This is a genomic window from Pseudomonas grimontii (assembly GCF_007858185.1).
Classification (GTDB): domain Bacteria; phylum Pseudomonadota; class Gammaproteobacteria; order Pseudomonadales; family Pseudomonadaceae; genus Aquipseudomonas; species Aquipseudomonas grimontii.
In genome coordinates this window covers 1-56942 of record NZ_VFES01000026.1, presented here as the reverse complement: position 1 = coordinate 56942, position 56942 = coordinate 1, and the positions used below count along the sequence as shown (strand labels likewise).

The window sequence follows — 56942 nt, the reverse complement described above, 5'->3', positions numbered from 1 at the left end:
TACATTCCTCGATTGGGGCCGCGACCTCACCGCCATGAACGCCGGCATCTTCATCCAGCCCCAGGCTCGGCGCACTCAGTTAGTGGGCAACCGCCTGCAAGGGCCGGGCTTCGGTATCTGGGTCGATGGCACGGCGGACGTCAGCCTGATCGACAACCGTATCCAGGGCGATCCGTCCATCCGCTCCCAGGACCGTGGCAACGGCATCCATCTGTATGCAGTACACGGTGCCCGCGTCATCGACAACCAAGTGCGCGACACCCGCGACGGCATCTACATCGACACCTCCAACGGCAACCTGCTGCAAGGCAACACCCTGGAAGACCTGCGCTACGGCATCCACTACATGTTTTCCAACGACAACCAGGTGCTGGGCAATACCACTCGCCGTACGCGCACCGGCTACGCCCTGATGCAGAGCCGCCAGTTGACGGTGATCGGCAACCGCTCCGAGCAGGACCAGAACTACGGCATCCTGATGAACTACATCACCTATTCCACCTTGCAGGACAACCTCGTCACCGATGTGCGCGACGGTGCCACCGGCGACACCATGATTGCTGGCGGCGAAGGTAAGGCGCTGTTCATCTACAACTCGCTGTTCAACCGCATCGAAGGCAACCGTTTTGCGCGCAGTGCGGTGGGCATTCACCTCACCGCCGGCTCCGAAGACAATCGCATCGCCGGCAACGCCTTTGTCGACAACCAACGCCAGGTCAAGTACGTCGCCAGCCGCTTGCAGGAGTGGTCGGCCGACGGCCGGGGCAACTACTGGAGCGATTACCTTGGCTGGGACCGCAATGGCGATGGCCTCGGCGATGTGGCCTACGAGCCCAACGACAACGTCGACCGCCTGCTGTGGCTCTACCCCCAGGTGCGCCTGCTGATGAACAGCCCCGGCATCGAGTTGCTGCGCTGGGTGCAGCGCGCATTCCCGGTGATGAAGTCGCCGGGTGTGATGGACAGTCACCCGCTGATGCAAACCCCCATTCCCAAGGAACCTGCATGATGAACGTGGTCGAGATCGAAGGGGTCAGCCAGCGTTATGGGCAGGCCACAGTGTTGCATGACTTGAACCTGAGCCTGGCGCCCGGCGAAGTGCTGGGGCTGTTCGGGCACAACGGCGCGGGCAAGACCACCAGCATGAAACTGGTGTTGGGCTTGCTGGAGGCCAGCGCCGGGCAGGTGCGGGTGTTTGGCCGTTCACCGAGGGACAGCCACGTGCGGCAACGCCTGGGGTATTTGCCGGAAAACGTCACGTTCTACCCGCAACTGAGCGGTGTCGAAACCCTGCGCCACTTTGCCCGGCTCAAAGGTGCGCCGCTGCACCAGGTGGCGCGCCTGCTCGAAGACGTCGGCCTGAGCGTGGCGGCGGGTCGCCGGGTCAAGACCTACTCCAAAGGCATGCGCCAGCGCCTCGGCCTGGCCCAGGCGTTGCTCGGTGAGCCGCAACTGTTGCTGCTGGATGAACCCACGGTGGGCCTCGACCCGATTGCCACCCAGGACTTGTATAGCCTGCTCGACCGCCTGCGTGCGGGAGGCACCAGCATCATTCTGTGTTCCCACGTGTTGCCCGGCGTCGAAGCGCATATCCACCGCGCGGCGATCCTCACCCAGGGGCGCTTGCTCGCCCTCGGCAGCCTGGCGCAACTGCGCGCCGAGACCGGGCTGCCGACGCTGATCCGCAGTCGCGGCTTGCAGCATGTCGAGCGCCTGCAACAACGCTGGAGCGCCGCCGGCCACGTCACCCGTCGTTGGGGCGACGACGGGCTGCAAGTGGCCGCCTGCAGCGCCAACAAGGTCGAGCTGTTGCGTCAGCTGCTCGCCGAGGACAACCCCAGCGAAGTGGAGATGCTGGCGCCGTCCCTGGAGGACATCTACCGCCATTACGTGAACACGGGCGTGGTCACGGCCAAGGAGGCGCTGTTATGACACCGATCTGGAACATGGCCCGCAAGGAATTCTGCGACGGCCTGCGCAACCGTTGGCTGTTGGCGATCAGCCTGTTGTTCGCGGTGTTGGCCATCGGCATTGCCTGGCTGGGCGCCGCCGCTGCGGGGCAACTGGGCTTTACCTCGATACCGGCGACCATCGCCAGCCTGGCGAGCCTGGCGACTTTCCTGATGCCGTTGATTGCGTTGCTGCTGGCCTATGACGCGATTGTCGGCGAAGACGAAAGCGGCACCTTGCTGCTGTTGCTTACCTACCCCCTGGGGCGCGGGCAGATCCTGTTGGGCAAGTTTGTCGGCCATGGGCTGATCCTGGCGCTGGCCACGGTGCTCGGCTTTGGCTGCGCGATGCTCGCCATTGCGCTGCTGGTGGATGACGTCGAGCTCGGCGTACTGCTCTGGGCCTTTGGGCGTTTCATGCTGACCTCGACGTTATTGGGCTGGGTGTTTCTCGGCTTGGCCTATGCCCTGAGCAGCCGCTGCGCGGAAAAGTCTACCGCTGCCGGCCTGGCCCTGGGCGTGTGGTTTTTCTTTGTGCTGGTGTTCGACCTGGCGTTGCTGGCGCTGCTGGTGGTCGGCAAGGGTCAGTTCAGCCCGCAGGGGTTGCCCTGGCTGTTGCTGCTCAACCCCACCGACGTGTATCGGCTGATCAACCTGTCCGGCTTCGGCACGGGCACGCAGTCCATCGGGGTCATGGCCCTGGGCACGGACCTCGACGTACCGCCGCAGGCCCTGTGGGCGTGCCTGTTGGCCTGGGTGGCCGGGCCGTTGGCGCTGGCCTATGGGATGTTTCGGCGTCGCGCCGCTTGACGATTTTTTTGACTGCTGGAGTAAGCGATATGGGTTTTAAGACACGGGTACTGGCGGCGTTGCTGGTCGGTTTGCTGCTGACAGCCTGCGACAAGGAGCAGGCGTCGAGTTTCAGTGACGCGCCGGTGGCATTTCATCCCAACGATGAGTGCCACGTGTGCGGCATGGTCATCAATGAGTTCCCCGGACCCAAGGGCCAAGTGGTGGAGCAGGGCGGGGTGAAGAAGTTCTGCTCCACCGCCGAGATGCTCGGCTGGTGGCTGCAACCGGAAAACCACCATGACACCGCCAAGCTGTATGTGCATGACATGGGTCGCAGCCAGTGGGACACGCCGGACGACAGGCACCTGATCGATGCCCGCACCGCGTTCTATGTGCTCGGCACCGGGCTCAAGGGCGCGATGGGCGTGGTACTGGCCTCGTTTGCCGATGAGGCCAAGGCGCAGAAAGTCGCGACGGACACCGGGGGCAGTGTGTTGCGCTTTACCGAGATAGACCTGGCGCTGTTGCAACAGCCAGCGGGGCATAGCGGGCACTGAATCAGCCGGCCTGGTAGCCCATCAACTGTTCTTCACACAAGATCCGGATGGTGCGCCGCTGCACCTCGATCAACCCGCCTTCCACCAGCCGGTGCAGGATCCTTGAAAAGGTCTCCGGCTGGATCCCCAGCTTCGACGCCACCAGGCGCTTGGGCACTTGCAGCACCACCTCGCCACTCAGCGCATCGCGTTCCTGGAACAGGAAGTTGATCACCCGGCGGCTGGCGTTGGCCAGGGTCAGGGTGTCGATGTCCTTGAGGCGTTGGTGCAGGTGGATGCTCATGCTGGCGAGGATTGCCAGGCAAATTTTCGGCTGGTCCTCCAGGGCCCGGCGGTAGTGCTGGCCTTCGATGCTGACCAGCACACTGTCCTTGAGCGCAGTGGCGCTCACTGGGTAGGCCTTGGCCTGGGTGAACAGCAGGGCTTCGGCAAAGGTCTGGCCGGGCTGGATGACTTCCACCAGGTGTTCCTGGCCTTCGCCCGTGACCCGATGCAACTTGATCTGGCCGCTGACCAGCAGGAAGAAACGGTCAGCCGCGTCGCCCTGATGCATCAAAGGCGCATGGCCGGGCAAGCGCTTGAGGTTGGCCAGGGTGCAGACATCCTGGAAGGTTTTTTCCGGGAGCTGGCTGAACAGGTGATGGCGACGCAGGGTGAGGACGATGTGGGGATGGGTGAGCATGTTTGGGCCTCCGCAATGGGGTAGCGTAGGGGGCTTGGCGCGGGGTTGATATGCCTCTGTGGGGGTACCTCTTGCAGGGCTTGTGTAAAAAATGTGGGAGGCGGCTTGCCCCCGATGTCCATAAGTATCTACACAACGTCAGTGGGATAACGCGTAGCAGCTGTCGAGCCTTGGCGAGGCTGCGTTTGCGGCGCGTCTGACACACCGCCGACGCAGCCTCGCCAAGGCTCGACAGCTGCTACGCAGGGGGGGCGGCTCAAGATGTGTAGATACTTATGCCCCGATGAGGGAGTGTCAGTCACTTATTTGTTAACTGACCCGCCCCCAAAAAAACTCACCCCGCCTGCCGCAAATGCTCCATCGCCCAAACCGCCGCCTCCACCCGCGACCGCAACCCCAGCTTATGCAGCAAATTCTTCACATGCACCTTCACCGTCCCCTCGGTAATCCCCAATTTATGCCCGATCACCTTGTTGCTGTGCCCACTGGCAATCGTGCGCAGCACCTGGCGCTCGCGTTCAGTCAACTCCACCGCCGCATGCGGTTGCGGCGAGCGCAGGGCCTGGGCCAGTACGCGGGTCAGGCCAGGGCTGATCACCAAGGCGCCATGCAACGCATCGCGGATGTACTGGATCAACAATTCCGGCTCCATATCCTTGAGCAGATAGCCATTGGCATCCAGCCGTAACGCATCACGAATATCGTCTTCAGCGTCGGACACGGTAAACAGCAACACCTTGCCGCCATAGTTCATGGCGCGCAGGCGGCGCAGGGTTTCGAGGCCGTTCATGTGTGGCATGTTGTTGTCCAGCAGCACCAGGTCCGGTTGCAGCGCGTCGATCTGGTCCAGGGCTTCCTGGCCGTTGCCGGCTTCGCCGACCACTTGCAGGTCGTCTTCCAGTTCAAGCATCTGGCGCATGCCGTGGCGCATCATCGGGTGGTCGTCGACCAGCAGGATACGGTGGCGAGTGGCTGTGTTCATGCGTGGGTGCCTTGTAGGGGTTGCCCGAGAAATTCCGGGTGAAAGCGCAGTTGCACCCGCGTGCCCTGGGGCTCGCGGGGGCTGATGTCGAGGTGGCCGTGCAGGCTGCGGGCGCGTTCGTCCATGATGGTCAGGCCGTGGTGTTCACGCCTGTCGACCGCTTCGCAAAAACCACGGCCGTCATCTTCGATGCTCAGGCTCACGGTCTCGCCCTCCTGGCGCAGTTGCAGCCAGGCATTTTGCGCATGGGCATGGCGCAGGCAGTTGGAGAGGGCTTCGCGGGTGATCTGCAGCAAGTGGATCTGTTCGCTGGCCGACAGTTGAAAGGCCAGGGCGTCCATATGCAGGTGCACCTGGAATTCGCCACGCCGCGAGAACTCTTCGGCGGTGTCCTGTAGCTCCTGAACCAGCCCGGCATCGTGGATTTGCAGGCGGAAGGTCGTGAGCAATTCGCGCAGTTGGCGGTAGGCGTTGTTCAGGCCGTCGCGCAGTTCGGCGGTGACGGTGGCCAGGGTTTCCACCGGTTCGCCACGGCGGATCAGGGTTTGCATGCGGCTGACTTGCAGCTTCATGTAGGACAGCGCCTGGGCCAGGGAATCGTGCAGTTCGCGGGCGATGATGGTGCGTTCGTCGAGCAGCAGCAGGCGGTGGTCCTGTTCACGCTGGCGCTTGAGCGACAGCGAGGTGCCGATCAGGTTGGCCAGGGCCTGGATCAACTGTTTCTCCCAGTCCTGGGGCGCATGGCCGTCGAGGAAGTGTGCCTTGAGTTCACCCAGTTCCGCGCCCTGGTTGCTGATGCTGAACACCTGGGGCAGTGCGACGTGGATCTTCTGGCAGGAGGCGCAGTCGCCGATGGCGCAGACGTTACGGCCGTTCTCACCATGCAGCGAGAGCATCTGCTGGGCCGGTGCGAGGAAGTGCCCCTGCAGGCACAGCGACAGGCGCAGCCCCGGCAGGCGTTTCTGGAAGCGCCGGATCAATTCATCCAGGCCCTCGGCATTCGCCAGGCGCGTGGCCAGGCTGCGGCTGCTCTGGTAGAGCAGTTCGAGGGCGGCGTTGGCTTGTTGCAGGTTGAGGGTTTTCTGCCGCACCTGGCTCTCCAGGGTGCGGTGGGATTGTTCAATGGTTTCGGCCATGGCGTTGAAGCTCAGGGCCAGTTGCCCCAGCTCGTCTTCGGAGCGGTGGTTGACCCGGGTCTTGAAGTCGCCGTCACGAAAGCGCCGGGTCGCGTGCACCAGTTCTTCCAGGGGGTTGACCACGCCGTACTGCAGTTCATACAGGCCGATCAGCAGGATGATCAGCGTGCTGAACAGCGCCAGCCCCTGGATACCCTGCTGCCAGCCTTGTTTCTGTTCGCTCTGTTGCTGCAACAGGCTGACGAACTGGTTGAGTTGATCGACAAAACCCGGCGCGCTGGCCTGGAACAGCAGCGCGTCGCCGCGTGCCACGGCCGGGCGCAAGTCATCGTTCCAGCGCTGCTGGATTTGTTGGTAGCTCTGTAGCAGGGCGCTGCGCGGGCCGTCTTCGAGCACCGCCTTGAGCGATTGGCTGTCGAGGCGCCCTTGCAGGCTGTGGATGATGGTGTCGATCTCGTCGGTGGGCGCGCCGGCGGCGAGTTTCCAGCTGAGGTGGTAGGTCTCCATGCGCACCGAGCCGGCGGTGTTGATGGCGGCCGCGTCGCCCTGGCTGAACCAGGCGATCAAGCCGGCGCTCAAGGAACTGGCGAGGGCGAGGATGGCGATCAGGATCACCGCCAACCCGGCGCGAGCGGGCAGGGAGCTGCGCAGCCAGTTAAACATGGCGGCGTAAGTGAAGGGGGGTGGAAGCCTGCATGGCGGCACCTGCAAAGGGAAAAGGGCTGAAAAACCGCAATCCCTGGCGCACTACCTCTAAAGAATTGCCGGCCAACCCTCCCACGGGAAAATACCGGCACAAGAGACCAATCCATTGATAAATAAAGACTTTCTCTTGTTATTGGAACTACCTCCTTAGAGGTATGTGGGGCCAGCATAGCCCCATACCCCCCAGGCGGACGTTGACCTGGGTCAAGTTCCGCAGGGGTGCCGCCCCTAACCTGCGCTCATGGAATCACTTTCTGGAGCGCATACCGTGACTCAACCCCGTATGAGACAGGGCCTGGTGCTGGGCATGAGCACCCTGGCTTTCACCGTCTGCTTTATGGTGTGGATGATGTTCGCCGTGTTGGGCGTACCCATCAAAGAGCTGTTGCAACTCAACGAAACCCAGTTCGGCCTGTTGGCCGCCACGCCGGTATTGACCGGCTCGCTGGTGCGCCTTCCGCTCGGCCTGCTGACCGACCGCTTCGGCGGGCGCATCGTGTTCTTCCTGTTGATGCTCGCCTGTGTGCTGCCGCTGTACCTGATCACCTACGCCACCGCCTATTGGCAGTTCCTGGTACTGGGCCTGTTCGTCGGCCTGGCCGGCGGTTCGTTTTCGGTGGGCATCGCCTACGTCGCCAAGTGGTTCGACAAAGAGAACCAGGGCTTTGCCATGGGCGTGTTCGGCGCCGGCAACGCGGGCGCCGCCGTCACCAAGTTTCTGGCCCCGGCGCTGATCGCCCTCGGCACCTGGCACCTGGTGCCCAAGGTGTTCGGCGCGATCCTGTTTATCACCGCGCTGCTGTTCTGGTTCCTCACCAGCGAAAACAAGGCCCACCGCAGTGCTGGCGGCGCCACCCTGCGCGAGCAACTGCTGTGCCTGAAAGACCCGGCCGTGTGGCGCTACTGCCAGTACTACTCGATTGTGTTCGGCGGCTACGTGGCCCTGGCGCTGTGGATGACCAAATACTACGTGCAGGAATACGGCTTCAGCCTGCAAAGCGCCGCGTTGCTGGCCGCCTGCTTCTCCCTGCCGGGCGGCGTGCTGCGTGCGGTGGGCGGCTGGATGTCCGACCGCTGGGGCGCCCAAAGCGTGACCTGGTGGGTGCTGTGGGTGAGCTGGATCTGCTTGTTCCTGCTCAGCTACCCGCAGACCCAATTGCAGGTGCAGACCGTCAGTGGTCCCCTGGATTTCCATATCGGCCTCAACGCCACCCTGTTCACCGTGCTGCTGTTTGTGATGGGCATCGCCTTCGCGTTCGGCAAGGCCTCGGTGTTCAAGTACATCGCCAATGACTACCCACAGAACATGGGTGCGGTGTCCGGCATCGTCGGCCTGGCCGGTGGCCTGGGCGGCTTTGTGCTGCCGATCCTGTTTGGCGCCCTGGTGGACCTCACCGGCGTGCGCTCGTCCTGCTTCATGTTGATGTACGGCGTGGTCTGGGTGTCCCTGACCTGGATGTACTTCAGCGAAATGCGCAAGCAACCGCTGTTGGGCAAAACCGCCCAACCTCTCCAAGGAGAATGAACATGTCCATCGCGCAAAAGCCCGGCTCGGGGCCGGTGATTCACGACTGGCGCCCTGAAGACCCGGCGTTCTGGGGCGCCAGCGGCAAGAAGACCGCGACCCGCAACCTGTGGATCTCGATTCCCGCGCTGTTGCTGGCCTTCGCCGTGTGGATGGTGTGGAGCACGGTGATCGTGCGCCTGAACGCCATCGGCTTTACGTTCACCACCGATCAGCTGTTCTGGCTGGCGGCGTTGCCGGGCTTGTCCGGTGCGACCTTGCGGGTGTTCTACTCGTTCATGGTGCCGATCTTCGGCGGCCGCCGCTGGACCGCCCTGAGCACCGCGTCGTTGCTGCTGCCGTCGCTGTGGATGGGCTACGCGGTGCAAGACCCCAGTACCCCCTACAGCGTGTTTGTACTGATCGCGCTGCTGTGCGGTTTCGGCGGCGGCAACTTCGCCTCGAGCATGTCCAACATCAGCTTCTTCTACCCCAAGTCGCAGCAAGGCACGGCCCTGGGCCTGAACGCTGGCCTCGGCAACCTGGGGGTGTCGGTGATGCAGTTCTGCGTCCCGCTGGTGATCACGTTCGGCGTGTTCGGCCTGGTGGGCGGTCAACCGCAAACCTTGCCGGATGGCAGTCAACTTTGGCTGCAGAACGCCGGTTTTATCTGGGTGCCGTTTATCCTTACCGTCACCGTGGCGGCCTGGTTCGGCATGAATGACCTGTCCAGCGCCCGCGCTTCATTCAGCGAGCAGGCGGTGATCTTCAAGCGCAAGCACAACTGGCTGATGTGCTGGCTGTACCTGGCGACCTTCGGCTCATTCATCGGCTTTTCGGCGGCGTTTCCGCTGCTGATCAAGACCTCGTTCCCGGATGTGGTGGCGCTGAAATTCGCCTTCCTCGGCCCGCTGGTCGGCGCCCTGGTACGCCCACTCGGCGGCTGGCTGGCGGACAAGCTGGGCGGCGCACGGGTGACCTTGTGGAACTTCGTGCTGATGATCGTGATGGTGTTCGGCGTGCTGCACTTTTTGCCGGTGAACGGGCAGGGCGGCAGCTTCTACGGCTTCCTCGGCATGTTCATGCTGCTGTTCATCACCACCGGTGTCGGCAACGGCTCCACCTTTCGCATGATCCCGGTGATCTTCCGCACCCAGCACGAGAAGGCCAGTGCCGGTAAATCCGCCGCCGATCGCGAGCAGGCGATCAAGGATGCCGGCAAGGAGTCCGCCGCCGTGCTGGGCTTCAGTTCGGCCATGGGCGCCTTTGGTGCGTTCTTCATTCCCAAGTCTTTCGGCACGTCCATGGCCGCCACCGGCAGCCCGGCGATGGCCTTCTACATGTTTGTCGGTTTCTACCTGAGCTGCATCGTCGTGACCTGGTGGTGGTACGCCCGCAAAGGCTGCGCCACACCCTGCTGATCGACCACGAATTCGCGGGGCAACGCACCCCACGGCACGCCTGATGAGGAAAGCATCATGAGTCACTTATTGGATCAACTGCGGTTCTTCAACCGCAAGCAAAACGAATTCTCCGACGGTCACGGTGAGACCCGCAAAGAGTCCCGCGACTGGGAAAACGTCTACCGTTCGCGCTGGCAGTACGACAAGATCGTGCGCTCCACCCATGGCGTGAACTGCACCGGCTCGTGCTCGTGGAAGATCTACGTGAAGAACGGCCTGATCACCTGGGAAACCCAGCAGACCGACTACCCGCGCACCCGCAACGACCTGCCTAACCATGAGCCGCGCGGCTGCCCACGGGGTGCCAGCTACAGCTGGTACATCTACAGCGCCAACCGCCTCAAGTACCCGAAGATCCGCAAACCGCTGCTCAAGCTGTGGCGTGACGCGCGCCAGACCCTGTCGCCGGTCGAGGCGTGGGCGAGCATTGTCGAGGACAAGGTCAAGGCCGACTCGTACAAGAGCAAGCGCGGTATGGGCGGTTTCATTCGCTCGAACTGGGAGGAGGTCAACGAGATCATCGCTGCCTCCAACGTCTACACCATCAAGCAATACGGCCCGGACCGCATCGTCGGCTTCTCGCCGATCCCGGCCATGTCGATGGTCAGCTACGCGGCGGGCTCGCGTTACCTGTCGCTGATCGGCGGCGTGTGCCTGAGCTTCTACGACTGGTACTGCGACCTGCCACCGGCCTCGCCGATGGTGTGGGGCGAGCAGACCGACGTGCCGGAATCGGCCGACTGGTACAACTCCAACTACATCATCGCCTGGGGTTCCAACGTCCCGCAGACCCGCACCCCGGACGCGCACTTCTTCACCGAGGTGCGCTACAAGGGCACCAAGACCGTGGCCATCACCCCCGACTACTCGGAAGTAGCCAAGCTCACCGACCTCTGGCTCAACCCCAAGCAGGGCACCGACGCCGCGTTGGCCCAGGCCTTCAACCACGTGATCTTCAAGGAATTTCACCTGGATAAACCGAGCGCCTACTTCACCGACTACGCCAAGCGCTTTACCGACTTGCCGGTGCTGGTGATGCTCAAGCCGATGACCGGGTTCGCGCCCGGCGCCGGCTTCCAGCCCGACCGCTTCCTGCGCGCCTCGGACCTCACCGGCAACCTCGGTCAGGACAACAACCCGGAATGGAAAACCATCGCCCTCGACGAGAGCGGTGAACTGGTGTCGCCACAAGGCTCCATCGGCTACCGCTGGGGCGAGAAAGGCAAGTGGAACATCCTCGCGAAGGAGGGCGGTGAAGGCCGCGCCATCGACCTGAAACTCAGCCTGATCGGTGACGACGTCGCCGAAGTGGCCTTCCCGTATTTTGCCGGCGAAGCCCACGAACACTTCCAGCACGTGGCCGGCGATGCCGTGCAGTTCCGCCGCGTGCCGGTGCACAGCGTGACCCTGGCCGACGGCAGCGTGGCCAAAGTGGCGACGGTGTTCGACTTGTCCGCCGCCAACTTGGCCATCGACCGTGGCCTGGGCGGCCAGAACGTGGCCAAAGACTACGACGACGCCAGCGTGCCGGGCACCCCGGCGTGGCAGGAAGCGATCACCGGCGTCAGCCGCGAGAAAGCCATCCAGATCGCCCGTGAGTTCGCCGACAACGCCGACAAGACCAAGGGCCGTTCGATGATCATCGTCGGCGCGGCGATGAACCACTGGTACCACATGGACATGAACTACCGCGGGCTGATCAATATGCTCATGCTCTGCGGTTGCGTCGGCCAGACCGGCGGCGGCTGGGCCCACTACGTCGGCCAGGAAAAACTGCGCCCGCAATGCGGCTGGCTGCCCCTGGCCTTCGGCCTCGACTGGAACCGCCCGCCACGCCAGATGAACGGCACCAGCTTCTTCTACGGCCACAGCTCGCAATGGCGCCACGAGAAGATGAGCATGCACGACGTGCTCTCGCCGCTGGCCGACAAATCGCAGTTCCCGGAACACGCCCTGGACTACAACATCCGCGCCGAACGCGCCGGCTGGTTGCCCAGTGCTCCGCAGCTCAACACCAACCCGCTGCACATCTGCCGTGATGCCGCCGCCGCCGGCATGACGCCGAAGGACTACGTGGTCAAATCCTGGCAGGACGGCAGCCTGCGCTTTGCCTGCGAACAGCCGGACAGCCCGGTGAACTTCCCGCGCAACATGTTTATCTGGCGCTCCAACCTGCTCGGTTCCTCGGGCAAGGGCCATGAGTACATGCTCAAGTACCTGTTGGGCACCAAGAACGGCGTGATGAACGAAGACATCGGCCACAGCACCGAATGCAAGCCCACCGAGGCCGAATGGGTCGAGGACGGCGCCATCGGCAAGCTTGACCTGGTGACCACCCTGGACTTCCGCATGTCCTCCACCTGCGTGTATTCCGACATCGTCTTGCCGACCGCCACCTGGTACGAAAAAGACGACATGAACACCTCGGACATGCACCCGTTCATTCACCCGTTGTCGGCGGCCATCGACCCGGCGTGGGAGTCGCGCTCCGACTGGGAAATCTACAAGGGCATCGCCAAGGCGTTCTCGGCCATGTCGGTCGGCCACCTGGGCGTGGAGCAAGACCTGGTCACCGTACCGTTGATGCACGACAGCGTCGGCGAACTGGCCCAGCCGTTTGGCGGCACCGACTGGAAAAGCGCCGGTGTGGCGCCGGTTCCGGGCAAGAACGCGCCGAACATGGCAGTGGTGGAGCGTGACTACCCGAACATCTACAAGCAGTTCTCGTCGCTGGGCCCGATGCTGGAAAAACTCGGCAACGGCGGCAAGGGCATCAACTGGAACACCGATGAAGAAGTCGAATTCCTCGGCGAACTGAACCATCACGAAAGCGATGCGGGCATCAGCCACGGCCGGCCGAAAATCGACACGGCCATCGACGCCGCCGAAGTGATCCTGTCCCTGGCCCCGGAAACCAACGGCAAGGTCGCCTTGAAAGCCTGGGCCGCGCTGTCGGAATTCACCGGCATCGACCACAGCCACTTGGCGATCTCCAAGGCCCACGAAGCGATTCGCTTCCGCGACATCCAGGCGCAGCCGCGCAAGATCATCTCCAGCCCGACCTGGTCAGGCCTCGAAGACGAGCACGTGAGCTACAACGCCGGCTACACCAACGTGCATGAAAACATCCCATGGCGCACCATCACCGGCCGCCAGCAGTTCTACCAGGATCACCCGTGGATGCAGGCGTTCGGCGAGCAGTTGATGAGCTACCGGCCACCGGTCAACACCCGCACCATCGAAGGCGTGAAGGGCAAGCGCAGCAATGGCGAGACCGAGATTGTGCTGAACTGGATCACCCCGCACCAGAAGTGGGGCATCCACAGCACCTACAGCGACAACCTGCTGATGCTCACCCTGAGCCGTGGCGGACCGATCGTGTGGCTCTCGGAAATCGACGCCAAGCGCGCCGGCATCGAAGACAACGACTGGATCGAATGCTTCAACGTCAACGGTGCATTGACCGCCCGTGCGGTGGTCAGCCAGCGCGTCAAGGAAGGCATGGTGATGATGTACCACGCCCAGGAACGCATCGTGAACGTGCCGGGTTCGGAAACCACCAAGACCCGTGGCGGCCACCACAACTCGGTAACCCGCGTGGTGCTCAAGCCGACTCACATGATCGGCGGCTATGCCCAGCAGGCCTACGGTTTCAACTACTACGGCACGGTCGGTTGCAACCGCGATGAGTTTGTCGTGGTGCGCAAGATGGCCAAGGTCGACTGGCTCGATGGCTCCAGCGGCGATGACTTGCCGCGCCCATTGCCGACTGACATCGAGGAGAACTGAGATGAAAATTCGCTCACAGATCGGCATGGTCCTCAACCTGGACAAATGCATCGGCTGCCACACCTGTTCGATCACCTGCAAGAACGTGTGGACCAGCCGTGAAGGCATGGAATACGCCTGGTTCAACAACGTCGAGTCCAAGCCCGGCATCGGCTACCCCAAAGAGTGGGAAAACCAGGACAAGTGGAAGGGCGGCTGGGTGCGCAACGCCAACGGCTCGATCAACCCACGCATCGGCGGCAAGTTCCGCGTGTTGGCGAACATCTTCGCTAACCCCGACCTGCCGAGCCTGGACGACTACTACGAGCCGTTCGACTTCGACTATCAGCACCTGCACACCGCGCCATTGGGCGAGCACCAGCCGACCGCACGCCCGCGTTCGCTGGTGTCCGGCAAGCGCATGGAAAAGATCGAGTGGGGCCCGAACTGGGAGGAAATCCTCGGTACCGAATTCGCCAAGCGCCGCAAGGACAAAAACTTCGACCAGATCCAGGCCGACATTTATGGCGAGTACGAAAACACCTTCATGATGTACCTGCCGCGCCTGTGCGAGCACTGCCTCAACCCGGCGTGCGCGGCATCCTGCCCGAGCGGTGCGATCTACAAGCGTGAAGAAGACGGCATCGTGCTGATCGACCAGGAGAAGTGCCGGGGCTGGCGCATGTGCATCAGCGGCTGCCCGTACAAGAAAATCTACTTCAACTGGAAGAGCGGCAAGTCCGAGAAGTGCATCTTCTGCTACCCGCGTATCGAAGCCGGTATGCCGACCGTGTGCGCCGAAACCTGCGTGGGTCGGATTCGCTACCTCGGTGTGCTGCTGTACGACGCCGACCGCATCAGCGAAGTGGCGAGCACCGCCAACGAGCAGGACCTGTACGAGAAGCAACTGGAAATCTTCCTCGACCCGAATGACCCAGCGGTGATTCGCCAGGCCCTGGCCGATGGCGTGCCGCAGTCGGTGATCGACTCGGCCCAGCGTTCGCCGGTGTACAAAATGGCCGTCGACTGGAAGCTGGCGCTGCCGCTGCACCCGGAATACCGCACCTTGCCGATGGTCTGGTACGTACCGCCGCTGTCACCGATCCAGAACGCCGCCGCTGCCGGCACCGTGGGCATGAACGGGGTGATCCCGGATGTGGACAGCCTGCGTATTCCGCTGCGGTACCTGGCGAACATGCTCACCGCCGGCGATGAAAAACCGGTCAAGCGTGCACTCAAGCGCCTGTTGGCGATGCGCGCCTACAAGCGCTCCCAGCAAGTCGATGGCGTGCAGGACCTGCAAGTGCTCGAAGACGTCGGCCTGAGCGTTGAACAGGTGGAAGAGATGTACCGCTACCTGGCGATCGCCAACTACGAAGACCGCTTCGTGGTACCGAGCGCCCACCGTGAAGACGCCATGAGCGACGCGTTCGCTGAACGCTCCGGCTGTGGTTTCAGCTTCGGCAGCGGTTGCAGCGGCAGTTCCGACACCAACATGTTCGGCGCCAAGAAGGCCAACCGCCGTGACGTGCTGAAAACCGTCCAGATCTGGGAGGACTGAGCCATGCGCATTCTTAAAGTGATTTCGTTGCTGCTCGACTACCCCACCGAGACCCTGGTGAACGGTCGCGATGAACTGGAGCAGGCGATTCTCGAATCGCGGGAAATCAGCCCCAAGCAGCGCGGTGCGTTGTTCGAGCTGCTGGAACTGATCTGTGCCAATGACCTGATGGACGGCCAGGAACACTACGGCGCGCTGTTTGGCCGGGGGCGTTCGCTGTCGCTGTTGTTGTTCGAACACGTGCACGGCGAGTCCCGCGACCGCGGCCAGGCCATGGTCGACATGATGGCCCAGTACGAAGAAGCCGGGTTTGCTATCGGCGTCAAGGAGCTGCCGGACTACATCCCGTTGTACCTGGAGTTCCTGTCCACCCGCGAAGACATCGAGGCCCGTGAGGGCCTGGCGGATGTGGCGCACCTGTTGGCCTTGCTCGCCGCGCGTCTGGACGAGCGTGAGAGCGGCTATGCCAGTTGCTTCCGTGCGTTGTTGCAGATTGCCGGCGCCGAGCCGCACCAGGCCGTGGCCGAACTGCGTGCCCAGGTCGCCGCCGAACCGCGCGACGACTCCCTCGAAGCCCTGGACAAAATCTGGGAAGAGGAAGCGGTGGACTTTATGCAGGCCGAACAGCAGGACCGTTGCAGTTCAATGCCGAGCAGTCCGGGCAAGGCCCGCGAAGAAAGCGCGGTGCCGTTGCACTGGGTGGATTTTCAGCAAGAAGGCCGGGCCGCAGCGCCCGCCGGGGAGGTGGGTAATGTCTAAGTGGAATTTGCTGGTATTCGGGGTGTACCCCTATGTGGCCCTGGCGATCTGCCTGTTGGGCAGTTGGGCGCGGTTCGACTTGTCGCAGTACACCTGGAAGGCCGGCTCCAGCCAGATGCTCAACAACCGTGGCATGCGTGTGGCGAGCAACTTCTTCCATATCGGCGTGCTGTTCGTGCTGGCCGGGCATTTTGTCGGCCTGCTGACCCCGGCGTCGATCTACCACCATGTGATCAGCACTGAGAACAAGCAGTTGCTGGCGATGGTCTCGGGTGGCTTCTTCGGCCTGCTGTGTCTGGTGGGCCTGCTGATGCTGGTCAAGCGCCGCCTGGGTGACCCGCGCGTGCGGGCTACCTCGAGCCCGTCGGACATCCTGATCCTGCTGGTGCTGCTGGCGCAGTTGGTGCTGGGTTTGCTGACCATCGTTGCCTCTACCGGGCATATGGACGGTTCGGTGATGGTGATGCTCGCCGACTGGGCGCAGAACGTGGTGCTGTTGCGTCCGCTGGACGCGGCGGCTTCGATCGAGCCGGTCAGCCTGATCTACAAGGCCCACGTGGCGCTGGGCTTGACCCTGTTTGTGCTGTTCCCGTTTACCCGCTTGGTGCACATGGTCAGCGCGCCGATCTGGTACCTGGGGCGTCGTTATCAAATCGTGCGGCAGAAGTACTGAGGAGAACGTCATGACTACAGGATGCGGATGTGGTGGCGGTAACGGCGGCAGCGGTGGTTGCGGCTCGTCGGCCAAAGAACCGGTGATGATGGCCGAGGTTGTAGCCCAGGCGCCTTTCGAGGAACTCAAGGCGCCGGAGTTGATCGCCAGCAGTGAACAGGAATGGCCGATCATCAGCGTCAATGGCGTGGCGGTCACGCCCGAGGCCATGGCCCTGGAGTTGCAATACCACCCGGCCGACAGCCGCGAGGAGGCGGTGTACCTGGCCGCCCGTGCGCTGGTGATCCGCGAGCTGTTGCAGCAGCGGATCGCCGAGCTGGGCCTGGCGGTGGAGATCGCCGCCGGTGAGAACGAAGAAGAGGCGGCCACGCGCCTGCTGCTGGAGCGTGAGGTCACGGTGCCGGACTGCGACGAGGCGACCTGTGTGCGCTACTTCGAGAACAACCGTGGACGCTTTCACAGCGCGCCTTTGTTGGCGGCGCGGCACATCCTGCTCGAATGCGCGCCGGACGATGCCGAGGCGCGCCACCTGGCGCGCACCCAGGCCGAAGTCCTGCTGCTGAGCCTGGAAGAACAGCCCGGCCAATTTGCCGAACTGGCGCTCAAATACTCGGCCTGCCCGTCCAAGGCCCAGGGTGGTTCGTTGGGCCAGGTGAGCAAAGGCCAGACCGTGCCCGAGCTGGAGCGCCAGCTGTTCACCCTGGCCCCAGGCCTGGCCGCCAAGCCGCTGGAGAGCCGTTACGGCTGGCATGTGATCAGTGTCGACCAGCGTATCGAAGGCCAGCCGTTGCCGTACGAAGCCGTGGCTGTAGCGATTCGCACCCAGTTGCAGCAAGGGGTGTGGCAGAAGGCATTGGTGCAGTACCTGCAAACCCTGATCGGCGCGGCGGACATCCGCGGCATCGCGCTGCAGGGTGCCGACTCACCGTTGGTGCAGTGACATGAGCCTGGTGGATGGGGTGGGCCGTTCGATCGATTACCTGCGCTTGTCGGTGACCGACCGTTGTGATTTTCGCTGTGTGTATTGCATGGCGAAAAACATGACATTCCTGCCGCGCCAGCAGGTGCTGACCCTGGAAGAACTGGAACGCCTGGCCGCGCTGTTTGTGGGGCAGGGCGTGCGCAAGATCCGCCTGACCGGGGGCGAGCCATTGATTCGCCCGGGCATTCTCGGTCTGTGCCGCAACATCGCGGCGCTGCCGGGGCTGCGTGAACTGGTGATGACCAGCAATGGCTCGCAGTTGGCGCGACTGGCGCGGCCGTTGGTGGAGGCGGGGGTCAAGCGCATGAACATCAGCCTCGATAGCTTGGACCCTGAGCGCTTTCGCGCGATTACCCGCAACGGTGATCTGCGCCAAGTGCTGGACGGTATCGAGGCCGCGCGGGATGCGGGGTTCGAGCGGGTCAAGCTCAACTGCGTGGTGATGAAGGGGCGCAATTTTGACGAAGTGCCGGCATTGGTGCGGTATGCCATTGAGCAGGGTGTCGACATCAGTTTTATCGAGGAAATGCCCCTGGGGGACGTGGGGCGGTCGCGAGGGGAGACGTTCTGCTCCAGCGATGAAGTGCGGGCGCTGATTGCCCGTGAGCATGGGCTGATCGACAGCACCGAGAACAGCGGAGGGCCAGCGCGGTATGTGCGGTTGGCACGGCATCCGGGGACGCGGGTGGGGTTTATTTCGCCGAATTCGCATAATTTTTGTGGCAGTTGTAATCGGGTACGGATGACGGTGGAGGGGCAGTTGTTGTTGTGCCTGGGGCAGGAGGATGCGGTGGATTTTCGCGCTTTGTTACGGCGCTATCCGGGGGAGGATGGGCCTTTGGTTGAGGCGTTGCACAGGGGGTTGGAGGGCAAGCCGTTGCGGCATGATTTCAGTGGGGCGGGGGAGGTGCAGGTGGTGCGGTTTATGAATATGAGTGGGGGGTGAGTACATATCCATTACTTCGGCCTGCCGGTTTTGTGTCTGATGTACTCGGTAAAAATGTGGGAGGGGGCTTGCCCCCGATTGCAGTGGGTCAGTACCAAATCCATCAACTGACACTCCCTCATCGGGGGCAAGCCCCCTCCCACATTTGGATCTCCACATATCCCTAAATAACGGATATGTACCCAATCAAAAAACCTTGACCCCGATCAAGGGATCCCCACCCCATTCTCCGTAACCTCACTGCATATTGTGTCTGTAAGCCTAAAAACATCTACATGTAGTGCCTGGAGCCCGGAAAATGCAAAACACGCTCACCCCGCTGGTCAGCACCCGCCTACACAAACGCGACGGCAGCCTGGTCCCCTTCAACGCCGAAAAAATCCACCACGCCCTGACCGCTGCCGGCACCGCAACCGGCGAGTACCAAGAGGCCGACGTCGACCTGTTACTGGGCGCCGTCCTGGCCCGCCTGAGGGGCATCGAGCAGCTGGACGTCGAACAAGTCCAGGACAGCGTCGAACGCGTGCTGATGGACGCCGGCTACTTCCTCTCAATGCGCGCCTATATCGTCTACCGCGAACAACACGGCCGTCTGCGCCGCGACCGCAAGACCCTGGTGGAAGTCGCCACCTCGATGAACGAATACCTCGACCGCGAAGACTGGCGCGTGCAAGCCAACGCCAACCAGGGCTACTCCCTGGGAGGGCTGGTGTTGAACGTGTCGGGCAAGGTCACCGCCAACTATTGGCTCGACGAGGTCTACAGCCAGCAGATCGGCCGCGCGCACCGCGAGGCGGATTTGCATATCCATGACCTCGACATGCTCGCCGGTTATTGCGCCGGCTGGTCGCTGCGTTCACTGCTGCATGAAGGCCTCAATGGTGTGCCGGGACGTGTGGAAGCCGGGCCGCCCAAGCACTTGAGCAGCGCCCTGGGGCAGATGGTCAATTTCCTCGGCACCCTGCAAAACGAATGGGCCGGCGCCCAGGCGTTCAGTTCGTTCGATACCTACCTGGCGCCCTATGTGCGCAAGGACCAACTGAGTTACGCCGAGGTGCGCCAGGCGGTGCAGGAGTTCATCTACAACCTCAACGTACCGTCGCGCTGGGGCACCCAGACGCCGTTTACCAACCTGACCTTCGACTGGGTGTGCCCGGAAGACCTGCGCGAGCAGGTACCGGTGATCGGTGGTGAGGAGATGCCGTTTGCCTATGGCGACCTGCAAGCGGAAATGGAGCTGATCAACCGCGCCTATATCGAAGTGATGCAGGCCGGCGATGCCAAGGGCCGGGTGTTTACCTTCCCGATTCCCACCTACAACATCACCCACGATTTTCCTTGGGACAGCGAGAACGCCGACCGCCTGTTCGAGATGACCGCGCGCTACGGCCTGCCGTATTTCCAGAACTTCCTCAATTCCGATATGCAGCCCAACCAGGTGCGCTCGATGTGCTGCCGCCTGCAACTGGACGTGCGTGAGCTGCTCAAGCGCGGCGGTGGGTTGTTCGGTTCGGCGGAGCAGACCGGCAGCCTGGGCGTGGTGACGATCAACTGCGCGCGCCTCGGCTACCTGTTCAAGGGCGACACCTCGGGTTTGTTGCAGCGCCTGGACAGCCTGATGGACATGGCCATGGAAAGCCTGGAGGTCAAGCGCAAGGTGATCCAGCACCATATGGACGCTGGCTTGTACCCGTACACCAAGCGTTACCTCGGCACCTTGCGCAATCACTTCTCCACCATCGGCCTCAACGGCATGCACGAGATGCTGCGCAATTTCACCGGCGACGAGCAGGGCATGCATACCGAAGAGGGCCGCGCGTTTGCCCTCAAGCTGCTCGACCATGTTCGCGCCACCTTGCTGCGTTTCCAGGAAGACACCGGCCACCTCTACAACCTCGAAGCCACCCCGGCCGAAGGCACCACTTATCGCTTCGCCAAGGAAGACCGCAAGCGTTACCCGGACATCCTGCAGGCCGGCAGCGACGTCGCGCCGTACTACACCAACTCGTCGCAACTGCCGGTGGGCTTTACCCAAGACCCCTTCGAAGCCCTGGAGCTGCAAGACGAACTGCAATGCAAATACACCGGCGGCACCGTGTTGCATCTGTACATGGCCGAGCAGATTTCCTCGGCGCAGGCCTGCAAGCAACTGGTGCGCAAGGCGTTGGGGCGGTTCCGCCTGCCGTACCTGACGATCACCCCGACCTTCTCGATCTGCCCGGTGCACGGCTACCTGGCCGGTGAGCATGAGTTCTGCCCCAAGTGCGATGAAATCCTCGCACTTGCCGCTGCGCACTGAACCGATCTTCCAACCCGCAAGGAGATTCACCATGCAAACATCCCAGCCACAACGTCAGCGCTGCGAAGTCTGGACCCGGGTGATGGGTTATCACCGGCCGGTGTCGGCGTTCAATCCCGGTAAACAATCCGAGCACAAGGAACGTGTGCATTTCACTGAAACGGCCGCCGTGGCCGGGCGCCAATGAGTCGAGCGCTACGGGTCGGGGGCCTGGTGCCCCTGACCACCCTCGACTACCCCGGCATGCTCGCCTGTGTGCTGTTTTGCCAGGGCTGTGCCTGGCGCTGTCGTTACTGCCACAACCCGGACCTGATCCCACCGCGCGGTAGCGCGGAGGTGGATTGGCGCCGGGTGTTGCTGTTTTTGCAGCGGCGCAAGGACTTGCTCGACGCCGTGGTGTTCAGTGGTGGCGAGCCGACCTTGCAGGAAGGCTTACCGGCAGCCATGGATGAAGTGCGGGCGATGGGTTTTCGCGTTGGCCTGCACAGTGCCGGGATCAAACCGGCAGGGTTTGCCAATGCGTTGCGTCATGCCGATTGGGTCGGCTTTGACGTCAAGGCACTGGCCGAGGATTGCCGGTTGATTACCCAGGTCAAGAACAGCGGTGCCGCCAACTGGCGCAGCCTCGACACTCTGCTGGCCAGCGGCGTGGAATACGAATGCCGCACCACGGTGCATTGGCATTTGATCGACCCCCCTCGGTTGCTGTTGCTGGCCCAGCGTTTGCAAGCCAACGGCGTGCAACGCTTCGCGGTGCAAATGGTGCGCACGGCCAGCATGCTCGATGCGCAATTGTCGAGTTCACCGGCACAGGCCGCATTGCCGGAGTTATGGGGCCGCTTGCGCGAGTTGTTTCCTGCTTTTGTATTGCGAGGGTGATGCGTGCCCTCAGCGGATTTTTATAGATGCTGTCCATGACGGGCAGGTTTTCATCAGGGACTATCACAATGAAGCAATTAACCACGGCACAACGCATTGTCATCGGTTTCGCGATTGCGCCGTTGGCGCTGGTCGGCTTGGTGTTTTACGCCCTGCACGACCTGGCGACCCTCAAGCAGCAGTCTGAGCAGATCGTGCAGCAGGACTGGCCCCGGATCGCGCCGATCATGGTGATCGCCACCGGAGTGCGCGATAACGGGCGCAACACCCGCGACCTGCTGATCGACCAGGATAACCAGCAGGCCCAGGCCTCCATCGGCACCACGCGCGAGCGCATCACCCAGGCGTTCGCCACCCTTGAGCCGCTGCTCGACACCGCCGAGGGCAAGGCCGCCTATGCCACCTTGAAAACCCACCGTGAAGCCTACGTAGCGGCCTTCACCCAGGTGCAGGCGCTGATCAGACAGGGCGCGCGCGAGCAGGGCCTGGCCCAGCTCAAGCAACAGGTGATCCCCGCCGAGCTGGAAGTGTTCAAGAGCCTGGATGCGTTGATGGCCATGCAGGGACGGTTGTTCGCCGAGCGCCAGCAGGCGGCGCAAACCCTGTATGACGAGGCCCGACGCACCATGCTCGGGTTGTTCCTGCTGTGCCTGACCCTGGTGGTGGCGGCGGCGGTGATCGTCACGCGCAGCGTCACCCGACCGCTGGGCGGCGAGCCGGATGAAGTGGCGCGGGTGTTAAGTCATATCGCCCAGGGCGACCTGACCATCGAGGTGCCACTGGGCAACAGTATCGACGGCAGTGTGATGCGCAATCTGCACCAGATGCAGCAGAGCCTTAACCAGATGGTCCGGCATATCGCCGCGTCGGTGGACGGCGTGGCCAGTTCGTCGGAAGAGTTGAGCGCGGTCAGCGGCCAGACCAGCAGCAGCCTGCAGTTGCAGGGCCAGGAAATCGAACAGGCCGCCACCGCCGTGAATGAAATGACTGCCGCTGTAGACGAAGTGGCACGCAATGCCGTGAGCACCAGCGAAGCCTCGCGCCTGTCGGAGCAGACCGCCCAGCGTGGACAGGCGCAGGTGCAGGAAACCGTGGCGTCGATCAACACCTTGGCCACCGGTGTGGTGGAAACATCGGAGCGTATCCAGCAACTGGCCGGCCGCGTGCAAGACATCAGCAGCGTGCTCGAAGTGATCCGCAGCATTGCCGACCAGACCAACCTGCTGGCGTTGAACGCGGCCATCGAAGCGGCCCGCGCCGGGGATGCCGGACGCGGGTTTGCGGTGGTCGCCGATGAAGTGCGCGCACTGGCCCATCGCACCCAGACCTCGACCCAGGAGATCGAGCAGATGATCGGCAGTATCCGCCAGGACACCGAACACGCGGTGGCCGCCATGCACAGCAGCAGCGAGCGGGTACAGGCGACCTTGAGCGTGGCGCAACGTTCGGGAGAGGCGCTGGACGAAATCACTCGGTCGATCTCGCAGATCAACGAACGCAATATGATGATTGCCAGCGCTACCGAAGAACAGGCACTGGTGGCGCGGGAAGTGGATCGCAACCTGGTGGGCATTCGCAACCTGTCGCAGCAGGTGTTGCAGGGCGCGATACACACCGAGACGGCGGGGCATGACCTGGCCGGGATGGCGGGGACGCTGCATCAGACGGTGGCGCGGTTCAAGGTGTAACTTCGCCTGACTGTGGGAGGGGGCTGGCCCCCGATGGCGGTGGGGCAGTGGCAGGTGCATCAACAGACACGCCCTCATCGGGGGCAAGTCGAATCGTCGCACCGCCCCTCCCACATTTGGATCTGCATATATCAGGTAGACCTCGGTCTGCTTTTGCTCTGGCTTTTGCAGTCTTCGAGCCGACCGGAGTTGTGACTGGTGTACTCGGTTAAGGGTGGGAGGGGGCTTGCTCCCGATGGCGGTGGGTCAGTAACAACTGCATCAACTGACACTACCTCCCATGTGCATCGCTGCACATCAGCCAGCCCACCCCCAGAACTGCAACCACCAGCCACACCCCACCAGCCCATTACTCAGCAGTACGCACAACCACCCGAGGCAACGGCGCCGGGTTTCCAGCCCCTGGAGCTGTCGCCACCCCAACCACAAGCACCAGCCAATCGCGGCGCTCAGCATCAGTGCGCGCGCCGGTTGCACCCATGCCAATGCCAAGCCCTCATAACGCAACAACTTCACCGTCGTCGCCGACAGCCCCAGGAATAACCCTGCACCAGCCAGGGGCGTGAGCGTGAGCGCCAGGGGCCAAAACAGGGCACGATCTCCCGCCACAGACGCGGCCAGGCGCAGTAGCAGCCAGCAGCCACCGCCGATCAGCAGTGAGCTGCCACTCAGGTACAGCACGATGCACAGGCCATCGAGCCAGCTGAAACTGTCGTTGAGTTGCGGGTAATGCGTGAGCAGCCACCAGGGGGCGTTGTCTTGCAACAGCCACATCCAGTTGCGGCTTACCAGCCATTCGGCGAGTGTCTGTTTCAGCGCGATAAACCACGGGCTCAAGGTCCATTGGAACGCGCCCATGGCCAGGCCGATCACGCCAAACAGCAGCAGGCGCGCATCCCACGGCGAGCCGGGTTGATGGGGCGCCTGCAGAATCTCTTGATTGCACGAGCGGGCGATCAGTTGCACTGCGCCGCGTTGCCCGCTGCAACGACCACAGGCGTGGCAGTCGCTGGCGCCTTGCAGGCGGCGGATGTCCAGGAGTGGCGCGCAGTTGGGCAGCGGCAGGCGCGGGGCATTGTTGGCTTTCCAGCGTTGTTCATCCACGGCGAAATGCACTGGCGCCAGGCGGGCGAGCAGGGCGAACACGCCGCTCACCGGGCACAGGTAACGGCACCACACGCGCTTGCCGCGCACGAACAACAGGCCGACCACCACCGCCGCCAACGTCGAGCCGCCCAGGATCAGCAACGCCGCCTGGGCGTAGTCGTACACGCTGATCAACTGACCGTAGAGCGTGGTGAGGCAGAAGCCCAGGGTCGGCCAGCCGCCCCAACGCAGCCAGCGCGGTATGCCCAGGCCGCGCCCGTGCTGGCTGGCCCACTCGCTCAGCGAACCCTCCGGGCACAGCACGCCACACCACAGACGCCCGAACAGCACCATCGACAGCAACACGAACGGCCACCAGATCCCCCAGAAGATAAATTGCGCGAGCAGCGTCAGGTTGTTCACCACGCGCGCCTGGCTGTCCGGCAACGGCAGCACGGTGGGCAGCACCAGCAGCACGGCATACGCCAGCACCACCGCCCATTGCATGGCACGGATCAGCCGGGCATGGCGGCGCATGCCATCGCCCAGTTGCTGCAACCAGCTCATGCCGCGTGCCGGGAGCGACGCAGGCCGTTGCCCACCCACAGCCAGTTGCCGAGCAGGACCAGCAGGGTGACAAGGCTGGGGGCCGCACGGTAGCCGGCAAAGTCGGCCAGCAGCGCGCCCAGGCCATGGCTGTCACTGAGCAGTGTGCTGCTGTCCCAGCGGCTGTCACCAAAGGCGGTGTAAACCCACTCGGGCATGTCCATGCCCAGCAGTTGCCCGCTGATACGGTCCACGGCCGCGACCAGCAAGGCACCGCCCAGCAGCAACAGCAGCGCCTCGCTGAGGGCGAAGAACAGTGACCAGGAGATAAAGCGCCGACTGCCGCGCAACAACACGACGGTGAGCCCCGCCAATGCCAGGCCGAGCACACCGCCGACGGCGAAAAGGCCCAGCGCCTCATCGTGCAGGCGCGCCCCGGCGCCATACAAAAACACCACGGTTTCACTGCCTTCGCGGCTCACCGCCAGCAACGCCAGTAACAGCACGCCCCAGCCGCCCTGGCGCGCCAGGCGCTCGTCGGCCTCGCGTACCAGGGTGTGTTTGAGCGTGGCCGCGTTGCGGTGCATCCAGAACACCATCTGCACCATCAAGCCGCTGGCCAACAGGGTCAACGCCGCTTGCAGCCACTCGCCCTGGGGGCCGGTCATGGTGTCACCGGCCCAGAGCATCAAACCGGCCAGCCCGGCCGAACACAACAACCCCAGCAGCACCCCGGCCCAGAGGAAACGGGCCAGTTGCGCATGGCCGGCCTGGCGGCTGATCCAGACTTGCAGAATGCCGATCACCAGCAGGGCCTCGACGCTTTCACGCCAGACAATAAACATCGATTGATTCATCAACGGCTCCTATTCGGCGAGGATGCTGCCTTCGGGCAACTGTGGGTTGAACTCGTCGAAGAACGGGTACAACCCCGGCTTGAGCGGGTGGATCACCACAAAGGTGGTCACCCCCGCAGACAACACCTTCTCGACCCGCAGCGGTGTGCTTTCGAATTCGGCCGGGCCTTGGCCGATGTTCTTGAGCACGATCTTGAAACGCTCATCGGCCTTGACCACCAGTTGCGGCGGGTCGAAATGGCCGTCCCGCAGGCTCAGCTCATAGGTGGGCAACGGCGCCGCCATCGCCGCGCCGCTTAGCAGCAGGCCGCCCAGCAACAGGGCGCGGCGCATCAATAACCGCCTTTTTTGCCGATGCCGGCGTAGACGAATTCGTAGTGCACCTCGCAGCGTTCGAACCACGGGGCCACCCCAGTTTCCTTGTCGGTATGACGGCCCAGGGAGTGGTGGCCGGTGGGCGGCAATACGCTGAAGGTGAGGGTGTATTTGCCGGGGCCTTGCAGCTTGACGTTATCGCCGTAGTGCGGCCCGTCGTTGGCGACCATGGCGTGGAAGTCGCCACTGATGGGGGTGTCGTTGCCCTGTTTCTTCAGGGTGAACGACAGGTTGAGGTAGGGCACGAAACTGCCTTCCTGAAACCCTTGGGCGTTGTCCGCCGTGGCGCGTACATCGGCCTCCAGGTGCACATCCGAATCGGCCGTGGCGCGCATCATCCCGGCGGGGGCCATCTCGATCGGTTGCAGGTACACCGCGCCGATTTCCAGGCCGGGGCAGTGTTGCGGTTCGCCGATGGGGTACTCCTTGGCAAACGCCACGGAGGTGCTCAGCAGCAGGGCAAGGGACAACAAAGAAGGGCTACGCATGGAGGCTTCCTGACGGGTGAGGGGAGAGAACCCGAGTCTAGGAAGGTCAGCAGTAAATAATAATGATTCTTGTCAAGTTTCGAGGATATTTCATCTTGGCCAGGCTTGATGCCGGTCAAGGTCGCACAAGCTTTATGGGGGTAGGTTGCAGTAAGTGTTCGTCGCCAGGGAGTCCACGCATGGCCAAGCCTTTTCCGCTGCACCCCAAGCATCCCGAACGTATTTGTTGGGGCTGCGATCGCTACTGCGCCGCCACCGACCTGGCGTGCGGCAATGGCGCCGACCGCACCATGCACCCGGCCGAGATGATCGGGGATGACTGGTACGAGCATGGCGACTGGGGGTTTGCACCCGAGCCGCCGGTTGCGGATGAACCGTCAGCTGCCTGAGCGGGGTTTTTCCTTGCCGTCTTTAGGGGCGTCAGCCGGCTTGGCGGGTTTGCTCGGCGGTTTGGCGGTGTCCTTGGTTTTTTTGTCGCTGTCGGAAGGGCTGCTGGGGTAGGTCCCCGGTGGCAGGGCGGAACCGGCGGCGCTGTCGCCACTCAAGGCGTTGGCGGCAGGTTCCGGGTTATCGCCAAAGGCGGCGAGGGCGGGGCCGGAGAGCAGGGCTGACAGGCCGACGATAAGCACAATCCGTTGGGACAATCTGGTCTTCATGACGCAATCCCCTATCGTGTGGATGTATCAGGAGCCTGGATGAATTCCAGGCTCCGGTCCTGCCTCGATCAAGCCGCCATCGGCTTGCTCGACTGCAACTTTTTATGCGCGACTTTCATGGCTTCCATTTCAGCGCCCAACTCTTCAAGCAGCGCCTTGCCCAGCAGCTTTTTAGCCTGCGGGAACATCTCGGTTTCCTCTTCTTCGATGTGGTGCTCCAGCAATTCCTTGACCACTTTGACGCGGCCGGAAAACTCGGTGGTCGAAGGTTCGGTTTGCTTCAGGTCGGGCAGTACCAGGGAGTCGACGGTGCGATGCTCTTCCTTGGCCTCGTGGTACATGATGTCCTGTTCCTTGCCGCCGGCTTTTCTGAACGCCGGGTAGAGAATTTCTTCTTCCAGCTTGGTGTGCAGACTGATTTCCGCTTCCAGCTTGGCCAGCAACTCAGTGCGTTTTTTCACCCCACGTTCGGTGGACTCACTCAGTTGAGTCAACAGGGCCTTCACGCGTTCGTGGTCGGCTTTGAGCAGGTCAATGGCATTCATGGGTGACACCTCACGGGAATTTCAGGGCGCGTCGATATGCACGCCTCGTCCCGTGCAGGGGTGCATCAGGTGTACCAACTTGAGTGATTTTAAATTGGTCTTTCAATTCAACTGGTTGAAGAAGATTGGAGGAAGTAGCCGTCGTGCAGGTTGCATGGTTGGGCGCAGGGCACGTTGCATTCCACAACCCAGGAAAATTTAAATGAACCCTCGCGGCCGATGCTTGAACTAACGCATACGACCTAGGAGGTGATGCATGGAAATTCAATATATCTGGATCGGGTTGGCGGTGATTCTGCTGCTGTTGGAGTTGTGGGCGATCAATATCGTCCTGCGCAGCACCGGTGGTTGGGAAAGCAAGGGGTTGTGGCTGGTGATCCTGATCTTTGTGCCGTTGTTTGGCTTGATTGCCTGGGCGATGTTCGGGCCCAAGCGTGAGATGCCGGAGCAGCGTAAAAGCTGAAGGGCTTGGGGAAATAAAAACAGGCGCCGAGAGGCGCCTGTTTACGTTCAACAGGGACCGTTCAACCGGCTACAGCCTTGGCAATCGCCTCGTTGAACGCCGGCAAATCATCGGGTGTGCGCGACGTGATCAACGTCCAGCCATTGGCCTGGCACTGCTTGACTTCGGCATCGACCCATCCAGCCGCGCCAGCGTTTTCCAGGTCGATGCGCACGCTTTTGTAGGAGGTCAGGGTCTTGCCCTTGATCACGCCAGCGTCGATCAGCGTCCATGGGCCGTGACAGATCGCCGCGATGGTTTTACCGGCTTCGGTGAAGTCCTTGATCAGGCGCAGCGCCGCCGCATCCTGGCGCAGGGTGTCGGCATTGACGGTACCGCCAGGGATGACCAGGGCGTCAAAGTCGCTGCTCACGACGTCCGACAGCTGCACGTCGGACTCCACTGTTTTGTCTTTCTCGGTGTCGCCGACAAAGGTCTGGGTGGTACCGCCTTTGCTCGAAGCGTGGGTCACCGTGGCGCCGTAGCCGCGCAAGGCGTCCAGGGGCTTGAGCAGCTCGTCGCGCTCGATGCCGGTGTTGGAGGTGATGATCAGAATCTTCTTGCCGTTAAGGTGTGAACTCATGATCGAGTGTCTCCTGAGGGGTGGATTAAAGACGCGATATGGGAGAGTGGATCGAGTCCGGGCGGCAAAGGTTTAAATTAATTTGCGCTTATTTCGCCGGCGGTTGGCGCGGGCAATTTCCTTGAACTATCCAAATCCACCGGCCTCTGCTGCATAAGTGCCCGCGCTTTTTCGTGGGCCTTCGACCCCTTGGAGAGAGACCATGACTGCCGACAAAACCCCCGCGCCGATCAGTTCTGAAGACGCTCAGAAAGGCACTGAAAAAGCCTCCAAAGGCCAGACCCTGGAACGCCCGAATCCAAAGACCGAAACCGTCGATAAGGTGTTGACGCCCACCTCGATCAAAGACACCGAACGCCAGACCGATGCCATCAACGAGCAGGCTACCAAGGCCGAGCGCAAGCTGGGGCACTGATTGCCAAGCTGAACGCCGAGTACGCCGGCAAGAGCACCTACATCCTTTTTGTGGCAAGCGGCCCTGAAACCTGCCACCGCGTTTAGGCAGGATAGTGGCGGTGACCTTATGTGGGGCCGCTACGCGCCCCAACGCGGGGCAAGCCCGCTCGCCACAAAAGCCAATCTTGACCCCCTGTTCCTACTCGGTATCGACTCGCAACACCTCCAACCCTAACCGCTCATACGCCTCCACACTCGGCACATGCCACTCGGTGATTAACGTGTGAATACGGTTGCACGGCGCCACCACAAACGGTTCAACCGCACCGAGTTTGTCGGCCATGGTCACCGCCACCACATGGGAGGCGCTGTCGAGCAGGGCCTGTTTGACCGCCACCTCATCAAAATGCAGCGAGCTGATGCCCACTTGCGGGTGCAGTGCGCACACCCCGGTAAACAGCAGGTCGGCCTTGATACTCTGGATCAGGCGCACGCTTTCCTGGCCGCTGGTAGACAAGGTGGCCGGGTTGAGTTGGCCGCCGGCGAGTATCACTTTTACCGTGGGATGGTCCGCCAGGGCGATGGCGATCATCGGTGACGGCGTGACGACCGTGAGGCGGATCGAGCGCGGCAATGACTGGGCGATCTGCAAGGTGGTGGAGCCGGAATCGAACAGTACGATCTGGCCGTCTTCCACCTGGTCGGCGGCGAGTTGCGCGAGTTGACGCTTGGCTTCATTGGTCTCGCCGACACGGGTGAAGAAGTCCTTGCCGGTGTCCTTGGGCCGTGGCAGCGCGCCACCGTGCACGCGCTGCAACAGGCCGGCGGCGGCGAGTTCGCCGAGGTCGCGGCGGATGGTGTCCTGGGACACGGCGAAGTGGTCCACCAATTCCGAAGCGGTGACTTTGCCGTCGCGCTCCAGCAATAACAGGATCTTTTGTTTGCGCAGGGAAGGCAGGTCGATGGCGTGATGAGTATTGTGCATGTTTATGCGCTTTTTTGCGGGTTTGTGCGAGATTAGTCCGCGGTCGATATAAACGCAATGGCTGGTTGCCCACCTGTTGCGCGGTTACTCTCTGTGCTCAGTTCAGGGAGAGGTGACCTAGATGTCGTTGATTACAACCATCGAAGATTTACGCAAGCTGGCGCAAAAACGTGTTCCACGGATGTTCTACGATTACGCCGACTCCGGGTCCTGGACTGAGAGCACCTACCGGGCCAATGAAAGCGATTTTGCCCGGATCAAATTCCGCCAGCGCGTGGCGCGCAATATCGATGAACGCTCGATCCGCGCCACCATGATCGGCCAGGACGTGGCCATGCCGGTGGCCCTCGCACCCACGGGCCTGGCCGGCATGCAGCATGCCGATGGCGAGATTCTTACCGCGCGTGCCGCCGCCGCGTTTGGCCTGCGCTACACCTTGTCGACCATGAGTATTTGCTCGTTGGAGGACATCGCCGAACAGGTCGGCAAGCCGTTCTGGTTCCAGCTGTATGTGATGCGCGACCGCGCGTTTGTCGAGCAACTGATCGAACGTGCCAAGGCGGCCGGCGTGGATGCGCTGGTGCTGACGCTGGACCTGCAGATCCTCGGGCAACGCCACAAGGACTTGATCAACGGCCTCTCGGCGCCGCCCAGGCTGACCTTGCCGAACATCCTCAACATGGCCACCAAGCCACGCTGGGTGATGGGCATGCTCGGCACCCAACGGCGTGGCTTCGGCAATATCGTCGGGCATGTGAAGGGTGTGGCGGACATGAGTTCGCTGTCATCGTGGACCGCCCAGCAATTCGACCCGCGCCTGAGCTGGGACGATGTGGAGTGGATCAAGAAGTGCTGGGGCGGCAAGCTGATCATCAAGGGCATCCTCGATGTGGAGGACGCGCGCCTGGCCGCCAACTCCGGTGCCGATGCACTGGTGGTGAGCAACCACGGTGGCCGCCAGTTGGATGGTGCACCGTCGAGCATCAGCCAGTTGCCGGCGATTGTCGAAGCGGTGGGCGAGCGGATTGAAGTGTGGCTGGACGGCGGCATTCGCTCCGGCCAGGACGTGCTCAAAGCGATGGCACTCGGCGCCAAAGGCACCATGATCGGTCGCCCGCATTTGTATGGTTTGGGCGCGATGGGCGAAGCGGGGGTGACCAAGGCACTCGACATCATTGCCCGTGAGCTGGACGTGACGATGGCACTGTGTGGCTATAACGATATACGCGCTGTGAATCGCGAGATTTTGCTGCCGGGTACATTCCCCGAAACCGTTTAGTGAGCAAAAAAATCGTAAAAAAATAAAAAGAGTTGTCCACGAAAACCGTGGGTATCTCTGTGGATAACTTTGCGAGGGCCCGGCAGGGTTGGCGATTTAACCAAAGGTTAATATTTGATCAACTGCCGGCCATGTCCAGTATGGGCAGGGTTTGCGCTTGACAGCCAAGCGCGAACCCAGTGCCGAAAAGCAGATTTATGACTCGTTGTTGCGACCTGGAGTGTGGGTGACCACCTGGGCTGGCATCTTCGCTTGCATCAGGTTGTCGAGTGCCTGGCGATAGCTGCCACCGGCCAGGCTCATGCTGTTGTTGTGGCTGGCACCCGGCACCAATAAGAGGCGTTTGGGTTGCCGGGCCGCTTCAAATAGTTGCTCGCTGAAACGCGGCGGCACGTAGCGGTCGTCCAGGCCATGGACCACCAGCAGCGGCATGTGGATGTCGGCGATCTTGTCGATGGAGTCGAACTTCTGCGACAGCAACCAGCGCACCGGCAGCGAGGTATTGGCTACCGCTGCGGCCACGTCGGCCAGGGAGGTGAAGGTGGACTCGATCACCAGCCCACGTACCGGCAGCGGCGTTTGCTGGCCCAGCTCGGCTGCCAGGTCGATGGCCACCGCCCCACCAAGGGAGTGCCCGTAGATCAGGCGTTTGCCGGGGTCCGGTTGCAGCACCTGGAAACGTTCCCAGGCGATGCGTGCATCTTCATACACCGTGGTTTCCGAAGGCAGTTCGCCACGGCTCTGGCCGAAACCGCGATAGTCGATGGCCAGCACCGAGTAACCCAGGGCGTGCAATTGCTCGATGCGAAACAGCTGCCCGGTGAGGTTCCAGCGTACGCCGTGCAAGTAGAGGATCGCCGGCGCGTCCTTGTTAGCTGCCGGGTACCACCAGCCATGAATGTTCTGCCCCGATTTGAAACTGGCGGGCTTGAGTTCGAATTCCTGCACCGCCTTGGGCAAACCGCTGTACCAACTGGCGGTGCCGGGCTCGATGCGAAACACCAGCTCGCGCTCCTTGTGTTGCAGCACCGCGCAGCCCACTGGCAGGCCGACGATCAACAGTGCCATGCACAGCAGGGGAAACCAGCGCAGGCTCAGGCGCGATAGAAAACGTGAGGGCATGAAGATTCCAGGGCAAAGGTGAAGTGGGGGTTTTACCAGATGGCCTACACAGGCAGGTATAAATTCGACGGCCGCCCAGGTTGATTGCTTGCAAAGTGTTACAGCATTGAACAACCCCTGCACAGGTTGCTAGGGTGGGGCAGATCAAACAACTGTGAACCCCGATTACTCCTTTGGAAAAAGAGCCAGCCATGGACAACAGCCCCGTTCGCATCACCGCCGAAGAGACCCTCTCGGACAACTGGTACCTGCTGAAAAAATACAGCTTCGACCTGCGTCGCCGCGACGGCAGTTGGCAAGCCCAGACCCGCGAGGTGTATGACCGCGGCAATGGCGCGACCATCCTGCTGTACAACCGCGAGCAACGCACGGTGTTGTTGATTCGCCAGTTCCGCATGCCCACCTTCGTCAATGACTACCACGGCTATCTGATTGAAGCGGCGGCGGGGTTGCTGGACAACGCCAGCCCCGAGGAGCGCATTCGCCTCGAGGCGGAGGAGGAAACCGGTTATCGCGTCGGGCATGTGGAGAAGGTCTATGCGGCGTTCATGAGCCCAGGCTCGGTCACTGAGCGGATTCACTTTTTTCTCGGCGAATACCAGCCGGGGGACCAGGTCGGCAGTGGCGGCGGCCTGGAAGAGGAGGGCGAGGACATCGAGGTGCTGGAGCTGGGTTTCGAGCAGGCGTTGGCCATGGTGCAGAGCGGCGAGATCGCCGACGGCAAGACCATCATGCTGTTGCAGCACCTGGAGTTGCGCATGCTGAAAGAAGGTTGGTGAACCCCTTCCAGCGATCCCGCTTAAACAGCACGTACATCCAATTTTCCTACCCCCATCCTCGGCAAACTCCCCTCATCGCTGAAACGTCTAGGCAGAGGGGCACACCATGGACCCAGCACCACAGACAGGGCCCGACGAAGTCGTCACCCTGGTCGTCAAACACTTGATCAAGACAGGCCGCGAAGCCGACTACGAAGCCTGGCTACGCCGCACCGTGCGTATCGCCGGCGAGCGTCCCGGCCACCTCGGTGTCGACGTAGTGCGCAGTAAACAAAACGGCTTGACGCTGTTCACCTGCGTATTGCGCTACCGCTCCACCGACGACCTGGAAACCTGGCTCAATTCCCCCGAGCGCAAAACCTTGATCGCCGAAGCCACGCCAATGCTGGCCGACGGCGACAAGACCGAAATCGGTGCGGTCAACGAATTCTGGTTCACGCCCCTGGCCGACAGCGCCGCCAAGCCGCCGCGCTGGAAACAGGCGGTGGTGACCCTGTTCGTGATCCTGCCACTGACCCTGCTGGTGCCGATCGTGTGGGGCCCGATCCTCGGCCTGCACCCGTTCCTCTCCAACTATGTGGTCGCGACCTTCCTGGTCACCGTGACCATCGTCCTGCTGGTGGTCTACCTGCTGATGCCGGCGGCTACCCGCCTGTTCGCTCCCTGGCTTGAAGCCTCTGTAAAGGAAACCCTATGAACGCCGATCTGATTCTGTTCAATGGCCAGTTCCACACCGTGGACCGTGAAAATCCACGGGCAACCGCCGTCGCCATCCGCGAGGGACGCTTTGTTGCCGTCGGCACCGATGGCGAGGCCATGGCCCTGCGTGGCAGCGGCACCCAGGTCATCGACCTCAAGGGCCGCACCGTGATCCCCGGCCTCAATGACTCGCACCTGCACCTGATCCGTGGCGGGCTGAACTACAACCTCGAGCTGCGCTGGGAAGGCGTGCCGTCCCTGGCCGATGCCCTGCGCATGCTCAAGGAGCAGGCCGACCGTACTCCTACGCCGCAATGGGTGCGGGTGGTGGGCGGCTGGAACGAATTCCAGTTCGCCGAAAAACGCATGCCGACCCTGGAAGAACTCAACCAGGCCGCGCCGGATACCCCGGTGTTCGTGCTGCACCTGTATGACCGCGCCTTGCTCAACCGCGCCGCCCTGCGCGTGGCCGGCTACACCAAGGACACGCCGAACCCACCGGGTGGCGAGATCGTGCGCGACAGCAACGGCAACCCCACCGGCATGCTGGTGGCGCGACCCAACGCGATGATCCTCTACTCGACCTTGGCCAAAGGCCCGAAACTGCCACTGGAATACCAGGTCAACTCCACCCGCCAGTTCATGCGTGAACTCAATCGCCTCGGCCTGACCAGCGCCATCGATGCCGGCGGTGGTTTCCAGAACTACCCCGATGACTACGCGGTGATCGAACAACTGGCCAAGGATGAACAGTTGACGGTGCGCATCGCCTACAACCTGTTCACCCAGAAGCCCAAGGAAGAACTCAGCGACTTCAAGAACTGGACCGGCAGCGTCACCCTGCACCAGGGCGATGACTACCTGCGTCACAACGGCGCCGGCGAGATGCTGGTGTTCTCCGCGGCCGACTTTGAAGACTTCCTCGAACCTCGCCCGGACCTGCCGCTGACCATGGAACAGGAGTTGGAACCGGTGGTGCGCCACCTGGTGGAACAGCGCTGGCCGTTCCGCCTGCATGCCACGTATGACGAGTCCATCTCGCGCATGCTCGATGTGTTCGAGAAGGTCAACCGCGACATCCCGTTCAATGGCTTGCCGTGGTTCTTCGACCATGCCGAAACCATCACCCCGAAGAATATCGAGCGGGTGCGCGCCCTCGGTGGTGGTATTGCGATCCAGGACCGCATGGCGTTCCAGGGCGAATACTTTGTCGAGCGCTACGGCGCCAAGGCCGCCGAAGCCACGCCACCGATCAAGCGCATGCTGGCTGAAGGCGTGCCGGTGGGGGCGGGCACCGATGCCACGCGGGTCTCGAGCTACAACCCGTGGACCTCGCTGTACTGGATGGTCAGTGGCCGCACCGTCGGTGGCCTGGAACTGCACGCCGAAGGCCTGCCGCGCCTCACCGCGCTGGAGCTGTTCACCCATGGCAGCGCCTGGTTCTCGTCCGAGCAGGGCAAGAAAGGCCAGATCAAGGTCGGCCAGTTGGCGGACGTGGCGGCGCTGTCGGCGGACTTTTTCAGCGTCGATGAAGAAGCCATCAAGTGGATCGAATCGGTGCTCACTGTCGTGGGCGGCAAGGTGGTCTACGGCGCCGGCGACTTCGAAGACTACGCACCGCCGCGCGTGCCGGTGCTGCCAGACTGGTCGCCGGTGGTCAAGGTGCCGGGGCACTGGCGCCCGAGTTCGCCTTTGCAAGCTCAAGTACACCAATGCAGCGGCCCATGCGGCGTGCATTCCCACAGCCACGAAAAGGCGCGCCTTTCCAGCGTGCCGGTCAGCGACTTCCAGGGCTTCTGGGGTGCGTTTGGCTGCTCGTGCTTTGCGTTCTGATACCTAAACCCACAAAGGAGTTACCCCCATGACTTACAAGCGCTTGAACAAAGATGACGCGGTGGTGCTGTTGGTGGATCACCAGACCGGCCTGATCTCCCTGGTGCAGGATTTCTCCCCCAACGAATTCAAGAACAACGTACTGGCCCTGGCCGACGTGGCGAAGTTCTTCAACCTGCCGACCATCCTGACCACCAGTTTTGAAGGCGGTCCTAACGGCCCACTGGTGCCAGAGCTCAAGGCACTCTTCCCGGACGCGCCGTACATCGCCCGCCCTGGCCAGATCAACGCCTGGGACAACGAAGATTTCGTCAAGGCCGTCAAGGCTACCGGCCGCAAGCAGATCATCATTGCCGGTGTGGTGACGGATGTGTGCGTAGCGTTCCCGACCCTGTGCGCCCTCGACGAAGGCTTCGAGGTGTTCGTGGTCACCGACGCCTCCGGCACCTTCAACGAAACCGTGCAACAAGCCGCCTGGGCGCGTATGACCGCCGCCGGTGCGCAACTGGTGAACTGGTTCGCCGTGGCCTGCGAGCTGCAAGTGGACTGGCGCAACGACATGGAAGGCCTGGCCAACCTGCTGTCGCCGCGCATCCCCAACTACCGCAACCTGATGAACAGCTACTCGGCGTTCACGGCCAAGTAAGCTGTTCTCAAGCCTGTAGGTAATCCCTTGTGGGAGGGGGCTTGCCCCCGATTGCGGTGTGTCAGTCTGAATATTTTTGACTGATCCACTGCTATCGGGGGCAAGCCCCCTCCCACATTTGATTTGTGGTGTTGCGACCATCCAGTTATAAATCAGCCCATCGTCCACCGAGAAGCGACAATGAACCCCTTCGAAGACATGCGCCTGTTTTGCCAGGTCATGGAATCCGGCAGCTTCACCGCCGCCGCCGAACAGTTGGGCCTGTCCAAGCAATTCGTCAGCCGCCGCCTGATCCAGCTGGAAGACCGCCTCGGCGTGCGCCTGCTCAACCGTTCCACACGCCGCCTGGATGTCACGCCCCTGGGCCAGAGTTACTACGAATCCGCCTTGCGCCTGCTCGGTGAAGTCGAGCAAGTGGAGCAGGGCATCGCCGGCCAGAACAGCGAACCACGCGGCACCCTGCGCCTCAGCGCACCGTTGTCGTTTGCCATGGCCCACCTCGGTTGCCTGCTGCCGCTGTTTTTGCAGCGCCATCCGCTGGTCTCGGTGGAGGTTGATCTCAGCGACCGTCCCGTGGACCTGATTGGCGAAGGCTACGACCTGGTGCTGCGGATCGGCACCCTGGAAGATTCCACCCTGATCGCCCGCCGTATCGCCAGCATCCCCCGTGTGTATTGCGCCAGTCCCGACTATCTGGCCCTGCGTGGCACCCCGCAAAAACCCGAGGACCTCGCCGAGCACGACTGCCTGCCCTACGGCCATGGCCGCCAGGTGCAATGGCGCTTCAAGGGCAAGTTGCAGGCCCTGCATGTCAGCGGCCGCATGCGCGTGAACAACGGCGACCTGCTGCGCGACACCGCCATCGCCGGGCTGGGCGTGACCTACTTGCCGACCTTTATCGTCGGCGACGCCTTGAAGGACGGGCGCCTGGTCACCGTCCTCGATGACTTTGCCCCCGAAGCCCTGACCCTGTCGGCGGTGTATCCCCAGCACCGGCAAAGCTCACGGCCGGTGCAGGCGCTGGTGGAGTTTTTGCGCGAACGCCTGGCTAGCGGCTGTTGAACAGCTGGCGGATAAGGTTTGGGGTGCTGCCGGTCCAGCGCTTGAACGAACGTCGGAAGTTCGCTGCATCGTTGAAGTTCAGGTACGCCGCCACTTCATCATTGCTGTAGCCCTTGACCTGGTAAAGGTGCAACGCCACCTGCTTGCGCACCCGGTCCACCTGCTGCTGAAAACCGGTGTCGTGCTTGTGCAACTTGCGCTTGAGGGTCGCCGGGCTCATGGCGAAGGCCTGGGCCGCCTGTTCCAGGCTGGGCGGCTGGCGCACCTGGTCGCGCAGGTACTCGTAGAGGCAGTCGAGAAAACTGCCGGCAAAGCCCAACTGTTCGATCTGCTCGCGGGCTTGCCGACGCGCAACCTGGCCGGCCGTGGCCGAGGCACCAGGCCAGGCACGGGTAAGGTATTCGCGCGGGATAGTCATCATGTCCAGCGGGCGCTCGAAGCGCGTGTCTTCGCCCAGGTGCACCCAGTACTGCTCGATATAACGCGGTTCGGCATGGCTGAAGCTGCACGCCCACGGCAGGCGCTCGCCGCTGAGCCATTGGCTCATGGCAACCAGCGAGGTCATGCTGGCTTCCAGCAGAAAGCGCCAATGTTCGCCGGCGCCGCAACTGTCCAGCCAGTACAGGTAGGCGTGGTGCTCATCCAGCTCCAGTTGCAGGGTGGCCAACGGGCTGAGCAGCACCTGTTGCTGGATCAGGATCTCCAGGGCCTGGTGCAGGTTCTGCGCATGGCCAAGGGCGTGGCTGGCGGCGCCGTAATAGCCGGGTAGCAGGCGCTGGCCAAACAGGAAGCTGCTGTCGTCGGCGTCCAATAACTTGCGACTGTTGCCGATCAAACCGAAAAACTGCTGCGGGCTCAGCTGCGCGGTGCCGGCCAGGATGTCCTCGTGAAACAGCCCGGTGCCGCGCAGCAGGCGATGGCTGTCGATGTCGCGGGACAAGGCCAGGTCGATCAGCGTGGCGGGTTGGTAATGCCCGGGGATGAAGCGGCTGTCGGCTTCATACCAGCTGGTTTTCACGGCCATCTCAGGCACTTTTCGCAAGCGGTTGTTTGGCCCTGGCCAACGCCAGGTTCAGGCGCTTGAGCAAGTCCTGGGGCGGTTCTTCAAGCGCCATGACCACGGCGGTGGTCGCGGCCAGTTGCAGGCGTTCGCCTTGTTGCCGGGTCTTGTGGGCCAGGCCGCGCACCGCTTGCTGCAACTCCAGCGCCAGCTCCTTGGCCTGGCGTTCGCCGGTGTTGGGCAGCAGCACCACAAAACGGTCGCCGGCCAGGCGGCACAGCAGGTCCTGGCGGCGCAGGTTGAGCAGCAGCAAATGGCTGAGGGCCTGCAACACCGCGTCGCCTTCGGCATGCCCGTAGGCCTGGTTGATGGCGGCGAAGTTGTCCAGGTCCAGGGCCAGCAGCGACAGCGGTTGTTGCTGGTCGCGGCTGTCTTGCAGGCTGTCGGCCAACTGGCGCTTGAGGTAATCGGCGCCGGCCAGCGGCGTGAGTTTGTCGAACAGCCGATGCTCACGGAACAGTCGCTCGCGTTTTTCCATCTGCGCGCTGATCGCCAGTTGTTCGCGGTGCCAGTGGTAGATGCCGATGGTCAGCAGGATCATGCCCACCGGCATCGGTCCGGACTCGAGCCAATGGTCCCAGGTGATGCTGTCGGGCAGGCGGATAAATTCGTCGAGGCTGTCGATCCACCAGGAGAAAAAGATGCATGCCAGGCCCAGCGCCAGGTAATTGGTGACGCGCCCGGCGGGGCGGCTTTTGAGCACCAGGCCCAGCCACACCAGGGCGAGCAGGGCGGAACCGCCTTCGCCGAAAATATCCAGCCACACCCATTCGCTGACGCTTTTCAATTCGCCACAGGCCAGGTGCAGGATCAACCCGAGGTTGGCGGCGATCAGCAGCAACGAGAGCTTCCAGCGGTGGGGCTTGAGCACGGAAAACATGGCCGCGGGTCCTTGGGAAAATGAGCGATGGGCGCCAGCACAGCAGATGGATGTGACCGTTGGATGACGGTGGGGGTGGGTCGAATCAGCTCATCTCAAACACACTGGAGATCAAAAAATGTGGGAGGGGGCTTGCCCCCGATGCATAAGTATCTACACATCTTGAGCCGAGCCCCCTGTGTAGCAGCTGTCGAGCCTTGGCGAGGCTGCGTCGGCGGTGTGTCAGACGCGCCGCAAACGCAGCCTCGCCAAGGCTCGACAGCTGCTACGCGTTATCCTACTGAAGTTGTGTAGATACTTATGCCCCGATGGCGGTGTATCAGTCGACAGATAGGCCAGCTGACCCACCGCTATCGGGGGCAAGCCCTCTCCCACAGGGGATCTCCACAGGTCATATCAGCTCATTCCACGTCCGGGTTCGGGCAAAACCCCCGGTTTACGGGGCTTCGCGCCGACCCCTGTCACAGAACGGTCATCCCCCACCCCTAGCTTGCCCTCCCAGTTGCCGGGCCTCTTGCCTGGCGCCAACGGATTCTTGGGGAGGATTGCATGTACAAGCGCACCAGGCTCGTCAGCTTTACGCTTACCGCCTTGGCCCTGGCGATGGCCAGTGAACGGTTGAGCGCCGCCGAAGCGAGCGCCACCGAGCACGTCGAAGTGGTCGGCCAGGCTGCCGCTATGGACCAGGCGCTCAAGGAGCAGCGCAGCGCCGACAGCATCAAGAGCGTGGTGCATGCCGACGGCGTGGCCCAGTTGCCGGATGAAAACGTCGCCGAAGCGGTGCAGCGCCTGCCGGGCATCAGTGTCGAGCGCGACCAGGGCGAAGGGCGTTTTGTCAGCGTGCGTGGCCTGGGCCCGGACCTCAACAGCGTGACCATCAACGGCACCCTGGTGCCCGCCCCGGAAAGCGCGCGCCGCGCCGTGGCCCTCGATGTGCTGCCCTCGGAGCTGGTGCAGTCGCTGTCGGTGATCAAGACCCTCACCCCGGACATGGACGCCAACTCCCTCGGCGGCACCGTCGACGTGCAAAGCCTCTCGGCCTTCGACCATAAAGGTTTGTTCTACACCGGCAGCACCGAAGCCAGCTACGACAAGAACACGAGCCAGACCAGCCCGAAATTCTCCGGCGCCGCCAGTAACCGTTTCAGCCTCGGCGACGGCATCGACAACTTCGGCGTCGCCGCCGCCCTCAGTTGGCAAAAGCGTGACTTCGGCTCGGACAACGTCGAAACCGGCGGCGCCTGGGACTTCACCGACGGCGCCCGGCTCAACGAGTTCGAACAGCGCGACTACGACATCAGCCGCGAACGCGCCGGCGGTGGCCTGAACTTCGACTACAAGCCCGATGACCTCAGCAGCTACTACCTGCGCACCCTCTACAGCCGCTACACCGACACCGAAACCCGCAACTCCACCAGCATCGAGTTTGCCGACCCCCAGGCCCCAGGCCAACTGGGCGATGCCGAGGGCAAGCGCAAGCTTAAAAACCGTGAGGAAACCCAGGAAATCCAATCCTATGTGTTCGGCGGCGAACGCATGCTCGGCCTCTGGACCCTCAGCGGCCAGGCCGGCTACAGCCAGTCCAGCGAAGACAGCCCGGCGCATATCGCAGGCGCCACCTTCGACGGCGGTGACTTTGCCAACAGCGGTTTCTACGACAAGGACAAGCCCCGCCCGATCATCGGCAGCGGCTTCTACGACGCGAGCAACTTCAGCCTCGACAAAGTCGACTGGGAAAAACAGAACACCAAGGACACCGAGAAAAACCTGCGCCTGGACCTGGCCCGCGACTACGACCTGAGCGGTTATGCGTCCCAGGTCAAGTTCGGTGGCAAGGTCAGCCGCCGCAACAAGGACAACGACCTGGAAGCCTGGGTCTACGAAGACTTCGACACCCTCGGTTTCACCGCCGACCAACTCAACCTCACCCGGTTCCAGAAGGGCAGCGTCGACTATCGCCTGGGCAACTACGGCCCCGGCATCAGCCCCAGCGCCATCAAGCAGCTGATCGGCAGCCTCAACCCGGCGGACTTCTATGACGAGACCGAATCGCGGGTCAACGACTTCACCATCCGCGAAGACATCAACGCCGGCTACCTGATGAACACCATCGATGTCGACGACTGGCGCTTTATCGCCGGCCTGCGCTACGAAGGCACCGAGTTCGAAGCCAAGGGCACTGGCGCCACCGATGGCGTGTTCACGGCCACCGAGACCAAGCGCCGCTATCACCATTGGCTGCCGGGCCTGCATGCGCGCTATCAGATCGACAAGAACACCCAGGTGCGCGCGGCCTGGACCAAGTCGGTGGTGCGCCCGACGTTCGGCCAGCTGGCGCCGGGTTTCGTGATCGACGATGACGAAGCCACCTTCGGCAACCCGGACCTCAAACCGCTGGAGTCGAGCAACCTCGACCTGGGCATCGAGCACTTCATGGGCCGTGCCGGGACCGTGTCGGCGTTCGTGTTCTACAAGGACATCAAGAACTTCGTCTACAACACCGACCTCTCCGGTACCGGCGCCTGGACCAACTTCGCCGAGGCCCACACCTACGCCAACGGCGACAGCGCCAAGCTCTACGGGCTGGAACTGGCCTACTCACAGAAGTTCGACTGGCTGCCCGCACCGTGGAACGGTTTGCTGATCGGCGCCAACAGCACCTTCAGCCGCTCCAGCGCCGATATCGAAGGTTTCGACGCCGCCAGCGGCACCAATCGCAAGCGCAATATCAGCCTGCCCAACCAGTCGGACACCGTCGGCAACCTGATGCTCGGCTGGGAAGACGACAAGCTCAGCCTGCGCCTCTCGGCCAACTACAAATCGGCCTACCTGTATGAACTGGCCTCGATCAACGACAAGGCCCACGACCTGCACGTCGACGCGCAGACCTTCGTCGACTTCAGCGCGCGCTACTCGCTGACCAAGAACCTGCAAGTCAGCTTCGAGGCCCAGAACCTCACCGATGAGTCGTACTTCGTCTACACCGGCCACCGCAGCTACAACGGCCAATACGAAGAGTACGGCCCCACCTACAAAGTGGGCCTGACCTTCACCCATTTCTAACGCACACCTAGATTCCAATGTGAGAGGGGGCTTGCCCCCGATAGCGGTGGATCAGTGAACGATTCATCAACTGACACACCCTTATCGGGGGCAAACCCCCTCCCACATTGGATCTCCATTGTTTTCGAAGGATTTGTTTGTTCATGAGAATTTCCAAGCTGTACCTGCTGATCGCCCTGGTCACCAGCGGCCATGCGTTCGCCGCCGACCTGGCGCTGACCCCGTGGGCACCCAGCCTGAAGGCCGAAGCCGTGGCCTTCCTGCCCAACGCCACCGAGCGCGTGGCCGCCAGCACCCGCGACGGCCTGCAACTGCTCGACAGCAAGGGCGCCGAGCTGGCGCGTTTCAACGGTAACTTCAGCAGCCTCGACACCCGCGCCGCAGGTACCCAGGTGCTGGTCGCCAGCCTCGACAACGACCGCCAACAGGCGTTGCTGATCAGCCTGGACAGCGCCAGCAAAAACTGGGGCAAGCCGCTGTACCTGCCGACCCGCGACTACCCGGTGAATGGCCTGTGCCTGTACCGCGACGCCGCGGCCAACCTGTTTGTCTTCCTGGTGGGCGAAGAGGGCAAGGGCGAGCAATGGCTGGTGGGCAACGGCTCGACGCTGCTCACCGAAGCCCAGCGTGTACGCGGTGTACCGCTGCCGCCGTCGGCGCAGTTCTGCCAGGTGGACGACGCCACCCAGCAGTTGGTGGTGAATGAAGAGAATGTCGGCTGGTGGGCCTACCCGGCGCATCCGGAAGCTGATGTGAAACGCACGCCGGTGGCGCTGTTCGACACTCCCAAGCGCGAAGCCGGGGCCATGGCGCTGGTGCCGGGTGGCATGGTTGCGTTGGACCCGAAGACCGCCCGGTTGCACCTGTTCCAGCAAACCGGCGAGCGCTGGCTGGAGCAATCGAGCCTGGGCCTGCCGGGCCTGAAAGAGCCGGAACAATTGGCGATCACTGGCCGCCAGTTGCTGGTGCGCGATGACGACAGCGGCAAGCTTTACCAGGCCAGGCTCGACTGGCAGGCCACGCCCGTCGCGGCGGCGCCGGTGCTGCCGGAAGTCGCGGCCTTGCGCCAGAGCGACCCGGTCGGCCGCCAGGGCGATGCGGCGGATGACCCGGCGATCTGGATTCACCCCGAAACACCGGCCAAAAGCCGTGTGCTCGGCACCAACAAGAAACAGGGCCTGCTCGCCTACGACCTCGACGGCAAGCTGTTGCAGGAACTGGCAGTGGGGCGCCTGAACAATGTGGACGTCCGTCCCCGTTTCAAGCTCGGCCAGCAAACGGTCGACATGGCCGTGGCGAGCAATCGCGATCACAACAGCCTGAGCCTGTTCAGCATCGACCGTCAGAGCGGCGAGCTGCGTGAGGTCGGTGAAGTGCCCACGCCGCTCAAGGAAATCTATGGCATTTGCCTGTTCCAGCCCGCCAGCGGCGAAATCTACGCGATTGCCAACGGCAAGGACGGCACCTTCCTGCAATACCGCCTCAGCGCGCCGGACGGCCGTGTGCACGGCGAGCTGGTGCGCCAGTTCAAGGTCGACAGCCAACCCGAAGGCTGCGTGGCCGACGACCAGCGCCAGCGCCTGTTTATCGGTGAGGAAGACGTCGGCGTGTGGACGGTGGATGCGCGCGCCGATCAACCGGCGACGCTGACCAGCGTGATCAAGGTCGGCCCGCAGCTGCATGCGGATGTCGAGGGCCTGGCGCTGTACCAGAGCGATAAGCATGACTACCTGGTGATCTCCAGCCAAGGCAATGACAGCTATCTGGTGGTGGATGCCGAACCGCCGTTCGCCGTGCACGGCGGCTTCCGCGTCGGCTTGAACGCCGCCGCCGGTATCGACGGCGCGTCGGAAACCGATGGCCTGGAAGTCACCGCCATCAACCTCGGCGGGCCATGGAGCCAAGGCATGCTGGTGGTGCAGGACGGACGCAAGCGCATGCCCGAGCAAACCCAGAACTTCAAGTTCGTGCCCTGGGCCGAGGTCACCCGCGCATTGAAATTGCCGTGAACCGTCATCAACCGGTCATCACTTTTTAATCGAATGGGAGATTCACTATGCACGCGACGATGGAACATATGACGATCTGGGGACTGATCAGCGACGCCAGCCTGTTGGTCAAGGCTGTCATGGTCACCTTGCTGTTGGCGTCCTTGCTCAGCTGGTACCTGATTATCCAGCGCGGCAGTGTCCTGCGCCGCCTGGAGCGTCAGTTAAACGGTTTTGTGCAGCGCTTTCGCGCCGCGCCGGATTTGCAGGCGCTGTCCCGTGAGATCCAACAGGCGGGCGAGGGCGGCATTGCGCCGATCTTTATCGCCGGGGTCCAGGAATACCAGCACCTGCACGGTCATGATCCGGCGGTGCTCGAAGGCGTGGAGCGGGCCTTGCAGGTGGCGATCACCGAGCAGGAAATCGAGCTGGAAAAGGGCCTGCAATTTCTGGCGACCGTGGGTTCGGTCAGCCCGTACATCGGCCTGTTCGGCACGGTGTGGGGCATCATGAATTCCTTTATCGGCCTTTCCCAGGTGCAACAGGCCACGTTGTCCACCGTAGCGCCGGGCATCGCCGAAGCCTTGATCGCCACGGCTATCGGCCTGTTTTCAGCGATCCCGGCGGTGATCGCCTACAACCGCTTCGCGGCGCGCGGCCAGACCCTGCTCACCCGTTACTACGCGTTTGGCAATGAGCTGCAAGTGCGCCTGCACCGCACCCTGCGCGGTACGTCGATCAACCTGGCCGTGGCCGCCTGAAAGGAGCAACTCCCATGTTAGTCAGGCCGCAACGCAAGCACGGGCCCAAGGCCGAGATGAACGTGGTGCCGTATATCGACGTGATGCTGGTGCTGCTGGTGATCTTCATGGTCACCGCGCCGATGCTGACCCAGGGCGTGAAGATCGACCTGCCCAAGGTCGCCGCCGAGGCGTTGGCCACCGACACCCGCCAGCAGATCCTTACGCTGTCGGTAAAGGCCGACGGTGGCTACTACTGGAACCTTGGCGGCGAACTCGATACCCAACACCAGACCGACAGTGCCGTGAGCCTGGATGAAATGGGTGCCAAGGTCATGCAGGTGGTGGCGGCGCGCAACGACACCCAGGTCTACATCCGTGCCGACGACAACGCCGGTTACGGCCGTGTGGTCGCGGCCATGGCGGTGTTGCAGAAGGGTGGGGTCAGCAACCTGGGGCTGGTGACCGAGGCCCCGCAATGACGGCGATGATCATGCACAGTCCCACACTGACGATGGCGCCCCGGGATGCTTCCGGGTTGTGGAGAAACAGCCTCGCCGCCAGCCTGGCGGTGGCGCTGCACGTGGGCGTGCTGGCCGCGTTGATGCTCGGCTGGTCGACGCAAAAGCCGGTGGTGGATGCCCCGCGTGTGATGCACACGCAGTTGGTCATGCTGCCGCCTGCGCCAGCACCCGAGCCTGAGCCGGTGATGGCCGCACCCGCACCGTCGGAGCCGCTGGTGGTACCGGTACCGGTACCGGCAAAGCCCACGGTCGACCCGCAGATCCAGGCGCAAAAACTCGAGAAAGCCGCCTTGGCGCGTAAACGCGTCGAAGACAAGAAACTCGAGCAGCAGGAACGCCTGGCCACCGAACAACGCAACCGCGAGCTGGAACAACAACGCCTCAATCAGCAACGCCTGGCCGCTGAAAAAGCCCGGGCTGCCACACCCGCGCCAGCCCCTGCACCGGCCTTCGACAGCCGCCAATACCAACCCCTGAGCAAGGAGGCACCGGACTATCCCGAGCGCGCCCTGGACAAGAACATCGAAGGCGACTGCACCTTGGAGTACAGCGTCAACACCCAAGGCCGCGTGGAAAACCCCAAGGTGCTGGACGGCTGCCACCCATTGTTTATCCGGCCTTCACTGGCGGCGGCGAACACCTTTCGCTACCAGCCGAGGATCGTTGATGGCAAGGCCGTGGCCGTGCCGGCGGTGCGCAACACCTTCCACTACCGCATCAAATGATATTTTCCAACTGACACAAGACCCATGTGGGAGGGGGCAAGCCCGCTCGCCACAGTTACAGTGTTCCTCCTTAACTGACCGGCATAAGGGCTTGCCCCCTGCCACATTTTTGAACGGCGTCAGGCGTTAGCCAGATTCGCCAGTGCGATCCCTGAAACGTAGCGCTCCAGATTCGCCAAAAACGTATCGGCAATCTCGTTGCGGCTATTGGTCGAAATCGCTGACGTATGCGGCGACAACCGCACCCGTGGGTGGCTGTACAACGGGTGCCCATCCGGCAATGGCTCCGGCTCGGTCACGTCGAGTGATGCCAGGCCGACCTGGCCGTTATCCAGCGCCTTCAGCAACGCCTCCTGATCGAGCAAACCGCCACGCGCGATGTTGATCAGGTGCAGCCCCGGCTTGGCGCTGCCCAGCACATCGCGGTTGATGATATGCCGCGTGGCGTCGGTCAGTGGCGCTGCCACCACCAAGTGGTCGGCGCGGGCAAACAGGTCGTGGATGTCGTTGGCGGGCTGCACTCCTGCGCCGAACGGTGCCTGGCTCTGACGCAGGGCCACAACGTTGATGCCCAGGCCCAGGGCTTTTTGCGCCAGGCTTTCACCAATCGCACCAAAGCCGAGGATGCCCAGGGTGGTGCCCTTGAGTGGGCGCAGGGCGGTGAAATTCCATTGCGAGTCCTTCACCCAGATGTCCGGCAAATGCTTGGCTGCGGCAAAGATCGCCGCCAGGGCGAACTCGGCGAGGTTGTCGGCGGCGCTGCCCCGGGAGGTGGTCACCGGCGGGCCGTTGAACAGCCATTGCGGGTAGAAGTCGATGCCCGATGAGACCAAATGCACCCATTGCGCGCCGTAGGGCCAGCCCGGTGGCGGGGTGTCCGGGGCGGTGTAGCCGCGCACGTTGATCGGGCGCAGCAGCAGGATATTCGCCTGGGGCGGCAGGTCGCTCGGCACGCCCGCCGGCACGCCGATCACCTGGGCTCCGGGGTGGATCGCAGTGAGGCGTGCGCGGATCACGTCGTTGTAGTCTTCGTCCAACTGGCTGGCAATAATCACCTGAGTCATGTGCGTTCCTTCTGGCGTTGGGCGAACACGGCTTTACCGACACCTTGCAGCACCGCATCGTTCTGCGGGGTATGCACGCGACTGCACAGCACATCGCGGTAGTGGCGTTGCAGCGGGCTATGGCGTGACAGACCGGGGTTGCCGGAGGCCTCGATGGCCAGTTCCACGGCGCGGATCGCGTTGTGGGTGACCAGGTACTTCAACTGCGCGGCGTTGGCGGCCGGGGTGTGGCCGTCGGCGGCGGCGTCGAGCAGGCTGCGGTTGGCGAACAGCAGCGTGTCGATATGCCCGACGGTTTCCTGGAAACGCGGCAATGTCGACAACGCCGCACCGAGGTTGGACGGCTGGCGTTCTTCCAGCCAGTTCACCAACCAGTCCCGCGCGGCCTGGGCCACGGCGTCATACACCGAGGACAGCAGCACCGACATCCACAGGAACCCGTCGGCATCCAGCTCCGGTTGCGGCGCGCTCCAGGGGCTGACGCTGACGGCGTGGTCCAGCGGCACCAGTACGTTGTCGAGCAGCACTTCATGGCTGCAGGTAGCGCGCATGCCGAGGTGGTCCCAGGTGTCGATGATGCTCACGCCGGGGCTGTCCTTGGGCACCAGCCAGGCGCCCACCAGCGGGTCGGTGTCATCGCTGCGCGCCCATACGCTGAACCAGCTCAGGCCATGGCTGCCGGTGGAGTAGATCTTGCGCCCGCTGATGCGCCAACCCTCAGCGGTGCGCACGGCGGTGGTCGCCGGCAGCCCGCCACGGGCCGGGGTGCCGAGGTCGGGTTCGACGCGCAGGGCGTTGATCAATGCGCCGTTGCGCACCGCGTCCTCGGCCACTTGTGTACGCAGATGGGGCGGCCAGGTCTTGCTGTCTTGCAGGCGGGTATGTTGCAGGTATTGCATCACCAGGATCAGTGCGGTAGACGGTTCGCCCTTGGCAATTGCACTGATCGCCTTGCGCGCCTGCGGCAGGCTGGCACCGCCGCCACCGAGGGCTTTGGGCACGGTGAGGGCGACCAGGCCGTGGTCATGCAGCCGCTGGAAGTTGGCGTGGGGGAAGGCGCCGCTCTCGTCATACAGGTGCGCGGTGCCGGCCAGCTCGGTGCTCAAGTATTCGAGCAGGGCATCGAAATCGACAACGTTCACAGTGCGTAGAGACGATTGAGTCATCAGTATGTGCTCGGTCAAAAATGTGGGAGGGGCGGTGCGACGATTCGACTTGCTCCCGATTGCGGTGTGTCAGTCAATCCATCTGTGACAGGCCTACCGCAATCGGGAGCAAGCCCCCTCCCACCGGGGATAGTGTTCAGGCCAGGGCCTTTTCGCGGGCTTCGATCACGCTGTAACGGTTGGCCGGCACGTCCAGGCCGAGGTTGTCGCGCAGGGTGTGGCCCGTGTATTCGCTACGGAACAGGCCCCGCTGTTGCAGCACCGGCACCACCAGTTCGGTGAAGTACTGCAAGCCGTCCGGCAGCACCGAGTTGATGATGAAACCATCGCTGGCGCCGCGCTCGAACCAGGTCTGGATCGCATCGGCGACTTGCTCCGGGGTGCCGACAAAATCACGCTTGGGCCGCGAGAAGCGCAGCGCCACTTCACGCAGGGTCAGGCCTTCGTCCTTGGCCAGTTGCTTGATGCGGTCGGAGCCGCCTTTCTGGCTGTTGGCGCCCAGGTCGCCGAGTTCCGGGAAGGGCGCGTCCAGCGGGTACTGGCTGAAGTCGTGGTCGTTGAACGGGCGGCCGAGGGCGACGATGGCATCTTCCACGGTGACCAGCTCCACGGCCTGCTGGTAGCGGCTTTCCACTTCGGCCTCGTCGCGGCCGACAATCGGGCGGATGCCCGGCAGGATCGACAGGCTGTCGGCGTCGCGGCCAAAGCCTTTGGCGCGGCGTTTGAGGTCCTGGGTGTAGGCCAGGCCTTCTTCGATGCTTTCCACATGCACGAAGATGGCGTCCGAGTTCTGCGCCGCAAAGTTACGCCCGTCCTCGGAGGTGCCCGCCTGGAAAATCACCGGTTGGCCCTGGCGCGAGCGCGCAATGTTCAGCGGGCCTTTGACCGAGAAAAACTCGCCCTTGTGGTTCAACGCGTGCAGCTTGCCCGGGGTAAAGAATTCGCCGCTTTGCTTGTTGTAGGCAAAGGCGTCGTCTTCCCAGGAATCCCACAGGCCTTTGACCGTGTTCAGGTGCTCCTTGGCGATGCGGTAGCGCACGGCGTGGGGTGGGTGTTCGGCTTTACCGAAGTTGTCGGCGGTGCCGCTGAGCCACGAGGTCACCACGTTCCAGCCGGCGCGACCGCCGCTGATATGGTCCAGGGACGCGAACTGGCGCGCCACCTGGTAGGGCTCGGTGTAGCTGACGGTCACGGTGGCCACCAGGCCGATGTGTGTGGTCAGCGCGGCCAGGGCCGAGAGGATGGTCAGCGGCTCGAAGCGGTTGAGGTAATGCGGGCTGGACTTGGCGTGGATGTGCAGGCTGTCGGCGATGAACACGAAGTCGAACTTGGCCGCTTCGGCGAGTTCGGTCTGTTGCTTGTAGAAGCCGAAATTCGTACTGGCGTCGGGTTGCGCCTGCGGATGGCGCCATTCGCCCCAGCCGTGGCCGACGCCATGGACCATCGCTCCCAGTTTCAAATGGCGTGGCTTCGATTGATGTGGCTTGCTCATGTTCTGCTCCTTAGCGCGATGCTTGGTTGAGGGGGGCACGCTTGGCGTTAAAACTCTTGTCGAAGCCCTGGGACACGTCGATGTGGCGGGGCAGCAGGCCTTCTTGTTGGTAGGTGTCGGCGGTGGCTTGCAGGCCACTGATCACACTGTCGTCAATCAGCACCGGGCTCAGGTGGGTCTCCTTGGCCACAGCCACATGTACGGCCAGCGGCAGCCCGGTGATTTTGGTCTGGGCGGCGGCGTACTCGTTGGGGTGCGTATTGGCCCAGGCGTAGGCGCGGTCGACGCGGGCGACAAAGTCGTCCAGCTGCGTACGCTTGTCGGCGATGGCCTGGCGGGTGGCGGCGAGGTACAGGTGGTTGCTCAACAACGTGTTGCCGCTGGCCACGATCCGCGCTTGGCTTTGGGAGGTGACCACGGTGGTGTAGGGGTCCCAGGTCGACCAGGCGTCGACGGTGCCGTTATCCAGTACCAGGCGCGACTCGCTGGGCAGCAGGAAAATGAACTGCACATCCTTTGTGGTCAGGCCGGCCGTGGCCAGGGCCTTGATCGCCAGGTAGTGCCCGATGGACCCACGCCCGGTGGCGATTTTCTTGCCCTTGAGGTCGGCCACCGTCTTGATCGGCGAATCCTTGGGCACCAGCAGGGCGGTGGTGTTACGCCCTTCGGCGTGAATGATGCTGACCACCTTGAGCGAGGCGCCCGCGCCGAGGGCAAACACGTAGGGCGCATCGCCCAGCGCGCCAATATCCACGGCCCCGGCATTCAAGGCTTCGCCCAGGGGCGAGGCGGACGGGAACTCCGACCACTGGATTTCATAGGGCACGTTTTTACTTTCACCGGAGACTTCCAGCAGCGTCTTGATCGTCGATTTCTGATTGGCCACCCGCAGCGGTTGCAGGTCGGCGGCGTGGGCGCTGGTGGCCAGGCCAAGGGCCAGGGAGGTGGCCAGGAGCAGGTGTTTGAACGGAGTGGAAAAGACCATGGGATGCAGGCTCCAGGCAGATCGATAAAGGGTTCGGCTACCTCCGCCTGGAGAAGGGGTCGGTGAGAGGAGTTCACGTTATTCCCATAAAAACCTATTGTGAAGGTCTTTTTGGTTATATGTTAATTATTAAAATAATTGATTATTTTCATATTAATTATTCATTAATTGCATCTGAATGTGGCGTCTCAGGAGCTTTCCTACGATTTTCTCGGAAAGTCTCACCTGAGCAAGGACACAATCGCGTGATTTGATCCTGGTCTTTTCAGACACGGATCGTTACGCATGACTGACACGCTGTGGGCCGCCCGCGAGGGTGATGCGCTTGTGCACAGTTCAATGCTCGCCGACGTGTTAGGCGGCGTCCTGGAGATTGCCGCCAACGTAGCCGTGACGGCCTTGGCGACAGCCGCTGTTGTTGCCGCAGCGGGCTTCACCGTGACAACGGGCGGCCTCGGCTGCGTTGTACTGGGCGCCGTCGTGGGTGTGGTGGTCGGCGTCGGCATGAGCCAGACCGGCGCGGATAAAGGCCTCTCACGATTATGTGAGTCTTTTGCCAATGCTTTTTTCCCTCCGGTCATCGACGCATTCATCAGCAGCGGCTCGCCCAACGTCTTCATCAACGCTAAACCCGCCGCGCGGGCGGCCGGCAAACTTTCGGATGTCATCGCGGCCCCAGGGGGGGAGCCGTCTTATCTGGATATCGCCGAAGGCTTTTTCTCTCAGTTATGGCGCCCTACGGTGGCTGCCTCAGTGGCAGGCGCCGTGCCTTGTCCGGCCGATAAAGTCGACTGCAATAAACACCCGCCAATGCCGGAACAGTTCCTGGCCGAAGGTTCCAGCACGGTGTTCATCAACGGCCAGCCCGCCGTGCGCAGTGGAGACCGGAGCACCTGCGAAGCCAAGGTCGCAAATGTACAGATTTCGCCGAATGTGATCATCGGTGGCGCGCCCGTGGTGGTGCGTGAGATTCGCAGCGGCAAGACGCCGGGCGTGGGGTTGGCGGTGACGGCGTTGCTGACGTTGCGCGGCGGGGGCGCGAAGTTCTTCAGCAAGTTGCCGTGCATGGCGGTGGGCGGGCTGGTGTCGTGGGGCAGCAGCCAGGTAAGTAATGCGATGACCGCTGCGGTCGCGGGTTCGCCCAACCCGGTGCACAGCGCCACGGGCGCGAAGATCCTCGACGGTGAAGACGACCTGGACTTCGCTTTGCCAGGACTGCTGCCGATCGAGTGGCAGCGCTATTACTGCAGTCGAGATGAACGTCGTGACGGTCTGTTCGGCGCCAGTTGGAGCGTGGTTTATGAAGCCCGCGTCGACATTGGCGTGCATCCCGAAGGGGGTGAACGACTGGTCTACACCGATGAGCAGGCTCGCCAGATCGACATGGGCGTGATCCCGCTGGGTGGTGCGGTGTTCAGCGCCGGAGAGGGGTTGAGCGTGCGGCGCCATAGCAACGGCCAGTTGCTGATTGAAAGTGTCGACGGGCGCTATCGGTTGTTCGAACCAACGCCAGGCAATTCGTCGCACCTGCGCCTGAGTCAGTTGGGGGATCGCAATGACAACCGCCTCTTGCTTGACTATGACGCCCAAGGCCGCCTGAGCCAGTTACGCGATCCCTTCAACGATGTGCGAATCGAACTGGGCTACAGCCAGCAATGGTCAGGCCGGGTCGAGCAGATTGATCGCTTGTACACCGACCACAGTCGCGAAATCCTTGCCAGCTATGGCTATGACGCTGATGGCAACCTGGCTGAAGTTCGCGACGCTGCCGGGCATGTACATCGCCGTTTCGCCTATGACAACGGCCAGCGCATGGTCGAACACCAACGGCCCACCGGGCTACGTTGTTTTTACCAATGGGGCTGTGTGGACGACCGCGAATGGCGCGTGGTCCGACACTGGACCGACGAGGGCGACGACTACCAGTTCGACTATGACCTACACGCCGGAACCACGCGGATTACCGATGGCTTGCAACGGGTCAGCACCCGCCATTGGAACGCTCAGTACCAGATCACCGCGTATACCGACAGCCTCGGTCAAACCTGGCAGTTTGAATGGAATGACGAGCGCCAGTTGCTCGGTGCCACCGACCCCCAGGACGGTCAATGGAAGTTCGGTTACGACGCCTCCGGCAATCTGTGCGAGACGCAAGATCCGTTGGGGCGCGCTGAATCCACGGTGTGGCTGGAGCATTGGTCGCTGCCTTTGGTGGAGACCGATGCCGCCGGCCAAGCCTGGCAGTATCAGTACGACCCGCGTGGCAACTGTGTCAGCGAAACCGATCCGCTGGGGCAGGTCACCCGCTACCGTCATGATGCGTTTGCCCAGGTAGTCGAAATCACCGACACCACCGGAAAAAATAGCCGCCAGCGTTGGAATGAAGCCGGGCAGTTGATTGAGTACGTCGATTGTTCGGGCTATCCCACACGCTTCGAGTACGACCGTCGGGGCCACTTGCACGTCGTGATCGATGCTGCGGGTGAGCGGCAGCGCTATCAACACGACAGCCAGGGCCGCCTGCTGCAAACCGAAAGGCCGTATGGGCATATCGAGCATTATCTGCGCGACACCTGCGGCCAGTTGATCGCCTACACCGATGCAGCCGGCCAGATCACCCGCTACCAATACGACCGCCGTGGGCAGGTCCGACAGCGCGTCGATGCCCAAGGCCGACAGATCGAATTCCGTCACGACGCCTACGGCCGCCTGCAAACCCTGACCAATGAAAACGGCGAGCGCTACCGCTTCGCCTGGGACCAGGGCGACCGACTCACCCAACAGCAAGGCCTCGATGGCAGCGCGCGGCGCTATGCCTACGATGCGCGGGATAACCTGGCAGCGATCGAATACGTGCCCGTGAACGAGGGCTCTTCTATCGTGCATCGCCTGGAGCGCGATGCAGCCGGGCGCTTGCGGGCGAAAGTGACCGATGATGGTCGCACCGACTACACCTACGACCCCCTGGACCAACTCACCAGCGTCACCTTCACCGGCAACGACCAGACCACCCAGACCTTGGCCTTCGTCTACGATCCACTTGGCCAACTGCTCACCGAACACAGCGCTGCGGGCAGCCTGAACCACCACTACGACGAACTCGGCAACCTGATCCAGACGCAACTGCCCGACGGTCGCTGGCTCAATCGCCTGTACTACGGCAGCGGCCACCTGCACCAGCTCAACCTCGACGGCCACGTCATCAGCGACTTCGAACGCGACCGCCTGCACCGCGAAGTGCTGCGCACCCAAGGGCAGATCACCACCCGCAGCGAGTTCGACCGCTGCGGCCGATTACGCTCGCGTAAACGTAGCCCAACAGGCCAACCCCGGCAGCTGCCGCCCTCCCAACAAAAAACCTTCGAATACGACCCGGCCGACAACCTGATCGGCCGCCTGGAAGACGGCCGACGCCAACTGCTGCACTACGACGCGACCGGTCGAATTATCGCTACCCAGGACAACACGCAAGGTCAGCAGGAAACCTTCGCCTACGATGCTGCCGCCAATTTGCTGGATGGGCCCCAGGCTGGCGCCGGATTAGTGAGGCACAACCAGTTGCTGACCTATCAGGACAAGCGCTACCGCTACGACGGGTTTGGTCGGCTGATCGAAAAACGTAGCACCCTCCGAGGCTTGCAACGCTTCGTCTACGACGCCGAACACCGTCTGATCGAAGTGCATAGCCAGAAAAACGGGCGAGAAACGCGGGTAAAAATGCGCTATGACCCACTCGGCCGACGCATCAGTAAAGTCGAATACGACAGTCACGCTTATCCGCAGAGCGAAACCCGCTTCGACTGGGACGGCCTGCGCCTGTTGCAGGAACATCGGCATAGCCAGACCAGCCTCTACCTCTATGAAGACGACGGCTACGCGCCGCTTGCCCGAGTCGACGGAAAGGGCGAACACCAGCGCGTGCGCTATTACCACAACGACCTGAACGGGCTGCCGGAACAGCTGACGGAAGCCGACGGGCGCAACGTGTGGCGCGCGACTTATCGGGTGTGGGGCAACACGCTGGAGGAGGTGCGCGAGCCTTACTACATTGAAGAGCAGAATCTGCGGTTTCAGGGGCAGTATCTGGATCGGGAAACGGGGCTGCACTTCAATACATTCAGGTTTTATGACCCGGATGCGGGGCGGTTTACGACGCCGGATCCGGTTGGGTTGGCGGGGGGAGTTAATCTATACCTGTACGCAACTAATCCATACGGCTGGATAGATCCGCTGGGATGGAGTTGTACTTCGTCGATAAACCGACGTATCAACCATTTGAAAAAACAGGGATACCAAGACCACCATATACTGAGTGATAAACACGGCAGCACGAAAAATCATCCGTTGCTCAAACTGGCGGGATTTGACTTGCAAAGCAGACAAAACAAAATATTCCTGCCTAATAAAACCCAAGCTGTTGCTGACGGGCGACGATCAATCCATCAAGGTCGCCATGCGGGCAGAGTCAACCAGAGTCTTGGAAGTAAAATGGACCAGGTGGAGAAATTTGGCAAACAAAACGGTTGGAGTCAGGCCCAATACCGCACTGCCCTGGAAAAAATAGTGCTCAATGAACGCCAATTGCTACGCTCAGGCGAAAGACAGCTAAATAAAATTGCACGCTTTGGTGCTCATTATAATTAGGAGAATCGGAAGTGATCTTGAGTTGGAAAGCACCTATCTATTACAACGAAAAACTGATTGGTTCATATGCAGCCGAACATGGATCATATGAAACTGTGGGCTCGAATTTTGATTATTTATCTCTGCTGGTCGGCAAACCTTATCCAGCCGGCATGGATAAACCCGAAGTGTTTTTCTCATGTTCGAAGAGAAAAGTCCTAGATTATGATTGCTTATGGTTGTTGGGCGACATCCCGTTGGTAAGCCCCCGACTGGCGGACTTCCTTGTCCAGAGCGCAGGTCTGGACGTCGAACTGTTGACGCCGAAGAGTATTACCGCCGACGGAGAGGACATCGGCGAAATTTATTACATTATGAATGCAGTTGAAGCGATAAGAGCAATTGATCACAGCAAGTCAGTAGCAGAGTTATCTGAGGAAGGGTCAATACTCTACTTCAACGAAATTTGGCTTCATGACAATGCCGTCGGAATGCGTGCAATAGCTCGCGAGTATGATTCGGGAGACCTTTTGATTTCCCAGGAGCTAGCCGACTCCATGATCCAAAATAAATTCAAAGGAGATAATGGACTAGGCTTTTACATTGTGAACCGTTTATTTAACCCCTATAAAAAACAAGCTTGATCCGGTAGGCGATTAGATCGATGAAATACTCTTATCGGATAAAGGGGCAACACGCTGGAGGAGGTGCGCGAGCCTTACTACATTGAAGAGCAGAATCTGTAGTGGTCTAATGAAACCGGACACCCATTTAGGCGAGAATGCTCGCCAGAACGAGGTGTCAGATGACCAAACAACGCCGTACCTTTTCCCCTGAATTCAAACGCGAGGCTGCCGACCTCGTTCTC

At 62.2% G+C, this 56942-nt stretch carries 50 protein-coding genes (1 of these 50 running past the window's edge); 32 read left to right on the top strand and 18 right to left on the bottom strand.

Annotated features, from left to right (window positions below; translation table 11 throughout):
- The 4 genes in view from FIV39_RS28445 to FIV39_RS28430 are tightly spaced (at most 29 nt apart) and all read left to right on the top strand, a layout consistent with a single transcriptional unit that may run on beyond the window.
- Positions 1–1009: the 3' portion of a nitrous oxide reductase family maturation protein NosD gene (locus FIV39_RS28445; RefSeq protein WP_244176476.1), read on the top strand. Its footprint begins 242 nt before the window's first position; the window shows 1009 of its 1251 coding nt (coding positions 243–1251); its start codon lies off the left edge, out of view; it ends in the stop codon at positions 1007–1009.
- Complete coding sequence (locus FIV39_RS28440) at positions 1009–1932, top strand: ABC transporter ATP-binding protein (RefSeq protein WP_090403128.1); 924 nt, start codon at positions 1009–1011, stop codon at positions 1930–1932. Before FIV39_RS28445 ends, FIV39_RS28440 begins: the two co-directional genes overlap by 1 nt.
- Complete coding sequence (locus tag FIV39_RS28435; protein WP_090403130.1) at positions 1929–2759, top strand: ABC transporter permease; 831 nt, start codon at positions 1929–1931, stop codon at positions 2757–2759. The genes FIV39_RS28440 and FIV39_RS28435 overlap by 4 nt, the downstream gene beginning before the upstream one ends.
- A 29-nt stretch (positions 2760–2788) precedes the next feature.
- The gene (locus tag FIV39_RS28430) at positions 2789–3298 is read left to right on the top strand and encodes a nitrous oxide reductase accessory protein NosL (RefSeq protein ID WP_090403131.1); all 510 of its coding nucleotides are present in this window, start codon (positions 2789–2791) and stop codon (positions 3296–3298) included.
- A 1-nt stretch (position 3299) separates the two neighbouring features.
- Here the strand turns inward: FIV39_RS28430 and FIV39_RS28425 are convergent, their stop codons facing one another.
- The 3 genes from FIV39_RS28425 to FIV39_RS28415 all read right to left on the bottom strand — a co-directional run bounded on the left by FIV39_RS28425 (position 3300) and on the right by FIV39_RS28415 (position 6761).
- Entirely contained in the window at positions 3300–3980 is a 681-nt protein-coding gene (locus tag FIV39_RS28425) for a Crp/Fnr family transcriptional regulator (RefSeq protein WP_090403133.1), read from the bottom strand.
- A 334-nt stretch (positions 3981–4314) separates the two neighbouring features.
- On the bottom strand, positions 4315–4962 hold the full coding sequence (gene narL, locus FIV39_RS28420) for a two-component system response regulator NarL (protein WP_090403135.1): 648 nt from the start codon (positions 4960–4962) through the stop codon (positions 4315–4317).
- Positions 4959–6761 carry a HAMP domain-containing protein gene (locus tag FIV39_RS28415; protein ID WP_090403137.1) on the bottom strand — a complete coding sequence of 601 codons (1803 nt, stop codon included), beginning with the start codon at positions 6759–6761 and terminating at the stop codon, positions 4959–4961. Before FIV39_RS28415 ends, narL begins: the two co-directional genes overlap by 4 nt.
- Before the next feature lie 310 nt (positions 6762–7071).
- Between FIV39_RS28415 and FIV39_RS28410 the strand changes: the two genes are divergently transcribed.
- From FIV39_RS28410 to FIV39_RS28355, 12 genes are all read left to right on the top strand, one after another.
- Positions 7072–8328, top strand: coding sequence for an MFS transporter (locus tag FIV39_RS28410; protein WP_090403140.1), 1257 nt, complete (start codon positions 7072–7074; stop codon positions 8326–8328).
- Between the two features lie 2 nt (positions 8329–8330).
- Positions 8331–9728 carry a NarK family nitrate/nitrite MFS transporter gene (locus FIV39_RS28405; RefSeq protein WP_090403142.1) on the top strand — a complete coding sequence of 466 codons (1398 nt, stop codon included), beginning with the start codon at positions 8331–8333 and terminating at the stop codon, positions 9726–9728.
- A 57-nt stretch (positions 9729–9785) separates the two neighbouring features.
- Positions 9786–13559, top strand: a complete 3774-nt coding sequence (locus tag FIV39_RS28400; RefSeq protein WP_090403144.1) for a nitrate reductase subunit alpha — start codon at positions 9786–9788, stop codon at positions 13557–13559.
- A 1-nt stretch (position 13560) separates the two neighbouring features.
- Entirely contained in the window at positions 13561–15099 is a 1539-nt protein-coding gene (narH, locus tag FIV39_RS28395) for a nitrate reductase subunit beta (RefSeq protein WP_027607174.1), read from the top strand.
- Positions 15100–15102: 3 nt separating this feature from the next.
- A complete protein-coding gene (narJ, locus tag FIV39_RS28390) occupies positions 15103–15858 on the top strand; it encodes a nitrate reductase molybdenum cofactor assembly chaperone (protein ID WP_027607173.1) in 756 nt (251 codons plus the stop codon).
- The gene (narI, locus tag FIV39_RS28385; RefSeq protein WP_090403147.1) at positions 15851–16531 is read left to right on the top strand and encodes a respiratory nitrate reductase subunit gamma; all 681 of its coding nucleotides are present in this window, start codon (positions 15851–15853) and stop codon (positions 16529–16531) included. Before narJ ends, narI begins: the two co-directional genes overlap by 8 nt.
- 10 nt (positions 16532–16541) lie before the next feature.
- Entirely contained in the window at positions 16542–17471 is a 930-nt protein-coding gene (locus tag FIV39_RS28380) for a peptidylprolyl isomerase (RefSeq protein ID WP_090403149.1), read from the top strand.
- 1 nt (position 17472) lies between these two features.
- Complete coding sequence (moaA, locus tag FIV39_RS28375; protein ID WP_090403151.1) at positions 17473–18459, top strand: GTP 3',8-cyclase MoaA; 987 nt, start codon at positions 17473–17475, stop codon at positions 18457–18459.
- Between the two features lie 298 nt (positions 18460–18757).
- A complete protein-coding gene (locus tag FIV39_RS28370; RefSeq protein ID WP_090403153.1) occupies positions 18758–20758 on the top strand; it encodes a ribonucleoside triphosphate reductase in 2001 nt (666 codons plus the stop codon).
- 31 nt (positions 20759–20789) lie between these two features.
- Complete coding sequence (gene nrdD / locus FIV39_RS28365) at positions 20790–20945, top strand: anaerobic ribonucleoside-triphosphate reductase (protein WP_027607168.1); 156 nt, start codon at positions 20790–20792, stop codon at positions 20943–20945.
- Positions 20942–21637, top strand: coding sequence for an anaerobic ribonucleoside-triphosphate reductase activating protein (locus FIV39_RS28360; protein ID WP_090403154.1), 696 nt, complete (start codon positions 20942–20944; stop codon positions 21635–21637). The genes nrdD and FIV39_RS28360 overlap by 4 nt, the downstream gene beginning before the upstream one ends.
- 68 nt (positions 21638–21705) lie before the next feature.
- Positions 21706–23325: a methyl-accepting chemotaxis protein gene (locus FIV39_RS28355; protein WP_090403156.1), complete on the top strand. Its 1620-nt coding sequence runs from the start codon at positions 21706–21708 to the stop codon at positions 23323–23325.
- A gap of 297 nt (positions 23326–23622) precedes the next feature.
- Here FIV39_RS28355 and FIV39_RS28350 read toward each other — a convergent pair whose 3' ends face one another.
- Genes FIV39_RS28350 through FIV39_RS28335 form a run of 4 tightly spaced genes read right to left on the bottom strand, consistent with a single transcriptional unit; the run spans position 23623 to position 26677 of the window.
- Positions 23623–24978, bottom strand: a complete 1356-nt coding sequence (locus tag FIV39_RS28350; protein ID WP_090403158.1) for a 4Fe-4S binding protein — start codon at positions 24976–24978, stop codon at positions 23623–23625.
- Positions 24975–25814 carry an FTR1 family iron permease gene (locus FIV39_RS28345; RefSeq protein WP_090403159.1) on the bottom strand — a complete coding sequence of 280 codons (840 nt, stop codon included), beginning with the start codon at positions 25812–25814 and terminating at the stop codon, positions 24975–24977. The genes FIV39_RS28350 and FIV39_RS28345 overlap by 4 nt, the downstream gene beginning before the upstream one ends.
- A 9-nt stretch (positions 25815–25823) precedes the next feature.
- Positions 25824–26147 carry a cupredoxin domain-containing protein gene (locus tag FIV39_RS28340; RefSeq protein WP_090403161.1) on the bottom strand — a complete coding sequence of 108 codons (324 nt, stop codon included), beginning with the start codon at positions 26145–26147 and terminating at the stop codon, positions 25824–25826.
- A complete protein-coding gene (locus tag FIV39_RS28335; protein ID WP_090403163.1) occupies positions 26147–26677 on the bottom strand; it encodes an iron transporter in 531 nt (176 codons plus the stop codon). Before FIV39_RS28335 ends, FIV39_RS28340 begins: the two co-directional genes overlap by 1 nt.
- A 179-nt stretch (positions 26678–26856) precedes the next feature.
- Between FIV39_RS28335 and FIV39_RS28330 the strand changes: the two genes are divergently transcribed.
- Positions 26857–27066, top strand: a complete 210-nt coding sequence (locus tag FIV39_RS28330) for a DUF3079 domain-containing protein (protein ID WP_090403165.1) — start codon at positions 26857–26859, stop codon at positions 27064–27066.
- On the opposite strand, the gene FIV39_RS28325 is transcribed toward FIV39_RS28330, so the two are convergent.
- Both FIV39_RS28325 and FIV39_RS28320 read right to left on the bottom strand, forming a co-directional pair.
- Complete coding sequence (locus tag FIV39_RS28325) at positions 27055–27333, bottom strand: hypothetical protein (RefSeq protein ID WP_090403167.1); 279 nt, start codon at positions 27331–27333, stop codon at positions 27055–27057. The genes FIV39_RS28330 and FIV39_RS28325 overlap by 12 nt on opposite strands.
- Before the next feature lie 68 nt (positions 27334–27401).
- Complete coding sequence (locus tag FIV39_RS28320; RefSeq protein ID WP_090403169.1) at positions 27402–27878, bottom strand: hemerythrin domain-containing protein; 477 nt, start codon at positions 27876–27878, stop codon at positions 27402–27404.
- 256 nt (positions 27879–28134) lie between these two features.
- On the opposite strand from FIV39_RS28320, the gene FIV39_RS28315 reads away from it, so the two are divergent.
- The gene (locus FIV39_RS28315) at positions 28135–28341 is read left to right on the top strand and encodes a PLDc N-terminal domain-containing protein (protein ID WP_028616597.1); all 207 of its coding nucleotides are present in this window, start codon (positions 28135–28137) and stop codon (positions 28339–28341) included.
- A gap of 61 nt (positions 28342–28402) precedes the next feature.
- Here FIV39_RS28315 and FIV39_RS28310 read toward each other — a convergent pair whose 3' ends face one another.
- Positions 28403–28963 carry a type 1 glutamine amidotransferase domain-containing protein gene (locus FIV39_RS28310; protein WP_090403171.1) on the bottom strand — a complete coding sequence of 187 codons (561 nt, stop codon included), beginning with the start codon at positions 28961–28963 and terminating at the stop codon, positions 28403–28405.
- A gap of 202 nt (positions 28964–29165) precedes the next feature.
- On the opposite strand from FIV39_RS28310, the gene FIV39_RS28305 reads away from it, so the two are divergent.
- Positions 29166–29378, top strand: coding sequence for a hypothetical protein (locus FIV39_RS28305; RefSeq protein ID WP_090403172.1), 213 nt, complete (start codon positions 29166–29168; stop codon positions 29376–29378).
- A gap of 180 nt (positions 29379–29558) precedes the next feature.
- Here FIV39_RS28305 and FIV39_RS28300 read toward each other — a convergent pair whose 3' ends face one another.
- Positions 29559–30344 carry a DeoR/GlpR family DNA-binding transcription regulator gene (locus FIV39_RS28300; protein WP_090403174.1) on the bottom strand — a complete coding sequence of 262 codons (786 nt, stop codon included), beginning with the start codon at positions 30342–30344 and terminating at the stop codon, positions 29559–29561.
- 121 nt (positions 30345–30465) lie between these two features.
- Between FIV39_RS28300 and FIV39_RS28295 the strand changes: the two genes are divergently transcribed.
- Positions 30466–31623, top strand: coding sequence for an alpha-hydroxy acid oxidase (locus tag FIV39_RS28295; protein ID WP_090403176.1), 1158 nt, complete (start codon positions 30466–30468; stop codon positions 31621–31623).
- 195 nt (positions 31624–31818) lie between these two features.
- On the opposite strand, the gene FIV39_RS28290 is transcribed toward FIV39_RS28295, so the two are convergent.
- On the bottom strand, positions 31819–32745 hold the full coding sequence (locus FIV39_RS28290; protein ID WP_090403178.1) for an alpha/beta hydrolase: 927 nt from the start codon (positions 32743–32745) through the stop codon (positions 31819–31821).
- A 191-nt stretch (positions 32746–32936) separates the two neighbouring features.
- On the opposite strand from FIV39_RS28290, the gene FIV39_RS28285 reads away from it, so the two are divergent.
- The 5 genes from FIV39_RS28285 (at position 32937) to FIV39_RS28265 (ending at position 37764) form a co-directional block, all read left to right on the top strand.
- Complete coding sequence (locus FIV39_RS28285) at positions 32937–33524, top strand: NUDIX domain-containing protein (protein WP_090403180.1); 588 nt, start codon at positions 32937–32939, stop codon at positions 33522–33524.
- A gap of 106 nt (positions 33525–33630) precedes the next feature.
- Positions 33631–34221 (top strand): antibiotic biosynthesis monooxygenase, encoded by a 591-nt coding sequence (locus FIV39_RS28280; protein WP_090403182.1) that lies wholly within the window; start codon positions 33631–33633, stop codon positions 34219–34221.
- Positions 34218–36056 (top strand): amidohydrolase, encoded by a 1839-nt coding sequence (locus FIV39_RS28275; protein ID WP_090403184.1) that lies wholly within the window; start codon positions 34218–34220, stop codon positions 36054–36056. The genes FIV39_RS28280 and FIV39_RS28275 overlap by 4 nt, the downstream gene beginning before the upstream one ends.
- Positions 36057–36084: 28 nt before the next feature.
- The gene (gene ycaC / locus FIV39_RS28270; RefSeq protein WP_027607149.1) at positions 36085–36702 is read left to right on the top strand and encodes an isochorismate family cysteine hydrolase YcaC; all 618 of its coding nucleotides are present in this window, start codon (positions 36085–36087) and stop codon (positions 36700–36702) included.
- 180 nt (positions 36703–36882) lie between these two features.
- Positions 36883–37764 carry a LysR family transcriptional regulator gene (locus tag FIV39_RS28265; protein ID WP_090403186.1) on the top strand — a complete coding sequence of 294 codons (882 nt, stop codon included), beginning with the start codon at positions 36883–36885 and terminating at the stop codon, positions 37762–37764.
- Here FIV39_RS28265 and FIV39_RS28260 read toward each other — a convergent pair.
- Together FIV39_RS28260 and FIV39_RS28255 are read right to left on the bottom strand one after the other, a co-directional pair.
- Positions 37751–38788, bottom strand: coding sequence for an AraC family transcriptional regulator (locus FIV39_RS28260; protein WP_090403188.1), 1038 nt, complete (start codon positions 38786–38788; stop codon positions 37751–37753). The genes FIV39_RS28265 and FIV39_RS28260 overlap by 14 nt on opposite strands.
- A 1-nt stretch (position 38789) precedes the next feature.
- The gene (locus tag FIV39_RS28255; RefSeq protein ID WP_090403190.1) at positions 38790–39704 is read right to left on the bottom strand and encodes a GGDEF domain-containing protein; all 915 of its coding nucleotides are present in this window, start codon (positions 39702–39704) and stop codon (positions 38790–38792) included.
- 549 nt (positions 39705–40253) lie between these two features.
- Between FIV39_RS28255 and FIV39_RS28250 the strand changes: the two genes are divergently transcribed.
- From FIV39_RS28250 to FIV39_RS28230, 5 genes are all read left to right on the top strand, one after another.
- Complete coding sequence (locus FIV39_RS28250; protein ID WP_090403192.1) at positions 40254–42767, top strand: TonB-dependent receptor; 2514 nt, start codon at positions 40254–40256, stop codon at positions 42765–42767.
- A 143-nt stretch (positions 42768–42910) separates the two neighbouring features.
- Positions 42911–44776 carry a phytase gene (locus FIV39_RS28245; RefSeq protein WP_090403194.1) on the top strand — a complete coding sequence of 622 codons (1866 nt, stop codon included), beginning with the start codon at positions 42911–42913 and terminating at the stop codon, positions 44774–44776.
- 47 nt (positions 44777–44823) lie between these two features.
- Complete coding sequence (gene tolQ / locus FIV39_RS28240) at positions 44824–45516, top strand: protein TolQ (protein WP_090403196.1); 693 nt, start codon at positions 44824–44826, stop codon at positions 45514–45516.
- A 14-nt stretch (positions 45517–45530) separates the two neighbouring features.
- Positions 45531–45977: a protein TolR gene (gene tolR, locus FIV39_RS28235; protein ID WP_090403198.1), complete on the top strand. Its 447-nt coding sequence runs from the start codon at positions 45531–45533 to the stop codon at positions 45975–45977.
- Positions 45974–46744, top strand: coding sequence for an energy transducer TonB (locus tag FIV39_RS28230; RefSeq protein WP_090403200.1), 771 nt, complete (start codon positions 45974–45976; stop codon positions 46742–46744). The genes tolR and FIV39_RS28230 overlap by 4 nt, the downstream gene beginning before the upstream one ends.
- A 119-nt stretch (positions 46745–46863) precedes the next feature.
- On the opposite strand, the gene FIV39_RS28225 is transcribed toward FIV39_RS28230, so the two are convergent.
- The 4 genes from FIV39_RS28225 to FIV39_RS28210 form a co-directional block, all read right to left on the bottom strand.
- A complete protein-coding gene (locus FIV39_RS28225; protein ID WP_090403203.1) occupies positions 46864–47808 on the bottom strand; it encodes a D-isomer specific 2-hydroxyacid dehydrogenase family protein in 945 nt (314 codons plus the stop codon).
- A complete protein-coding gene (locus FIV39_RS28220) occupies positions 47805–48974 on the bottom strand; it encodes an acyl-CoA dehydrogenase family protein (protein ID WP_090403206.1) in 1170 nt (389 codons plus the stop codon). The genes FIV39_RS28225 and FIV39_RS28220 overlap by 4 nt, the downstream gene beginning before the upstream one ends.
- A 136-nt stretch (positions 48975–49110) precedes the next feature.
- A complete protein-coding gene (locus tag FIV39_RS28215; RefSeq protein ID WP_090403208.1) occupies positions 49111–50466 on the bottom strand; it encodes an LLM class flavin-dependent oxidoreductase in 1356 nt (451 codons plus the stop codon).
- Positions 50467–50476: 10 nt separating this feature from the next.
- Complete coding sequence (locus FIV39_RS28210; protein WP_090403210.1) at positions 50477–51451, bottom strand: ABC transporter substrate-binding protein; 975 nt, start codon at positions 51449–51451, stop codon at positions 50477–50479.
- A gap of 285 nt (positions 51452–51736) precedes the next feature.
- Here FIV39_RS28210 and FIV39_RS28205 point away from each other — a divergent pair, with 285 nt between their 5' ends.
- Both FIV39_RS28205 and FIV39_RS28200 read left to right on the top strand, forming a co-directional pair.
- Positions 51737–56095 (top strand): RHS repeat-associated core domain-containing protein, encoded by a 4359-nt coding sequence (locus tag FIV39_RS28205; protein ID WP_090403213.1) that lies wholly within the window; start codon positions 51737–51739, stop codon positions 56093–56095.
- A gap of 11 nt (positions 56096–56106) precedes the next feature.
- Positions 56107–56718 carry an imm11 family protein gene (locus tag FIV39_RS28200; protein WP_090403217.1) on the top strand — a complete coding sequence of 204 codons (612 nt, stop codon included), beginning with the start codon at positions 56107–56109 and terminating at the stop codon, positions 56716–56718.
- Positions 56719–56942 lie beyond the last annotated feature (224 nt).

Excerpts from the sequence above, each read along its gene's own strand:
- FIV39_RS28440 (WP_090403128.1), top strand. The coding sequence starts at position 1,009 with ATGAACGTGGTCGAGATCGAAGGGGTCAGCCAGCGTTATGGGCAGGCC.
- FIV39_RS28435 (WP_090403130.1), top strand. The coding sequence starts at position 1,929 with ATGACACCGATCTGGAACATGGCCCGCAAGGAATTCTGCGACGGCCTG.
- FIV39_RS28430 (WP_090403131.1), top strand. The coding sequence starts at position 2,789 with ATGGGTTTTAAGACACGGGTACTGGCGGCGTTGCTGGTCGGTTTGCTG.
- FIV39_RS28425 (WP_090403133.1), bottom strand. The coding sequence starts at position 3,980 with ATGCTCACCCATCCCCACATCGTCCTCACCCTGCGTCGCCATCACCTG.
- narL (WP_090403135.1), bottom strand. The coding sequence starts at position 4,962 with ATGAACACAGCCACTCGCCACCGTATCCTGCTGGTCGACGACCACCCG.
- FIV39_RS28415 (WP_090403137.1), bottom strand. The coding sequence starts at position 6,761 with ATGTTTAACTGGCTGCGCAGCTCCCTGCCCGCTCGCGCCGGGTTGGCG.
- FIV39_RS28405 (WP_090403142.1), top strand. The coding sequence starts at position 8,331 with ATGTCCATCGCGCAAAAGCCCGGCTCGGGGCCGGTGATTCACGACTGG.
- FIV39_RS28400 (WP_090403144.1), top strand. The coding sequence starts at position 9,786 with ATGAGTCACTTATTGGATCAACTGCGGTTCTTCAACCGCAAGCAAAAC.
- narH (WP_027607174.1), top strand. The coding sequence starts at position 13,561 with ATGAAAATTCGCTCACAGATCGGCATGGTCCTCAACCTGGACAAATGC.
- narJ (WP_027607173.1), top strand. The coding sequence starts at position 15,103 with ATGCGCATTCTTAAAGTGATTTCGTTGCTGCTCGACTACCCCACCGAG.
- narI (WP_090403147.1), top strand. The coding sequence starts at position 15,851 with ATGTCTAAGTGGAATTTGCTGGTATTCGGGGTGTACCCCTATGTGGCC.
- FIV39_RS28380 (WP_090403149.1), top strand. The coding sequence starts at position 16,542 with ATGACTACAGGATGCGGATGTGGTGGCGGTAACGGCGGCAGCGGTGGT.
- moaA (WP_090403151.1), top strand. The coding sequence starts at position 17,473 with ATGAGCCTGGTGGATGGGGTGGGCCGTTCGATCGATTACCTGCGCTTG.
- FIV39_RS28370 (WP_090403153.1), top strand. The coding sequence starts at position 18,758 with ATGCAAAACACGCTCACCCCGCTGGTCAGCACCCGCCTACACAAACGC.
- nrdD (WP_027607168.1), top strand. The coding sequence starts at position 20,790 with ATGCAAACATCCCAGCCACAACGTCAGCGCTGCGAAGTCTGGACCCGG.
- FIV39_RS28360 (WP_090403154.1), top strand. The coding sequence starts at position 20,942 with ATGAGTCGAGCGCTACGGGTCGGGGGCCTGGTGCCCCTGACCACCCTC.
- FIV39_RS28355 (WP_090403156.1), top strand. The coding sequence starts at position 21,706 with ATGAAGCAATTAACCACGGCACAACGCATTGTCATCGGTTTCGCGATT.
- FIV39_RS28350 (WP_090403158.1), bottom strand. The coding sequence starts at position 24,978 with ATGAGCTGGTTGCAGCAACTGGGCGATGGCATGCGCCGCCATGCCCGG.
- FIV39_RS28345 (WP_090403159.1), bottom strand. The coding sequence starts at position 25,814 with ATGAATCAATCGATGTTTATTGTCTGGCGTGAAAGCGTCGAGGCCCTG.
- FIV39_RS28340 (WP_090403161.1), bottom strand. The coding sequence starts at position 26,147 with ATGCGCCGCGCCCTGTTGCTGGGCGGCCTGCTGCTAAGCGGCGCGGCG.
- FIV39_RS28335 (WP_090403163.1), bottom strand. The coding sequence starts at position 26,677 with ATGCGTAGCCCTTCTTTGTTGTCCCTTGCCCTGCTGCTGAGCACCTCC.
- FIV39_RS28330 (WP_090403165.1), top strand. The coding sequence starts at position 26,857 with ATGGCCAAGCCTTTTCCGCTGCACCCCAAGCATCCCGAACGTATTTGT.
- FIV39_RS28325 (WP_090403167.1), bottom strand. The coding sequence starts at position 27,333 with ATGAAGACCAGATTGTCCCAACGGATTGTGCTTATCGTCGGCCTGTCA.
- FIV39_RS28320 (WP_090403169.1), bottom strand. The coding sequence starts at position 27,878 with ATGAATGCCATTGACCTGCTCAAAGCCGACCACGAACGCGTGAAGGCC.
- FIV39_RS28315 (WP_028616597.1), top strand. The coding sequence starts at position 28,135 with ATGGAAATTCAATATATCTGGATCGGGTTGGCGGTGATTCTGCTGCTG.
- FIV39_RS28310 (WP_090403171.1), bottom strand. The coding sequence starts at position 28,963 with ATGAGTTCACACCTTAACGGCAAGAAGATTCTGATCATCACCTCCAAC.
- FIV39_RS28305 (WP_090403172.1), top strand. The coding sequence starts at position 29,166 with ATGACTGCCGACAAAACCCCCGCGCCGATCAGTTCTGAAGACGCTCAG.
- FIV39_RS28300 (WP_090403174.1), bottom strand. The coding sequence starts at position 30,344 with ATGCACAATACTCATCACGCCATCGACCTGCCTTCCCTGCGCAAACAA.
- FIV39_RS28295 (WP_090403176.1), top strand. The coding sequence starts at position 30,466 with ATGTCGTTGATTACAACCATCGAAGATTTACGCAAGCTGGCGCAAAAA.
- FIV39_RS28290 (WP_090403178.1), bottom strand. The coding sequence starts at position 32,745 with ATGCCCTCACGTTTTCTATCGCGCCTGAGCCTGCGCTGGTTTCCCCTG.
- FIV39_RS28285 (WP_090403180.1), top strand. The coding sequence starts at position 32,937 with ATGGACAACAGCCCCGTTCGCATCACCGCCGAAGAGACCCTCTCGGAC.
- FIV39_RS28280 (WP_090403182.1), top strand. The coding sequence starts at position 33,631 with ATGGACCCAGCACCACAGACAGGGCCCGACGAAGTCGTCACCCTGGTC.
- FIV39_RS28275 (WP_090403184.1), top strand. The coding sequence starts at position 34,218 with ATGAACGCCGATCTGATTCTGTTCAATGGCCAGTTCCACACCGTGGAC.
- ycaC (WP_027607149.1), top strand. The coding sequence starts at position 36,085 with ATGACTTACAAGCGCTTGAACAAAGATGACGCGGTGGTGCTGTTGGTG.
- FIV39_RS28265 (WP_090403186.1), top strand. The coding sequence starts at position 36,883 with ATGAACCCCTTCGAAGACATGCGCCTGTTTTGCCAGGTCATGGAATCC.
- FIV39_RS28260 (WP_090403188.1), bottom strand. The coding sequence starts at position 38,788 with ATGGCCGTGAAAACCAGCTGGTATGAAGCCGACAGCCGCTTCATCCCC.
- FIV39_RS28255 (WP_090403190.1), bottom strand. The coding sequence starts at position 39,704 with ATGTTTTCCGTGCTCAAGCCCCACCGCTGGAAGCTCTCGTTGCTGCTG.
- FIV39_RS28250 (WP_090403192.1), top strand. The coding sequence starts at position 40,254 with ATGTACAAGCGCACCAGGCTCGTCAGCTTTACGCTTACCGCCTTGGCC.
- FIV39_RS28245 (WP_090403194.1), top strand. The coding sequence starts at position 42,911 with ATGAGAATTTCCAAGCTGTACCTGCTGATCGCCCTGGTCACCAGCGGC.
- tolQ (WP_090403196.1), top strand. The coding sequence starts at position 44,824 with ATGCACGCGACGATGGAACATATGACGATCTGGGGACTGATCAGCGAC.
- tolR (WP_090403198.1), top strand. The coding sequence starts at position 45,531 with ATGTTAGTCAGGCCGCAACGCAAGCACGGGCCCAAGGCCGAGATGAAC.
- FIV39_RS28230 (WP_090403200.1), top strand. The coding sequence starts at position 45,974 with ATGACGGCGATGATCATGCACAGTCCCACACTGACGATGGCGCCCCGG.
- FIV39_RS28225 (WP_090403203.1), bottom strand. The coding sequence starts at position 47,808 with ATGACTCAGGTGATTATTGCCAGCCAGTTGGACGAAGACTACAACGAC.
- FIV39_RS28220 (WP_090403206.1), bottom strand. The coding sequence starts at position 48,974 with ATGACTCAATCGTCTCTACGCACTGTGAACGTTGTCGATTTCGATGCC.
- FIV39_RS28215 (WP_090403208.1), bottom strand. The coding sequence starts at position 50,466 with ATGAGCAAGCCACATCAATCGAAGCCACGCCATTTGAAACTGGGAGCG.
- FIV39_RS28210 (WP_090403210.1), bottom strand. The coding sequence starts at position 51,451 with ATGGTCTTTTCCACTCCGTTCAAACACCTGCTCCTGGCCACCTCCCTG.
- FIV39_RS28205 (WP_090403213.1), top strand. The coding sequence starts at position 51,737 with ATGACTGACACGCTGTGGGCCGCCCGCGAGGGTGATGCGCTTGTGCAC.